The 57671-nt window shown below is 57.6% G+C and carries 47 protein-coding genes, 3 tRNA genes and 1 pseudogene (2 of these 51 cut by a window edge); 33 read left to right on the plus strand and 18 right to left on the minus strand.

The window, feature by feature from the left end; genetic code table 11:
* Window positions 1–1183: pseudogene (gene coaBC / locus ACQRD3_RS01540) on the plus strand (bifunctional phosphopantothenoylcysteine decarboxylase/phosphopantothenate--cysteine ligase CoaBC); it begins 25 nt to the left of the window's first position.
* A 153-nt stretch (window positions 1184–1336) separates the two neighbouring features.
* On the opposite strand, the gene ACQRD3_RS01545 reads toward coaBC, so the two are convergent.
* Together ACQRD3_RS01545 and ACQRD3_RS01550 are read right to left on the minus strand one after the other, a co-directional pair.
* Window positions 1337–2119, minus strand: a complete 783-nt coding sequence (locus tag ACQRD3_RS01545; protein WP_427779388.1) for a papain-like cysteine protease family protein — start codon at window positions 2117–2119, stop codon at window positions 1337–1339.
* Window positions 2120–2675: 556 nt separating this feature from the next.
* Window positions 2676–2752, minus strand: a tRNA-Val gene (locus ACQRD3_RS01550).
* A gap of 122 nt (window positions 2753–2874) precedes the next feature.
* On the opposite strand from ACQRD3_RS01550, the gene ACQRD3_RS01555 reads away from it, so the two are divergent.
* Entirely contained in the window at window positions 2875–3462 is a 588-nt protein-coding gene (locus tag ACQRD3_RS01555; RefSeq protein ID WP_427779390.1) for a rubrerythrin, read from the plus strand.
* A gap of 7 nt (window positions 3463–3469) precedes the next feature.
* Here the strand turns inward: ACQRD3_RS01555 and ACQRD3_RS01560 are convergent, their stop codons facing one another.
* From ACQRD3_RS01560 to thyA, 5 genes are all read right to left on the minus strand, one after another.
* Window positions 3470–4054 carry a helix-turn-helix domain-containing protein gene (locus ACQRD3_RS01560; protein ID WP_427779392.1) on the minus strand — a complete coding sequence of 195 codons (585 nt, stop codon included), beginning with the start codon at window positions 4052–4054 and terminating at the stop codon, window positions 3470–3472.
* Window positions 4055–4114: 60 nt separating this feature from the next.
* The gene (locus tag ACQRD3_RS01565) at window positions 4115–5296 is read right to left on the minus strand and encodes a helix-turn-helix domain-containing protein (protein ID WP_427779394.1); all 1182 of its coding nucleotides are present in this window, start codon (window positions 5294–5296) and stop codon (window positions 4115–4117) included.
* A gap of 275 nt (window positions 5297–5571) precedes the next feature.
* Complete coding sequence (locus tag ACQRD3_RS01570) at window positions 5572–6132, minus strand: NUDIX hydrolase (RefSeq protein WP_080906756.1); 561 nt, start codon at window positions 6130–6132, stop codon at window positions 5572–5574.
* A 26-nt stretch (window positions 6133–6158) separates the two neighbouring features.
* Window positions 6159–6644 (minus strand): dihydrofolate reductase, encoded by a 486-nt coding sequence (locus ACQRD3_RS01575; protein WP_080906755.1) that lies wholly within the window; start codon window positions 6642–6644, stop codon window positions 6159–6161.
* A 12-nt stretch (window positions 6645–6656) separates the two neighbouring features.
* Window positions 6657–7565 carry a thymidylate synthase gene (gene thyA, locus ACQRD3_RS01580; RefSeq protein WP_080906926.1) on the minus strand — a complete coding sequence of 303 codons (909 nt, stop codon included), beginning with the start codon at window positions 7563–7565 and terminating at the stop codon, window positions 6657–6659.
* A 192-nt stretch (window positions 7566–7757) separates the two neighbouring features.
* Here thyA and ACQRD3_RS01585 point away from each other — a divergent pair, with 192 nt between their 5' ends.
* The 9 genes from ACQRD3_RS01585 (at window position 7758) to ACQRD3_RS01625 (ending at window position 16933) form a co-directional block, all read left to right on the plus strand.
* Window positions 7758–8552, plus strand: coding sequence for a class B sortase (locus ACQRD3_RS01585; RefSeq protein ID WP_427779398.1), 795 nt, complete (start codon window positions 7758–7760; stop codon window positions 8550–8552).
* Between the two features lie 290 nt (window positions 8553–8842).
* Window positions 8843–9004 carry a hypothetical protein gene (locus tag ACQRD3_RS01590; protein ID WP_198933211.1) on the plus strand — a complete coding sequence of 54 codons (162 nt, stop codon included), beginning with the start codon at window positions 8843–8845 and terminating at the stop codon, window positions 9002–9004.
* 11 nt (window positions 9005–9015) lie between these two features.
* Window positions 9016–9570: a signal peptidase I gene (locus tag ACQRD3_RS01595; RefSeq protein ID WP_427779408.1), complete on the plus strand. Its 555-nt coding sequence runs from the start codon at window positions 9016–9018 to the stop codon at window positions 9568–9570.
* A gap of 62 nt (window positions 9571–9632) precedes the next feature.
* Window positions 9633–10199, plus strand: coding sequence for a hypothetical protein (locus tag ACQRD3_RS01600; protein ID WP_427779410.1), 567 nt, complete (start codon window positions 9633–9635; stop codon window positions 10197–10199).
* 69 nt (window positions 10200–10268) lie between these two features.
* Complete coding sequence (locus ACQRD3_RS01605; protein WP_080906751.1) at window positions 10269–10940, plus strand: SipW-dependent-type signal peptide-containing protein; 672 nt, start codon at window positions 10269–10271, stop codon at window positions 10938–10940.
* Window positions 10941–11096: 156 nt separating this feature from the next.
* Window positions 11097–11807: a SipW-dependent-type signal peptide-containing protein gene (locus ACQRD3_RS01610; RefSeq protein ID WP_427779412.1), complete on the plus strand. Its 711-nt coding sequence runs from the start codon at window positions 11097–11099 to the stop codon at window positions 11805–11807.
* 17 nt (window positions 11808–11824) lie between these two features.
* Window positions 11825–15379 carry a hypothetical protein gene (locus ACQRD3_RS01615; protein WP_427779413.1) on the plus strand — a complete coding sequence of 1185 codons (3555 nt, stop codon included), beginning with the start codon at window positions 11825–11827 and terminating at the stop codon, window positions 15377–15379.
* A 17-nt stretch (window positions 15380–15396) separates the two neighbouring features.
* Complete coding sequence (locus tag ACQRD3_RS01620; RefSeq protein ID WP_080906747.1) at window positions 15397–15969, plus strand: hypothetical protein; 573 nt, start codon at window positions 15397–15399, stop codon at window positions 15967–15969.
* 13 nt (window positions 15970–15982) lie between these two features.
* On the plus strand, window positions 15983–16933 hold the full coding sequence (locus tag ACQRD3_RS01625; RefSeq protein WP_080906746.1) for an LPXTG cell wall anchor domain-containing protein: 951 nt from the start codon (window positions 15983–15985) through the stop codon (window positions 16931–16933).
* A 1237-nt stretch (window positions 16934–18170) separates the two neighbouring features.
* Here ACQRD3_RS01625 and ACQRD3_RS01630 read toward each other — a convergent pair.
* Window positions 18171–21101 carry an NACHT domain-containing protein gene (locus tag ACQRD3_RS01630; protein WP_427779416.1) on the minus strand — a complete coding sequence of 977 codons (2931 nt, stop codon included), beginning with the start codon at window positions 21099–21101 and terminating at the stop codon, window positions 18171–18173.
* A gap of 700 nt (window positions 21102–21801) precedes the next feature.
* Between ACQRD3_RS01630 and ACQRD3_RS01635 the strand changes: the two genes are divergently transcribed.
* From ACQRD3_RS01635 to ACQRD3_RS01675, 9 genes are all read left to right on the plus strand, one after another.
* Window positions 21802–22449 carry a TetR/AcrR family transcriptional regulator gene (locus tag ACQRD3_RS01635; RefSeq protein WP_340040471.1) on the plus strand — a complete coding sequence of 216 codons (648 nt, stop codon included), beginning with the start codon at window positions 21802–21804 and terminating at the stop codon, window positions 22447–22449.
* 135 nt (window positions 22450–22584) lie between these two features.
* Window positions 22585–23316: an ABC transporter ATP-binding protein gene (locus ACQRD3_RS01640; protein ID WP_427779419.1), complete on the plus strand. Its 732-nt coding sequence runs from the start codon at window positions 22585–22587 to the stop codon at window positions 23314–23316.
* Window positions 23309–24016 carry an ABC transporter permease gene (locus ACQRD3_RS01645; RefSeq protein WP_427779421.1) on the plus strand — a complete coding sequence of 236 codons (708 nt, stop codon included), beginning with the start codon at window positions 23309–23311 and terminating at the stop codon, window positions 24014–24016. Before ACQRD3_RS01640 ends, ACQRD3_RS01645 begins: the two co-directional genes overlap by 8 nt.
* 3 nt (window positions 24017–24019) lie before the next feature.
* Window positions 24020–24319 (plus strand): hypothetical protein, encoded by a 300-nt coding sequence (locus ACQRD3_RS01650; RefSeq protein WP_427779423.1) that lies wholly within the window; start codon window positions 24020–24022, stop codon window positions 24317–24319.
* Entirely contained in the window at window positions 24316–25551 is a 1236-nt protein-coding gene (locus ACQRD3_RS01655; RefSeq protein WP_427779425.1) for an MFS transporter, read from the plus strand. Before ACQRD3_RS01650 ends, ACQRD3_RS01655 begins: the two co-directional genes overlap by 4 nt.
* Window positions 25552–26009: 458 nt before the next feature.
* Complete coding sequence (locus ACQRD3_RS01660) at window positions 26010–26441, plus strand: sigma-70 family RNA polymerase sigma factor (RefSeq protein ID WP_256176524.1); 432 nt, start codon at window positions 26010–26012, stop codon at window positions 26439–26441.
* Window positions 26442–26446: 5 nt separating this feature from the next.
* Entirely contained in the window at window positions 26447–26680 is a 234-nt protein-coding gene (locus ACQRD3_RS01665) for a helix-turn-helix domain-containing protein (RefSeq protein WP_427779427.1), read from the plus strand.
* 101 nt (window positions 26681–26781) lie between these two features.
* Complete coding sequence (locus tag ACQRD3_RS01670) at window positions 26782–26979, plus strand: hypothetical protein (protein WP_427779428.1); 198 nt, start codon at window positions 26782–26784, stop codon at window positions 26977–26979.
* Between the two features lie 77 nt (window positions 26980–27056).
* Entirely contained in the window at window positions 27057–28766 is a 1710-nt protein-coding gene (locus ACQRD3_RS01675; RefSeq protein WP_427779430.1) for a DUF4368 domain-containing protein, read from the plus strand.
* A gap of 57 nt (window positions 28767–28823) precedes the next feature.
* Here ACQRD3_RS01675 and ACQRD3_RS01680 read toward each other — a convergent pair.
* Together ACQRD3_RS01680 and ACQRD3_RS01685 are read right to left on the minus strand one after the other, a co-directional pair.
* Window positions 28824–28900: transfer RNA gene (locus ACQRD3_RS01680), tRNA-Met, on the minus strand.
* Between the two features lie 10 nt (window positions 28901–28910).
* A tRNA-Leu gene (locus ACQRD3_RS01685) sits at window positions 28911–28998 on the minus strand.
* Window positions 28999–29415: 417 nt separating this feature from the next.
* Between ACQRD3_RS01685 and prfB the strand changes: the two genes are divergently transcribed.
* The 3 genes from prfB to ACQRD3_RS01700 all read left to right on the plus strand — a co-directional run bounded on the left by prfB (window position 29416) and on the right by ACQRD3_RS01700 (window position 35288).
* Window positions 29416–30537, plus strand: a complete 1122-nt coding sequence (gene prfB / locus ACQRD3_RS01690) for a peptide chain release factor 2 (protein WP_080907200.1) — start codon at window positions 29416–29418, stop codon at window positions 30535–30537.
* 59 nt (window positions 30538–30596) lie between these two features.
* Entirely contained in the window at window positions 30597–31097 is a 501-nt protein-coding gene (locus ACQRD3_RS01695; RefSeq protein ID WP_427779432.1) for a hypothetical protein, read from the plus strand.
* Between the two features lie 135 nt (window positions 31098–31232).
* The gene (locus ACQRD3_RS01700; protein WP_427779434.1) at window positions 31233–35288 is read left to right on the plus strand and encodes an alpha/beta fold hydrolase; all 4056 of its coding nucleotides are present in this window, start codon (window positions 31233–31235) and stop codon (window positions 35286–35288) included.
* Between the two features lie 166 nt (window positions 35289–35454).
* Here ACQRD3_RS01700 and ACQRD3_RS01705 read toward each other — a convergent pair whose 3' ends face one another.
* Both ACQRD3_RS01705 and proB read right to left on the minus strand, forming a co-directional pair.
* Entirely contained in the window at window positions 35455–36702 is a 1248-nt protein-coding gene (locus tag ACQRD3_RS01705; protein ID WP_080907202.1) for a glutamate-5-semialdehyde dehydrogenase, read from the minus strand.
* 69 nt (window positions 36703–36771) lie between these two features.
* A complete protein-coding gene (gene proB / locus ACQRD3_RS01710) occupies window positions 36772–37593 on the minus strand; it encodes a glutamate 5-kinase (protein WP_143476623.1) in 822 nt (273 codons plus the stop codon).
* Between the two features lie 238 nt (window positions 37594–37831).
* Between proB and ACQRD3_RS01715 the strand changes: the two genes are divergently transcribed.
* The 5 genes from ACQRD3_RS01715 to eno all read left to right on the plus strand — a co-directional run bounded on the left by ACQRD3_RS01715 (window position 37832) and on the right by eno (window position 43475).
* Window positions 37832–38332 (plus strand): tRNA (cytidine(34)-2'-O)-methyltransferase, encoded by a 501-nt coding sequence (locus ACQRD3_RS01715; RefSeq protein ID WP_427779436.1) that lies wholly within the window; start codon window positions 37832–37834, stop codon window positions 38330–38332.
* A gap of 17 nt (window positions 38333–38349) precedes the next feature.
* Complete coding sequence (locus tag ACQRD3_RS01720) at window positions 38350–39543, plus strand: phosphoglycerate kinase (protein ID WP_080907205.1); 1194 nt, start codon at window positions 38350–38352, stop codon at window positions 39541–39543.
* Window positions 39544–39685: 142 nt separating this feature from the next.
* On the plus strand, window positions 39686–40459 hold the full coding sequence (gene tpiA / locus ACQRD3_RS01725; protein WP_427779438.1) for a triose-phosphate isomerase: 774 nt from the start codon (window positions 39686–39688) through the stop codon (window positions 40457–40459).
* Window positions 40460–40525: 66 nt separating this feature from the next.
* Complete coding sequence (gene gpmI, locus ACQRD3_RS01730) at window positions 40526–42040, plus strand: 2,3-bisphosphoglycerate-independent phosphoglycerate mutase (RefSeq protein ID WP_080907207.1); 1515 nt, start codon at window positions 40526–40528, stop codon at window positions 42038–42040.
* A gap of 130 nt (window positions 42041–42170) precedes the next feature.
* On the plus strand, window positions 42171–43475 hold the full coding sequence (gene eno / locus ACQRD3_RS01735) for a phosphopyruvate hydratase (protein ID WP_427779441.1): 1305 nt from the start codon (window positions 42171–42173) through the stop codon (window positions 43473–43475).
* A 59-nt stretch (window positions 43476–43534) separates the two neighbouring features.
* On the opposite strand, the gene ACQRD3_RS01740 is transcribed toward eno, so the two are convergent.
* The 3 genes from ACQRD3_RS01740 to ACQRD3_RS01750 all read right to left on the minus strand — a co-directional run bounded on the left by ACQRD3_RS01740 (window position 43535) and on the right by ACQRD3_RS01750 (window position 49776).
* Window positions 43535–45451, minus strand: coding sequence for an NAD(+) synthase (locus tag ACQRD3_RS01740; RefSeq protein ID WP_427779443.1), 1917 nt, complete (start codon window positions 45449–45451; stop codon window positions 43535–43537).
* A gap of 313 nt (window positions 45452–45764) precedes the next feature.
* The gene (locus tag ACQRD3_RS01745) at window positions 45765–48389 is read right to left on the minus strand and encodes a cation-translocating P-type ATPase (protein ID WP_427779444.1); all 2625 of its coding nucleotides are present in this window, start codon (window positions 48387–48389) and stop codon (window positions 45765–45767) included.
* A gap of 610 nt (window positions 48390–48999) precedes the next feature.
* The gene (locus ACQRD3_RS01750) at window positions 49000–49776 is read right to left on the minus strand and encodes an IclR family transcriptional regulator (protein ID WP_427779446.1); all 777 of its coding nucleotides are present in this window, start codon (window positions 49774–49776) and stop codon (window positions 49000–49002) included.
* 311 nt (window positions 49777–50087) lie between these two features.
* Between ACQRD3_RS01750 and ACQRD3_RS01755 the strand changes: the two genes are divergently transcribed.
* The 5 genes from ACQRD3_RS01755 (at window position 50088) to ACQRD3_RS01775 (ending at window position 54381) form a co-directional block, all read left to right on the plus strand.
* Entirely contained in the window at window positions 50088–51050 is a 963-nt protein-coding gene (locus tag ACQRD3_RS01755) for a 2-keto-3-deoxygluconate permease (protein ID WP_080907211.1), read from the plus strand.
* 61 nt (window positions 51051–51111) lie between these two features.
* Entirely contained in the window at window positions 51112–51399 is a 288-nt protein-coding gene (locus tag ACQRD3_RS01760) for a UxaA family hydrolase (protein ID WP_080907212.1), read from the plus strand.
* Window positions 51400–51414: 15 nt separating this feature from the next.
* Window positions 51415–52578, plus strand: a complete 1164-nt coding sequence (locus ACQRD3_RS01765) for a UxaA family hydrolase (RefSeq protein WP_080907213.1) — start codon at window positions 51415–51417, stop codon at window positions 52576–52578.
* Window positions 52579–52596: 18 nt separating this feature from the next.
* Window positions 52597–53469: a fumarylacetoacetate hydrolase family protein gene (locus ACQRD3_RS01770; RefSeq protein ID WP_080907214.1), complete on the plus strand. Its 873-nt coding sequence runs from the start codon at window positions 52597–52599 to the stop codon at window positions 53467–53469.
* A gap of 21 nt (window positions 53470–53490) precedes the next feature.
* Window positions 53491–54381 carry a dihydrodipicolinate synthase family protein gene (locus ACQRD3_RS01775; protein WP_427779450.1) on the plus strand — a complete coding sequence of 297 codons (891 nt, stop codon included), beginning with the start codon at window positions 53491–53493 and terminating at the stop codon, window positions 54379–54381.
* Window positions 54382–54969: 588 nt separating this feature from the next.
* Here the strand turns inward: ACQRD3_RS01775 and ACQRD3_RS01780 are convergent.
* From ACQRD3_RS01780 to dapA, 3 genes are all read right to left on the minus strand, one after another.
* The gene (locus ACQRD3_RS01780) at window positions 54970–55830 is read right to left on the minus strand and encodes an NAD(P)-dependent oxidoreductase (RefSeq protein ID WP_080907216.1); all 861 of its coding nucleotides are present in this window, start codon (window positions 55828–55830) and stop codon (window positions 54970–54972) included.
* A gap of 14 nt (window positions 55831–55844) precedes the next feature.
* The gene (locus ACQRD3_RS01785) at window positions 55845–57011 is read right to left on the minus strand and encodes an iron-containing alcohol dehydrogenase (protein WP_080907217.1); all 1167 of its coding nucleotides are present in this window, start codon (window positions 57009–57011) and stop codon (window positions 55845–55847) included.
* Window positions 57012–57115: 104 nt separating this feature from the next.
* Window positions 57116–57671: the 3' portion of a 4-hydroxy-tetrahydrodipicolinate synthase gene (dapA, locus tag ACQRD3_RS01790; protein ID WP_080907218.1), read on the minus strand. The gene runs 335 nt beyond the window's last position; the window shows 556 of its 891 coding nt (coding positions 336–891); the start codon falls outside the window, past its right edge — the gene reads right to left on this strand; its stop codon occupies window positions 57116–57118.

Here is a 57671-nt window from a genome sequence, read left to right on the forward strand (position 1 = left end):
TGGTTCTGGGGGTCACAGGCGCGGCATCGCCGCTTATAAGATGGCGAACGTAGCCAGCGCCCTGCGGAAAGCGGGCGCGGAGGTCCACGTCATTATGACCCGGAACGCTACGGAATTTATTACACCCCTGACTTTTGAGACCCTCACCAACAACCGCTACGTGGCGGACACTTTTGCCCGGGATTTCAAGTGCGAGGTCACCCACATTTCGCTGGCCAAGGCCGCCGACCTGATGCTGATCGCCCCGGCCACGGCCAATGTCATTGCCAAGCTGGCCCACGGCATCGCGGATGACATGCTGACCACCGTGGCGCTGGCCGCCCGCTGCAAAAAACTGGTGGCCCCGGCCATGAACACCGCCATGCTGGAGGATCCCATCACCCAGGATGATCTGAAAACGATGGAGAAGTACGGCTTCGGCGTTATCGTCCCCGCCAGCGGGATGCTGGCCTGTAAGGATATGGGCAGCGGAAAGCTGCCGGAGGCGCTGCTGGACCACATTGCCCGGGAACTGGCCTGGGAAAAGACCCTGGCGGGCGTCCGTGCGACCGTGACCGCGGGGCCGACCCAGGAGGCCTTGGACCCTGTGCGTTATCTGACCAACCACAGCTCCGGCCGCATGGGCTGCGCCATCACCCGGGAGGCCGTGCTGCGGGGTGCCGAGGTCACGATGATCTCCGGGCCAACGGCTCTGCCGCCGGTCCCCTTTGTGGAAACGCAGTCCGTCACCACCGCCAAAGATATGCTCCAGACCGTGTGTGCGGCTCTTCCGGAAACTGACATTCTTATCAAGGCCGCCGCTGTGGCGGATTACCGCCCTGCCTCTGTGGCCGGGGATAAGATCAAGAAAAAAGACGGCGACATGAGCATTCCACTGGAGCGTACGGACGACATTCTGGGCGGGGTAGCGGAAAACCGCCACCCCGGGCTGTTCGTCTGCGGCTTTTCCATGGAGACCCGGGACATGCTGGAAAACTCCACCGCGAAGCTGGAGCGCAAGCATCTGGACATGATCGCGGCCAACAACCTGAAAGTGCCGGGCGCCGGCTTTGGCGTGGAGACCAGCGTGGTGACGATCATTACCAACGACGGGATCTCCGGGCTACCTCTGATGGGCAAGGGTCAGGTGGCGGCCGCACTGCTGGATGCGATTGAAAATCGGCGGCGCGGAATTGCTGGCTGACGTTCTCAACGCGCGGTTCATACAGCACGAAGAAACCCGGCGTGACATTGATCGCGCCGGGTTTCTCTGAACATGTGATATTTTCATCTTTGCGATCCTGCCGGGGAATCCCGGTCAGGGACGCTGTTCATGTAAACCACAGGCAGAAACGGATCAGGGCCGGTAAATCCGTTGCTGCTGGGGTTTTGCAATCAGGAAGCAGCAGTCATTCAGCTCTTCCTCTTCAAAGAAATTGTAGAAGGTAAAATTGTAAAGGAACCGCTCCGCACTATAAACGCCGTAACCGTCCTGGTTGTGGTCGGTTGTGTCGTATGGGTCCGCAACAATGATTACATCATCCTGGGTCGTCTCGGTTCCCATGGTGTCATAGCCGATGATGACCTGCCAGTGGCCGCCCCAGTCGTTCCAGCCCACCATAATGGGTGTGCCAGACTTCAGGTTCTCCTGGATGTAGTCAAAAGTAAACACACTCCAGGGATCGTCCGCACAGTCAAAAGTGGAGTACACATCATACCCGCCGACGCCGTCAAAGATCTCGACGGCCTGCCGCAGGGAGGTGGCGCCCGGCTCCAGACCGTTGGAGCGGAGCTGGGCCAGAGTCTCCTCATGATACTCGCCGAGGGTGCCGTACCAGTTCATTATCATTAAGGCACTGGAGACACCGCAGCTCCATTCACTGGTCTGCTGCTGGGTCTTGAAGTTGTGCAGGATGGTCAAGGTATCGCTGGACTCCATGTTATAAAAATCCAGAGTGCTGAAATAGGGGCTGTCCTTATGATCCCCCTCTCGCTCGACACTGTCAGCACCATATTCAGTGTCCAGATCCGCAGCATAGGGAATCTTCATTTCGTCGGTGTAGTTGCCTTTGTCCTGCTTGGCGGTACAGCCGCACAGAATCAGACAAACAGCGGTTAGCAATACAATAATTTTCTTCACGGTGTTCAAACCCTTTCAAAATATTATTGTACCTGTAATCAACAAATTCACCTTCATTGTCTTATTTATTTCATTGGGGAAAGTATGCCGGTCCCCGCATGGTTTATTTATCTCAATTTCCGGTCGTTTTCCTGCGTTTTATATAGCATCTGATTCTCTGAAAAACAGCCTGCTTTTAATGCGCTCATGTTGTTTTATACAAGTACGGTGGGTGTTGTCCCACATGACCCACAGGCGCTTGCCTGCGCTATAAAATTTTGAGCCCGCCTTTGGGCTCCGACATGAGGTGTGCTATTTGCGCACAGCGGCTCCGGCCCACCCTCCCTTTTTGCCTGATCGTTTATTATATCAGGGAATCGGAAGAAAACAAGAAAAATTTTTAAATTAGGATATACGACTTTTGATCTGCCCCACGGGGCGGTTTCTCGGCAGTAGTTCGAAACTGCTATGTGGGAGAGCTACAGGCAGGAACTGCCTCCAGATGAGTTGTGTTTTCCATAAGGAACAAACAAAAAAAGAAAATCCCTCAGAGCCCTGCAGCTCTAAGGGATTCTTTTGGTGGACGATACAGGACTCGAACCTGTGACCTCCCGCACGTCAAGCGGATGCTCATACCAGCTGAGCTAATCGTCCAAAGGACGAATGTCATTATATCGAAGTTCCGTGGGGTTGTCAACCCTTTTTCTGATTTTATCGGGCCATTTTTTCCTCTGCCGCATAGGATGAGAAGAACTTGAACAAAAGGAGGAATCACCATGGATCAAATCCAGCGGCCCGGAGAGGAACTGGATCACGCCGCCTTTGCGCGGGTATGGCGGAGAGTGATGCCGGAGGATCGGCCTGACTGCCCCTTTACGCTGGAGCCCTCCGCTCCACCGGCTCTTTCCACCCCGGCTTCTCCGGCGGCCGCCGCTGCTGCGCCCGCTGTTCCCTGCGCCTGTCTGGGGGAAGGCAGCGCCCGGGATCTGCCTGAGCTGGAGCGGATGCTCCGGCAGACCACAGACGATTTCCGCATCTATCGGGCTCTGGCCAGGCGCTTGGGACAGGGGGGGCTTTTTTCCGCCCTGGCCGTGGAAAAGAAGCGGCAGGTCAGGCGTTTATCCACTGCGTCCTTCCTCATTTCGGGAAAGCAGTACACGGCGCCGCCCACCCCGGCGCCCGGAACCCTTACGCTTCCGCTTGCCATGCGGGAGCGCTTTCAGGCCGAACAGCGGGCGGGGAGCGCACTCCTGGCGGCTGCGGAAACGGCGGCCGATCCCTGTCTGGCGGGACTCTATCGCATTTTGGCCGAGGAGGATCGAGACCACGCCAGGCGCCTGTGGGCCCGGCTGGAGCGGCAGTGAGTCTCTCTTACAGCTTCCTGCAAAAGAGGCCGTGCCTGTTGCAGCAGGCATAGAGAATTCCGCCGCCCCGCTTGGAAAACCGGGCTGCGGCCTCCTGCTCGGGATAGAGCTTGACGATCTCCAGCCGGGAAGGCCCCACCAGAGCTAAAAAGCTGATAAAGTGACCCTTCTCCATAGGGTGGGCCAGAGAGACATAATATTCCCCGTCCACATCTTCCGCCGTCAGTTCGTGTGTCTCGTCCGGCACCTCTGCCTCCAGCGGCGGCAGCGCCACTCCGCAGCAGTGGAAGGAGCCCTCGCCCATGGCGTGGATCACATTGCCGCACACCGGGCAGACATAGAACCGGCCCCGGAGGGGGTTGCCCGCGCGGTTGCGGTTGGTGACGCACTCCCCGGACAGCAGCTCGGCCACCGACACCCCCAAAGCTGCGCCCAGGGGTTCCAGCAGAGCCAGGTCGGGCAGGCCCCGGCCCGTTTCCCATTTGCTTACCGCTTTGTCGCTGACCGAAATGCGGTCGGCCAGCTGTTTCTGAGTATATCCCTTTTTCTCCCGAAGGGAGCGGATGGCCGTCCCCGTTACATAATTGCTCATCGTTTGAATCTCCTTTCGCCGTCTGCATTCAGCATACCCTTACAGGGGCGAAAGGGCAACCTACGCTCCGTGGAGCCCCTCGTCCGAACCTGCTCGTCTGAGGTGCAGACAGCACAGAACGATCCAGAGCGCCGCCAGGGTCAGGGCGAGGACCAGAGTGCCCTGAGAGCCCCAGGGAACGGCAAAGTAACGGCCCGTGCGAATGGAGCCCTCCCGGTAGGGCAGCAGCTGCCGGGAGATGTCGGACCACATGGACTCATAGCGCAGCAGGCCGGTCATCCCCCAGCACAGTCCCGTCATGACCCAGGCGGGTGCGATCCAGCGGCGGAAACCCTTTTTCAGCAGCGGGAGCGCAGCCAGCAGAGCCAAGATCAGGAGCCAGAGGGCAAACAGCCGGGTGGGGGCGTGAAAAGCCTCCGGCACCTGGGGCCCCAGCGCCTTCCACAGCCCGGGCAGCCAGTAGAGCCCCGCCAGCAGCGGAACTGCCCCGGGGAGCAGCTGCCGGACAGAGGGTCTGCCCCATGTCAGCCGGAGAGGGGGCTCCTCAGTTTGCAAAGAACCGGGGATTTGCCCGTCAAAGCCTTTTTGCCAGACCCAGTACTGCGTGAGGGCGGTCAGAGCCAGCGCCAGGAGCACCACGGCTGTTCCTGCCAGGGCCGGATGCCGGGCGCAGCACCAGACGATGTCGGACAGAGGCCCGCTGTAACCGCCCAAATAGGTGATCGGCTGTCCGTTTCCATCCAGAGACTGGCTGAGCCCCAGGGCCATGCTTCCTGTGAGAGCGGCCGCCAGCGATTTCAGGGCGATGGACAGATTGACTCCCAGATTTACCACAGCCTCCCCCAAAAGGAACCAGCGGCTTTGATAGGAATAGTATTTTTGCAGATACACCCCATAGGCCAGACATCCCAGATAGGCCAGGTAGCAGAGAAAACCCGGCATGAAGAGATCCAGCAGGAAAAAGAGCGCGCCTCCGCCCAGGGCGAAGGCGAAGGACAGCAGGTTCTGCCCATCAGCTTTGGTCAGCGTCCGGATGGGGCGCCGGTCGTCCAGCAGATCGTCCACGGTCACTCCCAGAGCCCGGGCCAGGGGCACCAGCATCGGCACGTCCGGATAGCCCCCGCCGCTCTCCCATCGGGAGACCGTCTTGTCGCTCACGCCGATCCGTTCGGCAAGCTCCTGCTGTGTCAGGTGTTTTCCCTTTCGGTATCCTCTCAGGCGGCCGCCAAAGGTCTGTTCCATCTGCACCCGCTCCTTTCTGTCGTCTCAGCATACCATGCATCTCTAACGCTGGGAACCCCGCAGGCCGGGAATTGGCTCTCGAATCACGGGACCTCCTTTTTCTTGAAAGAAAAAGGAGGCAAAAAGAACTTTCATAAAAGGACTGTGGGGGGGCGGGGTGGAGTCAGCTTAAAAGAAAGAAAAAAGAGCTTTCATAAAAGGGATGTGGGGGAATCGGGGCGTGGGAGCGGGAGAAAGGTTTTTTTCCGGATGGTGATCCGCGGCCCTTTGGAGGATTACAGCAGGGCCCGGCCCCGGGCCAGCAGCTTGGTGTAGATCTTGTCCATCTGCCACTCGTTGGTGTACTCCAGCAGACGGTCTGCCGGAAGCCAGCCTACCCGGCTGTTTTCTCCCACCCGGACGGTGAGCGGGCCCTCCCGGTCGGCGGTGAGCAGATAGGAAACATTCAGGTGGAGGTGGGACGGGACATACGCCCCCCGCTTTCTGTGCCCCCACACCGGCAGGATCTCCAGGGAGGCGATGTTCGGAGACAGCGGGCGGATGTGCCCGGCCCCCGTCTCTTCCCGGGCTTCCCGCAGGGCGACCGCCAGAAGGTCGCCGTCTCCGTCGGCATGTCCCCCCGTCCAGGCCCACACCCGATAGAGATTATGGTGGGCCATCAGGACCCATTTGCCATCTGCGCTGAGAACGAAACCGGAGGCGGTGAGGTGGGCGATTTTGTTGTCCCGGGTGAGGATCGTGTCGGGATACCGACGGAGATAGGACAGGATCATTTCCTGATCTGCGGCCTCATCCTCCGACTGGGGGAGGTAGGCGGCGATGTCGTCCAGGTACATAGAAGCTCCTTTCCAAAAGGGGGCGGTCAGGCCCGAAGGTGCCGGAGATAGGTCACATATTGAAACGGCACGCCGTTTTCCTCCAGCGGCGGTTCGGACGCCGACGCTGTCCAGGCCGGATCGGAATCCAGGTCGGGAAACCGGGCGTCGGCGTCAAAAGTGCGAAAAATGCGGGTCACCCAGACGGTGTCGCAGACATCCAATAACATTTTGTAGATACTCTCCCCCCCGATTACAATGCTGTCATCGGGGGCGGCGGCCAAAAGGGCCTCCCGGTCGGAAAAAATCTCTGCCCCCGCCGCCTGGAAGGCGGGATCCCGGGAGAGGATCAGATTCCGGCGCCCCGGCAGGGGCCGTCCGCCGGGGAAGGTGGACAGGGTCTTGCGGCCCAGGATCACCGGATGGCCCAGGGTCAGGGTCTTGAAGCGCCGGAGGTCGGCGGAGAGGGGGCACAGGAGCTTCCCGCCCTTCCCGATGCCCCAGTGCTCGTCCACGGCTACGATTGCCTTCATGGGATTGCCTCCTCAGATTGCGATCTCGATTTTTGAGGTGAAGTCGTGATATTGGTAATCGGAGAGGGAGAAGCTGTCCTTGGTAAAGCGGTAAAAATCGGTCACTGTGGGGTCGATGGAGAACTTCGGCGCCGGGAACTCCGTCCGGCTCAGGAGCTCCCGGGCGATTTCAAGGTGCCTGGTGTAAAGATGGCAGTTTCCGATCATATGGATCAGTTCCCCGGGCTGATAGCCATAGGCGGAGGCCATGGCGTAGACGATGAGCGCCGCCTGGACCGTATTCCAGTTGTTGGCCGCGATCATATCCTGGGAGCGCTGATTCAAAATGGCGTTCAGCCTGCCTCCGATGACCACAAAGGTCATGCTGTACGCGCAGGGGTACAGGGCCATGTCCGCAAGGTCGTGGACGGCGTACAGGTTGGTCATGATCCGCCGGGACGCGGGATCGTTGACCAGCTGGTAAATGACGCGGTCGACCTGATCCATCCAGCAGACCCCGTCGCCGTCCAGCCGGATGGTTTTGCCGGTCAGGTCGTCTCCAAACGCTTTTTTCAGGCCGTCCGGGGTGACGTCGCGGTACCGGCTCAGCTGGGCCATCTGATAGCCGTAAGCCTTGCCGATGGAGCCGTCTTTGTCGGCCCACTCGTCCCAGACATGGGAGTTCAGATCATGGATGTTGTTGCTTTTTTTCTGCCAGATCCAGGAGACCTCGTCCCAGGCAGATTTCCAATAGGTCCTTCTGAGGGTCAGGATGGGAAACTCCCGGGCTAGGTCGTACCGGTTGACAACGCCAAAAACGGCAATGGTGTGGGCGGGGGTGCCGTCCGGCCAGCGGGGCCTGACCTCCAGCCCCTCGTCGGAGACGCCGTTTTCAAGGATGTTGCGAATGGTCTCCTGAAACAGTTTGTCCGCGTAGCTCATGTCACAGATTTCCTCTCTTTCAAAACCGTGGCTTTCAAAAGCCTGTTTGGCAGTTTTTATTTTTCCCATCATACCATTCTTTGTAAAGCAGAGCAAGCGCGGAAAAGGCCTCCCGGCAAAATGGGGGTGGACGGGCGGGCGGCGGCGGAGTAGAATGAGAGCGGAAAACAAACAGCGGCAGGAGGGTCGATTATGGCGGAGCGGGCAGAGAAAAAGGGCGGGCGCATCTTTCCCCGGCTGGCGGCGCTGGTGTGCCTGGCGGTCTTTCTGGTCAGCGGCGGACTGCTGCTGCGGTATCGGGCGCAGCGGGACGCCACCCAGCGGGAGGTCACCCAGCTCCGGGAACTGGTGGAGGAGCCCGCGGGCCAGGTTGTTCCGGACTCCGGGAAGCCCCTCACCCAGGCGGAGCGGTTTGCGGCGCTCACGGCGCGCAACAGGGACTTTGCGGGCTGGATCACGATCCCCGGCACCGCTGTGGATTACCCGGTGATGCGGGCGGGGGAGGGAAAGGACGGGGAGTATTACCTGCGCCGGAACTTTGACGGGGAGTACGATATCAACGGTCTCCCGTTTCTGGATCAGCGCTGTGGGACCGACCCGGCCTCCGATCTCCTGATTATATACGGACACAATATGAAGAGCGGGATCATGTTTCACGACCTGACCGGGTATGAGAAGAGGAGCTTCTGGGAGGAGCACCGGTACCTCCGGCTGGAGACTTTGACCGGAACGGGGACCTATGAGGTATTCTGCGCCATGCTCTATGACGCCTCTTCCGATGAGACGGCCTTTAAGCCCCACAGGCAGGTGGAGTTTGCCGGCGAGGCGCAGTTTGACGCCTATCTTGCGGGACTGAAAGCGGCCGCGCTCTATGACACGGGGATCACCCCGGCCTATGGGGAGAAATTGCTGATGCTGGCCACCTGTGAGCGATCTTCGATTCAGAACGGGCGCATCGTGGTGGTGGCGCGGCAGGTGGAGAAATAGGATTTTTCACAGAGAGAGAACGCGGAGCCGGGGATTCGGCTCCGCGTTCAGCTTGTCGAAAAAGCCTCGCAGAGTTTCGTGCCTGCAGGCGCGAAAGAGGTGGGATCCGTTTTCTGCCGCGGCGTGTACGTGGCGGAAAACACCTCTCAGCCCGTAAGTGTGCGCATGGTCCGCCGAAGGCGGACCATGCGTGCGCGCGACGGGCTGCGTCCTGCTCGAAAAAGCGGCGAAGCCACTTTTTCGACAGTCTCAACGCGGAGCCGAGGATTCGGCTCCGCGTTTGTTCTGCCTTGAGGAGGGCACAGATCAGGGAGAAAATTGCTTTTTTCAACACGGGAGCAGAGAAAGAAAAAAGTTTTTTAAAAAATGACCTAAATGTAACCATTGAAAATTATACTAATAACAACATCGGGCAAAGCAAGGCCCATTTTGCCGCCGGAGCGGCGGCGTGAGGAGGCGGTATATGAATCCGACTGTAAAAAAAGTATGGAACGCGGTCACCTGGGTCCTGGTCCTGTGCGTGGCGGTTCTGGCCTTCCTCCTGGCAGGCGTGCGGTTGATCGGGTACACCCCCTACACCGTGCTCAGCGGCAGCATGGAGCCGACCTATCCCGTGGGATCGCTGATCTATGTGAAAAAGACAGCGCCGGAAGCGGTGCAGGTGGGCGACCCCATTACCTTCGTCCTGGATGAGAACCTCACCGTGGCCACCCACCGAGTCATTGAGGTGGACAGCGAAAATCGGCAGTTCCGGACCAAGGGAGACGCCAATGAGGCCGCCGACGGTTCCCCGGTCCTCTTTGAAAATCTGATCGGGGTCCCCCGGTTCTCCATTCCCAAGCTGGGCTTTGCGGCCAGCTGGATCACCCAGCCCCCCGGCATGTACGTCTCCGGCGCGGCGGTGGTCATCCTGGTGGTACTCCTGTTCCTGCCTGATCTTCTGGATAAGGCGGACGCCGCAGACCGGAAGGCCGCAGAGAAAAAAGCAAGGCGGGAAGCAGAAGGAAATCCGCGTTGAAGCGTGTCCATATTATAGAGAAAAGCTATTTTGAATTGAAAGATTTTGAGGAGGAACAACACATGAAAAAGACACTGACCATCATTGCGTCCCTGGCTCTCGTAGCCGCCATCTCCATCGGGGGCACCCTGGCATTCCTTTCCGCTCAAACTGGCGAGGTCACCAACACCTTTACCTTCGGCAACATGTCCCTGACCCTGACCGAGACCTATGAGCAGAACTCCAAGATCTATCCGGGCGCCGTGATCGACAAGACCCCTGTGGTCTCTGTGGGCGCCAAGAGCGAGCCCTGCTACGTCTACGCCAAGATCAACAACGGCTTCGGAACTTATGCCGCGCTGAACATCAACAGCGATTGGTCCCTGGTTGAGGGAACCAGCAACATCTACCGCTACAAGGAAGTCGTTGACAACTCCGCTTCCACCGAGGCGCTGCCTCTGACCGCCCTCTTCACCACGGTCACCATTGATGGTGCGAGCGTTACCTCCGCCAACATTGAGACTGTCGCCCAGAGCACTATCGTGATCGACGCCTTTGCCTACCAGGCCAACGGCACCGCCGAAACCTCCACTGCTGCTCAGGCCCTGGCCGATCAGGCCGCCATTGGGCACTGGAACACCGCCGCATAAGCCGGTAAAATCCGCCAAAAACCATTGAAAAGCGCCGTATTTCATATAAAATAATAAGGAGAAATCATTATGAAGAAGAAAAGCATTCTCGTCGCCGGCCTTTCCATCATGATCATCGCTTCCATGGCCATCGCCGGCACCCTGGCCTACTTCACCAACACCAAGACCGCCAACAACACCTTTACCGTGGGCAACGTGGCCATCACCCTGAACGAGGCCCCTGTCAGCAAGACCGGCGACACCTGGACCGCTGATCAGGAAGCTGCCCGTGTGACCGAGAACACCTACTCCAACGTCTACCCCGGCGCTGTCCTGCCCAAGGATCCCACTGTCACCGTTGACGCCAACAGCAGCGACACCTACGTCCGCGTGAAGGTCACCGTCTCCCACGCCGCCGCCTGGAAGGCTGCCTGCGCCGCCCACAACATCACCGATCTGGCCACCATCTTCGGCGGTCATGTGGAAGCCGACTGGAGCCGCGCCGCCATTACCGAATCTGCGGAGGCCGATACCATTACCTATGTCTACAACTATGTGGGCGGCGAGAATGCCGGCCGTCTGGCCGCCGGCGAGACCACCGGCGCCCTGTTCACCTCCGTGACCATTCCCGGCGGCTTCACCAACACTGAGCTGGCCGCCATCGGCACCGGCAACGGCTTCACCATGAACATCGTCGCCGACGCCATCCAGGCTGAGGGCTTTAACAGCGTCACCGCCGCTTTTGCCGCTTTCGACGCCTGATCCAAACCAAATTCCGGGTGGGGAGGCGCGGCCTCCCCACCCTCCCTCGCAAAAGTTGTCAGGCTTTAGGCGTGCCGCTTTCCCGGAAGGCGGTATGCTTAAACTCTGAACGATCACATACATCCACCGATTCTCAGAAAGAAAGGCGGTTTTTCCATGAAGAAAAAGTTGGCCATTTTTGCGTCTCTGGTGCTGATCTTCTCTGTCGCGGCGGCGGGCACCTATGCGTATCTCACCGCGCAGGGCATGGCGCACAACGTCATCACTGCGGGCAATGTCAACATTACCCTTCACGACGAGGGGAAGCAGGGAGTGACGTGGGACGATTTCAACAAGCTCTATCCCACCGGGGCCAGCGTGATGCCCGGAGTGACTGTGGATAAGCGGGTGTACGTGGAGAACACGGGCAAGAATCCCTGCTACGTCCGCGTGAAGCTTACCCCCTCTGCGGTGGATGCCGGCGGGTCACCCCTGGCGACCGACGGCCAGTTCCAGCTGGACCTGGCGAGCTACGCCCAGTACTGGACGATGGACAGCGAGGGGTTTTACCGCTACAACACGATGCTCCAGCCCGGAGAAAAGACGGAAATGCTCATCTCTTCGGTCACCTTCGATACAAAGATGGGCAATACCTATATGAACTCCCGGTTTGACATCCTGGTGGATGCACAGGCGGTGCAGGGGCAGAACAATACCTTTGACACGGCGGTCGGGGAAACTGTCCTGGACGTGAAGGGATGGCCCGCAGCCCCCGCCCCCACCGAGACCCCCGCCGTGACTGAGACCCCGGCGGTCACCGAGGCCCCGGTGGAGAGCCCCGTAGCCCCTCCGGCGGAGTCTGTCGAGCCGGATCCGGTTAACACTTGAGAGAGGAGGAACCTTCCATGAAACTGAAAAAAACACTTGCAATGCTGCTGGCCCTGTGCATGGTCGTGTCCATCTTCTCCCCGGCCGTGGCTGTTGATGAGCCCGCCAGCGAGACCATCATCACCACCGGACCCTCTGAGACCACCGAAGTGACGACCCAGACGCCCCCCGAGGCCCCTGCGGCCAGTGAGCCCGCCGTCGAGAGCGAAGCCCCGTCGGTGGAGCCTGAGACCACGGTCCAGCCCCAGGAGTCCCAGCCTGCGGAGACGCAGGCCCCCGTTGAGAGCCCGTCCGAGCCGTCTGCCGCCCCTGCCGGGAGCCAGGCTCCCGCTGAGACGGAAACTCCGGCCGAGGTCCCGGCTGTGACGGAGACCCCGGCTGTCACTGAGACGCCTGTGGTTACGGGGACCCCTGCGGTTACGGAGACCCCCGCCGCCACGGAGATCCCACTGGCGCCGGAAGCGGATTTCAGCGCCATGAGCGTGGAAGAGCTCTATGCATATTTGGATGTGCTGGATGATGTGGCTTATGAGGAAGCCTTGGAACAGCTGACCGAAGAGCAGGAAGAAGCGCTTCGTGACTATATCCGTCAAATGATTTTTGGCGCACAGCCCGTCAAAGAAGAGAATGATGTTTATGCAATGACGGAGGCCGGCCCCCTGATGCCGGCGGTTACCGGTGAAAAGCGGCGGCCTCTGGCCCGTATGATGATGGCCCGGAGTTATGCCCTCCTGCCTGCTCTGCTGTCAGGGGACGCTCCCGATGTGGACGGACTGGAGTTAAATAAGAAGATTGAAAAGGCTGGCGATAACTACCTTATTACGCTGGAGGCCTACGCCACCGGAGCTATGACTCAGAGCGGCGGAGATCCCATTCCCAGCGACATTGTACTGGTACTGGATCAGTCCGGGAGTATGGCCTACGACTTTACTACACAGACAAAAACAACGTATAATTTAGTCTCTGAAAAGACCAAGAATCTCTATAATGCTACAAACAAAAACGATCAAATTAGTCTTTATGTGAAAAACAACGACAACTATGAACGGGTAGTTGTGACGATTTCTCGCAGCGGTTTGATAGTCAACAGAATCTACACCTATTCCTATACAGATTCGCTGGGATTCCACAGTGCGGCCGTAGGTGGAAATGATCTTCCTCCGTTCGCGTTTTATCGTGCGACAACAACCACTGAGAGCACTACACGGCTGGACGCGCTGACGTCCGCAGTCACCAGTTTTGTGGCAGCCGTTCAGAGCGACGCAGTGGAAAACGACGTGGACCATCGAATCGCCATTGTGGGCTTCTCCAGCGATGGCTATAACAATACAGAGCTGCTGACTGGCGTGGGCAGTATTCAAACGGGCACGACTTGGTACGGTACGCAGCCGGTTGATGGCTATCCTTCAACCTACTATTTCCCCACCGGCTATGCCAAGAATGGCGCTCAGTACGGGACTATGGATTACTACAATGGGCTGTCCAATGCGCTCCAGGATGTCAGCACAGATGCTGGCTATACCAACGTGACGGACGCCATTGCGGCACTGACGGCCTACGGTGGAACCCAGACCGGGAACGGCATGTCAATGGCAAATGATATTTTGGCGGCGTGCCCAGTTCCAGAAGGTGAGACCCGCAATCGTGTGGTAATTCTTTTTACCGATGGGGTGCCGGGGATCAGCGGTTTTGACTCTGCTGTGGCAAATGCCGCAATTACCGCATCCCAGACCATTAAGGCGAGCCCTGAGAGTTCCGGGCAGGGAGCCACGGTATACACCGTTGGAATTTTTGATGGCGCAGATACCCAAGATTTTAGTGGCAACGCAAATAAGTTTATGCACGCAGTGTCCTCCGAGTATCCCAACGCTTCCTCTATGAATAGCCTCGGAAGCCGATACACGAACTCTGAAGGAGAGACGCCGAACTACTATCTGACGGCTGGCAATACGGATGATTTGAATAGCGTATTTGGAAACATTTCTTCTACCGTGACCGGCTCCACCACTTCGGTGACGCTTGACGAAAACGCGGTGGTGCAGGATGTGCTTTCCGAATACTTCGAGTTTGACGGCGTCAGTGCAGAAGACACCTCCGGGATTCAGGTTTATACGGCTCCCTGCATTGGGGGAACCAACAGCGCACCAACCTTTGGAGCGAGTGTGGAATATGGAGATGCGACGGTAAATGTGAGCGGCAATGCGGTGCAGGTTACCGGATTTGACTTCTCCGATGCAGAAACCAATGCAGTCTATGCAACGCCCTCTGCACATGGAAATAAGTTAATCATCACGATTCCTGTGAAGTTGAACACCTATGGATTTGGCGGCAACAACGTGCCCTCCAACACCAGCGGCACCTCTGGGATCTATGCCAGTGCGGAGGCCCAGACGGCAGCAGAGCTATTTGTAGCTCCCAACGTCAATATTCCAATCCGCTATGAGATTGCCTCCGAAAATCAAACCATTTATTTAGGCAACGCTCCTGAGTTTGAAAGACTGCTTGCCTATGCCGACGGCTATGAGCCTGATGGAGTGAACAACGCTTATGTGGATATTCTCTACACACTGAAAGACAGCACAGGTGTTGTTCTGGGAAACTGTGCCATCGCTGCGGGGGAATTTTTCGAGACATGGACATGGACCGGCGGTATGATGCCGACCCCTAAGCCAGCCGATTGCACCACCTATACCCTTTCCTGCGAGGTGACACCCTCCAGTACGATTGGAACCGACAGCTTGGGGAATGAGCCGGTGGAGGCCGTGACTGTCACCCCACAGGCTCCCGCCGTCCACGTCCTGAAGCCCGGCTTCACCGTAACGGCCAACGATGTCTGGGCGGATTACGGCGTGAATGTTGGCCTCCAGGAATGGGGCACCGCTGAAAACGGAATTGCCGTGGGCGATACGTGGGCGGATGACCACAGCGACCACACCGCAATTCCCGGTGTCTCCGGCGTGAAGCCGAGCGTAACCGATTTTGCGCTGACCTTTGCACAGGTTGGGACTTCCGATGGGCTCCTGAATGGGGCGGCTTATACCACAGGGGAGAAGGACGCCGATTTCAATGTCACCGGTCTGACCTGCAAGGTGGGCGGGGTGTCCTATGCCGCTCCGGCCGGTGCACTCACTGTGATCCCCGCGGTGGAAGGCGATACCGGCCATGACTTTACCATCCACATCAACCATTTCAACATGACCATTACCAAGACTTTGACCGGGAACAACAGCATCTACACCCAGTCTTTCCTGTTCACGGTCTCCGACGGAAGCAGCAGCTTCCAGGTAGCGATCCCGGCCAAGGACTTCGGAACCGGCAACCAGGCCTCCAAGACGGTTACCCGTCTGGTCTGCGGCAAGAACTACACGGTCACGGAAAAAACAGACTGGTCCTGGCGGTATGCGTTGGCAAGCAGCAATAACATTCCGATTTCCAAGACAAACGATCCGCAGATCAGCAGGATTGAACCGGGTGCATACACGGCGGCCTCCGGCTTCACCAACCACTTGGATGACAACAAGTGGCTCAGCGGCGGCAACTCTGCTTCTAACGTCTACAATAAAAAGGGCTGAGAGAGGAGGGGACGGACATGAGAGGAAAACATGAAATGAAATCCCCAAAGCCGCACATCCTGCTTGTTGCAGTCGCCCTCATCGCGGCGCTCACGGTTGGCGGCACGATCGCCTGGCTGGCAGTCTCCACCAACGCGGTGGAAAATACGTTCCAAGCCAGTCATGTGACCAGCGAGGTGAGCGAGACATTTGATGGGAATGTAAAAACAAATGTCAGCATCAAAAACACCGGCGACATCGACGCCTATATCCGTGTTGCCCTCGTCCCCACGTGGCAGGACGACAGTGGAAATGCGGTGGCCCTGCCCGCCAGCCTGGATGATCTCGCTTTTACTGGACTGACCGGAAGCGACTGGTTCCAGGGAAGAGACGGTTACTACTACTGCAAGGAGCCCATTGCGCCGAATGACGATACCGGATACCTCTTCACAAAGGCAGCGGTAAAGACCGCCAACGGGTATCACATGGATCTCCAGATCCTGTGCGACGCCATTCAGGCCAAGGGCGGGACTGCGGCAGGAACGGCCGCCGTGGTGGCTGCCGGATGGCCGGTGGCGGTAAATTCCGACGGCATGCTGAGCGCGAATTAAGGAGGTGGCAGAGATGAAACGGAAAAAGATGAGCCGGCTTCTGATTGCCGCTTCCCTGTGCCTGGCCCTGATCTTCACTTACAGCGCCGGTGCGCTGGCGGTGCAGGTCCTGGCCGCCGATCCCGACGTCCCAACGGTCACCATTGTGGGCAGCGGCTCCACGGCGAAGTTTACCTTCAACCGTCCCAAGCAGACCGACGAGACGGCCCAGACGCGGGCGGCTGTACCTCACGACACCACGGTGGATTTGTTTGACAGCTTCAAAAACGTCATGCCCGGCGATCACCTGACCCAGCCCATACGGGTTGAGGCTGCAGCCGGCAATGACAGCAGCTACAAGGTATACCTGTATGCCCGGGTGTGCGGGGACAATGCCGAGGCAAATCTGGCGTTTCTGAATGCCATGACTCTGAAAGTCAGCCAGGGTACGGATGAGTTGGATGTCCTGAACGCAGGCGAGGATGCGCAGGGGATTTATCTCGGAACCTTTGAACGGGGAAACAGTAAAGACCTGGCAGTGGATCTGACGGTTCCGATCGAGATGGGGAATGAGTTTCAGGATGCCGAGTGCTATGTGGACTGGTATTTTTACGCTGAGCAGGTCGTGAACGGCGGCGGCGGCGACAAGCCCGACCATACACCCAAGCCCTCTGCTGCCCCGGATCCAAGCGTAACGCCGAGCCCCACCCCCACCACACCGCCCCCTGCCGAGAGCAGCGACGTTGAGATCGACGATGGAGATGTGCCTGAGGGCGGGCTTCCCGACATCGACGACGGGAACGTGCCCAATGGCGGGCTTCCCGACATCGAGATCGGAGAAGACGGTGTTCCCTTGGGCGACATGCCACAGACTGGTGACGACACCAACCTCCCGCTGCTGCTGGGGGCTATGGTGGTCAGCGGAAGCACCCTTGCGGGGATCCTCATCTTTGGCAGAAAGCGCGAAGACGAGGGAACGAACTAAAAGATAAGCAAGAGCAGCCGCCCTGACGGAGTTCGATCCGTCGGGGCGGCTGTTTTTGAGCCGTTGGAGCGAACGGGGATTTGAGATTTTTGAATGCCAAGGATCCAGTACCGAAGGGCCGGAATGCGGCAGATGGCTTCGTACAAGGGAGAACCCAAACGCACTGAAAAGCTCCACGCCGTATACCGCTCACATGGGGAGTCCCCCACCGGAGAGCAGGACGTTGGTTACCAGCAGGACGGGAATGTGGAATACGTGGATTTCACAGCAGGCGCGCTTCTGATAAGCTTGCTGCCATGGAACGCAAAAAGCTGGCAAGATGGAAGTGGAGCTCTCTTGTTCATTCCTTGCTATCCCTCATATTTCTTTCGATTTGCGCCAAGAACCCAACTGCAGTTTAACTTGCAGTTGGGTTCTTCGACAGACTGGGGTGGACGGCAGTTTTCTGCCGTCCACCGTACAAATTTGAATTTTTTGATTTTTGCCATGCCCCTGCTTAAGAGTTCCCCCCGGTGCTCTTTTGAGGCCGGTGCACAAAATGTGCACTGAGACAGGACTCTGAGCGAAAAGTCCAGAAAAAAGAAAATCCCTAGAACTGTTACAGTTCTAGGGAAATCTTCTGGTATGAGTGGTGATACAGAACTTTTTGAAAACCCCAGTAATATCAAGGACTTGTGGGCATACGAACAGAGAATTATCTTGTATTTCCCCTATCTTGTGGCGGCTGCTTTGAAGCAGCCGCCCTTTTCTTAACGCCCAAAATAAATGCGCCAATTAGGGTTGAAAAAACCTCTTTTTTCTTTTTGTGTTGCCTGTTAGAAAGGGGACACGGGTGATTTATCACCCAGCGTATCAAAATGGCTCAGAAGTGGCTTTTTTCTCAGAAACAACACTTTTCAAACCTGCGAAAATATGTCATCTACGCGACGCTCCATCTCACCAAACGGGTTTCCTGGATGTGGACGCGCCAAATACGGCTTGTCCAAATACGGGAAACCCGGATACGGATAACCCATGTCTGGAAAACCGGCCACAATTAAATAAAGATAAAAGAAATACTGATTAATTTAATACGAAAGAATCAAATCCTATCCTATCAATCCCCCCACCCCGCAGGCGCTGATCGAATCAGACAGTTGTTGATGGTATTCGCTTGAGAGATAAAATGCAGAATAATCGTAATACCAGCAAAATAAGGCGAGAAGTCACCTTTCACTACAACATTTTTGCTCAACTATTACGGTATTGAACCAAATACATCCGCTAAACTTTCTTTTATTGAACTATACACATAGTCGGATAGCGGACCACTCCTACGTGTGCGTCTTGAGGTAAGAGTAAACATAAAGCCTGTCCGCGTAGTTGTTATACAATTTACTGTTCGGCCTTGCTTCAAGTAACTCTCTTGAATATCACATACAATTTGATCATGATCGTTAAATCGCTTTCCCTGGGCCCTGCGAATTAAGGGCATAGGGATATCTGCTGTGGGTGATGCAACATAGTAATACTGAAGTGAAGGTTGTGATGTAAAATCATGTGGGTTTGCATCTTCATTATGATCCACCTCAACTACCACTTGATATGGTGCATCGTTGTACCTTCGGAAATACTTTTTCAAGCTTGGAAAATTATAATCGACCATGCTCAAATAGCTGATCTCATGATAATAAAAGAATTGAGATATACGCCGTTCCTTTTGTTCCTTTGAATACAAATCCCAAGTAAAGCACCTACCTTGTATTGGCATTAGTATATCTGGACCAGGAAGAATAAAGTCTGATAAAATCGTATTATCCTGATTTAGACAGTGCAATAAATCCCGGAGGTGAAATAGTTCTACGCCATTCAGCGTATATCCTGCCAAATTCGAGGTTTTTTTAAGTTCCTCATTAATCATTTTGTCAATGACAGCTTGCATTTCGAGCAAATTATCAAGCCCCTTAAGGGCTTCCACTTTTCTCTGATAGTAAGTAATCCGCTCACACAGCAAGTATTTGCTTTCAATTAGATTTTTCTTTTCAATTAGCTCCGCAAGCCTTTTTTTAATTAGATTGATAGCAATGTTACGTCCACTATCTTCACTCAATCCGGACAGTTGAAGATTTACATAATAACTAGTAAAATTACGTCTCTGGAAAAGTGCTTTTCGCTCAAAGGTTGCATAATACTCTTTACATTGCTGTTCGTTAATACATTGAACATCACTTTCATCCGCTGAAACAAAATCAAACCAATATCTCAAATGGTGCTTATCCTCTGATAAGCATCCAATAATAGCAATCTTTGAGCCTGGTTCCATTGTAAAACGATCAGGTGTATGGACGGGCTCAAATAGCGCCTCTATAGGGCTAAAGTACTTACTCAAAATAAACCTGTATGTTCTATGTATTTGGGTTAGAAGCCTTGTAACACTGTCTATATCTGATTCATTTACATCACTTTTAGCATTAACGCATTCAATATACAGAGGCAGATTACGCTCCATCACAAAATCCAAAAACTCATCTTGTGCCTGCGCGTCTTTGAATATCCCTCCCGCAAAGATAAAAACTTCTTTCCATTCATCTTTTTCAACTAAATTCGAATAGAGTTCAACATTACGGGACAAAGGAAAGTTATGAACTAGATAATGGGCAACACAATACTCTTTGAGTAGTTTATGTACAAAAACTACTTTGTCTTCAATTCTAAATAAACCAGAGCCCACAAATGAACCTATGATACGCATTTTGTTTTCAGGCACAATTTTGGAAAGCTGTTGGTCAAATTCGGTGTAGCTGTAGGATGGCTGAGAAAAAGTATGATACGCAAAATCTCCCAAAATATTCTGTGCATCATGGTAAGTTAAAGGAACATTGTCTGAAAATTTCCCTTGTTGAGGCATACCACCGTATAATTTCTGAAATAATTCTTCAAACAATCTACTCCTGTTAAATATGTCTCGATTGGTGCTTTTCTTTAATACTGACTTTCCAACAGACAAAAAGAATGGATTCGAAAAAAGCACATAATACTGTTGAGGAATGTCAACAGCAATTCCTTCAGTTCTCAGTTCCTTCTGAATGGTTTCCTTATTTAATGCAGTAAGAAAGTATTGCTTTTGTTCACCTAATTCTCCGTGGTAACGGTTGAAGCGTGAAGTGATAAAGAAATAGTTATCATTGTACTGTGCAGCAAAGTTATTGAATTCGGCATAAAATTTTGTTCGGTAATTTTCTTGACTGATATCATCAATACCATCCAATATAAGGAGATACCGTCCTTCTTTCAATTGCTGTTCAACTAATTGGTCTATGTTTCCGTTGCAAAATGGACCTAGTTTATATTTAATGCCACTAATGATATCGTTATAGAGCAGCCCATATTCCCGCAGGGAAATAAATACCGGTATTAATGTGAGTGTATGTTCATTTAAACACGCACTCTGGAGTAGTGTGACGGACTCATAAGTTTTGCCATAACCTGCTTCTCCTAAAACAAGGACACGCTTTTCTTTAAGCAATACATCTAGAGAATTTAATTGAATATTGCTTTCATATTTCGAATAGATTTTGCGCTCTAGATATTTATCAGCAGGATATAGCGGATATAAACATAGCAAATGTTTGCGATATTCGTCATATGAAAAGCTTGTGGGCATGCACTCTGGTTCATTGAGCAATCCGTCTACTTTTTTATCAAGTTGTTCAACAGCGGACTTAATATACTGTAATTCACTTAATAATCCATTTGCAAGTTCTTTGGCTGTGTTACAGATAATTCTCGTCTCACTATTATTAGATTTGTTTAAAGCAAGATAAATGACTTCGAAATATCTTTGCAGAAGCGTTCGAATCTCATAATGATAGCGGCTGTAGTTTGGGTGTTGCTCAACAAATAATTGGACGTAGTAATCCACCGACTGAGATTTGGATTTATAGTGAAATACTGATGTATCACAGCAATTTCGTATAATATTGCAAACTACATCATTTTTTGTAAGAAAATGATCCAAGTCATTGTAAAAAACCGTATCTCCATATTTGGAGAGTATTTCATTAAAAATTTGTCTTCTTAGTCTTCTTCTAATATTAAAAAGCAGGATTTTTCCTTTCAGCCCGGAGAATGCATCTTTGCAGAGATCTATTAACAGATCTACGATCTTTTCTATAATAGGGGCGTCCATATTTACACCTCGCTTGTCTACAAGGTAGGTAAAAAATATAAAACAGCCGTATAGGAAATTACCCACACGGCTGCCTTGGCACTACAGAGGCCTACCGTCAATTAATTATAATGTAATTGAGTGAAAAATACAATGAGATATCAAATTTCTGCGATTTCGTTGAATACTCCTTTTTCAAGAGTTTTTATATATTTCTAGACTGTTGCCATTCTAGCGAGGAATCTGCATTTCTCCGTAGTGCGTAGTGCGGCGATTCGTTTGCATCCCGACATTTTCAGATGTCGTTCCGTCGCATTACTCGGGCAGTTTCTCACCGTTTCCGATCCTATGCCCGCTCAAGTAGTTCAGCATTTCTGCGGGCCGTTCCTACAATTTTACCAATCAGCGCAGGATGTATGAGATATTTGCGGCTTACCACAGAGAAGAATATGCCTTCTTGCATAAGGGTTTAGGACTATCCCAACAAGCAATTTTGTGTTTAGGGGCAGGGGTTCCCTAAAGCAAAAATTCGCAAGTGAGGCCACACTTGCTGTGCTTGCTGTAGTTTCTCTGCCCCTTGCTTCTTTCTGTTATTACTACACATTCACCCTCGTCAAATGGCCGTTCTGCGCCTTAGATACTATAAGAATGTATCTTGACAGGGTGCAATATAATCCGTATAATAAATACATACTTAGAGAATGTTTAGGGGGCACAGTGGATGGCACGGAACAAATACCCGGAAGTCACCGAGGAGCGGATTTTAGATGTAGCTCAGCGCCTCTTTTTAGAAAAGGGCTACGAGAACACCACCATCCAGGACATCGTGAACGAGCTGGGCGGCCTTACAAAAGGTGCGGTGTACCACCACTTTAAGTCCAAAGAGGAAATCATGGATGCGGTGAGTGACCGTATGTTTTTTGAAAATAACCCCTTCGAGGCAGTGAAAGGTCGTACCGATCTGAACGGGCTCCAAAAGCTGCGTGAAGTAGTCCGGCTGAATCAGGCAGACACAGCCCGTACCAATATGACAGCACAGTCCATTCCGATGAATCACAATCCCAGAGTATTGGTTGGAATGATCGATGCCAACCGCCGGATTCTCACCCCGTATTTTCTGGAACTCATCGAGGAGGGGAACCGGGACGGTTCCATCCACACAGAGTATGCCAAGGAGATTGCTGAACTGCTGCCTCTGCTCACCAGCCTGTGGCTGCTGCCATCTGTGTTTCCAGCCACCAAAGAGGAGATGCGGCGGAAATTCTCCTTTATCGGGGAGATGATGGAGAAGATGGGCGTGCCTCTGTTTGACGATACCATTCAGCGACTGGTGGACGAGTTCTTTGAGCAAATCCCCGACCTGAAATAAAATTGCCTCGCGGCAATTTTATTTTGGGCATATACATTCATCCAGAAGGTATTATATTGTAAATACCGCAGTCGATCACTGCGGCAAATTTTTTACTAGGATACATACCGCTTGAAGGTATGAAAGGAGTATAACATGGGCCAAATTGTAATCTCTGCAAACAACCTGACAAAAACCTTTTCGGGAAAAGAAGTAATCCGGAAATGCACCTTTTCCGTGGAGCGGGGCAGCATTTATGGTTTCCTGGGGCGCAACGGAGCAGGTAAGACTACGGTGCTCAAACTGTTGCTGGGGTTGTTAAAACCATCTGCTGGAACCGCCATTGTGCTGGGACTGGACAGTGTGCGTGATAACGGGGCAATACTTCGACGCACTGGAAGTCTGATTGAAACGCCGATATTTTATGAGCATCTGTCGGCTGCGGATAATCTACGCCTCCATCTGGCTTATATGGGAATCGAGGATACCGATGTGGAACCAACGCTCTGCCGTGTGGGACTGCCCGGTACAGAGAGCCAGCCGGTGTCTACCTTCTCCCTGGGTATGCGGCAGCGTTTGGCCATTGCGCGAGCCATCATCCATCGGCCCGAAGTGTTGATCCTGGATGAACCGGTCAACGGTCTGGACCCTGTGGGCATGAAGGAGATGCGTATTTTGTTTCGCCGCTTGGTTCAGGAGGAAGGAATGTCCATTCTGATGTCCAGTCACATTCTGTCTGAGATCGAGCAGATCGCGGATCGTGTGGGTGTCATTGTGGACGGAACTATCGTGCGAGAAGCGGAGATGGCAGGTCTCTGTAAGCAGCATCCTTCCGATCTGGAGGACTATTTTATTTCGCTCATCCAAGGAGGTGCCGACCATGCGTAATTTGATTGCATTGGAATTAAAACGGAATCGTCTACGCCCATATCATATTGCAACCTTGATTTGCGGAGTGACGATGCTGGGCTTCCAGTACCTGATGGCCGCCATCCCCTATATGGACCCCACCGAGCCGGATGCGGAATTGTTCTCCCAGTATCCCTTCCTGATGGGGATAACCTGTTTGGTCTGTATGGCAATTTTTTCGATTCTGTCGGCAGTCATGGCCTCCCGGTTTGTGGTGGAGGAATACAGCGGGAAACGCGCAATTCTGCTGTTGAGCTATCCAATCAGCCGGAAAAAGGTGCTGTGCGCAAAGATGATGCTGGTGTTTGCCTATACCGCTGGGGGGATGCTCCTGTGCGGAGCGGTGGTCCAGGCTGTGTTCTTTCTAACAGAATCACTGTTTCCCATCTGTTCTGACCATCTGACAATCAAAGTGGTTCTGCAATCACTGGGCTTCCTGTTCTGCTGTTCCGTTCTGGCGGGGCTGATGGGGGTGATTGCTCTGTGGTTTGGATTCCGCAAAAAGTCGGTTCCAGTGACCATTGTGGCATCGGTCGTTCTGGCAACCATTGTGTGTCAGATAATCAGCTCAGCACTGGTATTCTTGCCAATGATGGGAGCCGTTCTTGGTGTGACGGGCATCCTTGCAACTTTGGCAATCAAAAATCTACTGAGACAAGTAAATAACATGGAGGTATGAGACATGACAGAACGAGAATTTGACCAGAAGGTTGAAAGGGCAGCTGCAAACTTTGAACGACGGGTGGAGACCGCAGCAGATCATCTGGACAAAACCGTAAATCGTGTGTGGAATCGCAGCCGCTTATTTCGCTGTGTAGCCAGAGGGACATCCCTGGCTGCTGAAGTCGGATTACTACTGATTGCTGGGCGTCTGGCGGATCGTGGAAACCGAACTGCCGCGGCGTGGTGTGCGGGGCTAAGTGTCGTTGGTCTGGCAGCCGATATGTTGATTGCAATCTGTTTCCGGAGGACAGAAAAATGAGAGACAAACTATTCACCCGCAATTTTACTTTTCTGATTCTGGGGCAGGTCAGTTCTCTGATTGGCAACTACACCCTAAAGTTTGCCCTCTCCATGTATGTGCTGGAGCAGACCGGATCGGCATCCATTTTTGCAACTTTGTTGGCCGTGGCCATGCTGCCTGCCATCCTGTTGTCCCCCTTTGGCGGTATTCTGGCGGATCGCGCCAACCGGCGTAACATCATGGTAGGACTGGACACTCTCTCCGGATGCACCGTGCTGGTTGCCGGCTTGGTGCTGCCCTTTGGACATGATATTTGGGTCATCGGTGCATTGTTAGTGATCCTGTCTGTCCTGGCCGCCTTTGAGTCTCCCACAGTACAGGCTTGCATCCCCCAAATGCTCTCTGGGGACAATCTGATGAAAGGCAATGCGGCTGTCAATCAAGTACAGGCCATTGCCGGTCTTATCACTCCGTTTCTGGGGAGTCTGGTTTACGCTGCTTTTGGACTTACTCCGGTCCTCTGGGGAACGGTGGCCTGCTTTTTCCTCACCGCTATTTTGGAGTGCTTCATTCACCTGGACTATCAAAAGGCGGAAGTCACTATGAGTGTCCGGGAGATCATTAGAGAGGACTTCTCCGTCAGCATTCACTTCCTGCGTCGGGAGCAGCCGTGTATCCTCAAATTGCTCCTGCTTGCAGCCCTGGCTAGCTTGTTTGTAGCTGGCACGGTGGTAGTCGGCTTTCCTTACCTGGTGCGGACTGTTCTTGGACTCTCGGCAGAGCATTACGGAGCAGCAGAGAGCGTTATGGGTGTAGCCGCCGTGTTGGGCAGCCTCTTTGTGGTAATTACAGCGCAGAAATTCCGTTTGCGCTGGCTGGCCTTTGTCTTCATGGGACTTGGTCTTAGCCTCATTCCAACGGGAATTGCTTTTCTCTTACCTATAGGGTCTCTCGGTATTTACATCATTCTCCTTGTCATGTTCAGCCTTGGGCAATTTGGATGCAGTCTGTTTTCCACCTATGCAATCTCCGTTATCCAGACTCGAACTCCCGAACATTTGATGGGAAAGATCATGTCCTATGTATTCACTCTTGCCATGTGTGCCCAGCCTGCAGGACAGATCATCTATGGGGCGCTGTTTGATTGGTTTTCAGATAGTCCCTATTGGGTGCTGATCCCCAGTGGATTACTGGTATGTGTGATTGGTCTAGCATCCTCAAAGTTTTTTGTAAACTTCGAAAAGAATTGATTCCTGGCGGCGCAAACCGCTGATGGAATGCGGCGGTTTTGAAAACAAGAAATCAAGACCGCTGTATTCTGTTTGAAAAAATGAGAATGCAGGGGGTGTATTAAAGTCGCCCTTTTTTAAGGATACGGCGGTATCGAGGAGGTATCGCTGTGTCCTTTTTCATTTTTCACCCCCCTAACGGCTCAAAAAAAGCCCGTTCCATTCGTCGGACAGGTTCGGCCATGAGTATGAACTATACCATGTAAATAAACTTCATATCACTCGCTATTGCGCCCGGTGGGTCTGTGACCTGCCGGGCGCTTTTTGTCGTTTCCTGCGGTCGGGCTGGCTGGCCGTTGCTTTTCTCAAATTTTCTTCAAAAAGGATGCGTTTGGCGGGCAGAACACACTCTCGCAGGATTGGTAGTAGCGGAAAGGGAGAGAACCACCTGATCCCCCCATGGGAAGGGGGTGAAACTGATGGAATCTAACCCCCGCGACTATGGCGAGCAATGCCGGTTCGATGCTTTTTGCAAGAAGGTGTTGCGAAACGAGGCCAGAGCCTACCTGCGGAACATGAAACGCCAAAGAGAGCGTGAAGCCTTCTTTAGCGACTTGTCCCAGGCGGAACTGGACAAGCTCTGCGTCGTGGATCGTTACCCCAGCGACAGCATTGTGTTCTCGTCGCACGGCTACGATCTACATATCGACAACGAGCTTGTAGCCGAGGCTTTCTCCGCTTTGCCGCAGACAGAGCAGAGCATTTTGATTTTGCACTGCACTCTGGACCTGGCAGACGGTGAGATTGGCAATCTCGTTGGGATGTCCCGGAGCGCCGTTCAGCGGCACCGGACGAAGGCGCTGCAGGAACTGCGCGAAGCATTGTCGGCGCTGATGCCGAAAGGAGGCTGAGGAAGATGACAGAGCCCATCCACAAGGGAAAGGACCTGCTGCCCGTTTGGGTGATCCATGCGGCCTCCGGCGGTGACAGCGAGGCCATGGAGCAAGTGCTGCGGTACTACGACGACTATATGAGCCGCCTGTGTACCCGTACGCTCTATGACAAGAACGGAACGCCTCATGTGTGCGTGGATGTCCACATGAAACGCTGTCTGGAAACCCGACTGATTCGGGCTGTCGTTCGGAAATAACTGCACCAGCCCAAGTGTCGGCGGACGGTTTCCCCTTTCTGCGCCCGCCGACAGCCTGGGCTGGATTCGTTTTTCTATGTGAGAGGAAAGGAAGGCGATCCATGAAAGAGAAGCCTGCACCCCCAGATATCCCAAAGCAACATCAAGTACAACTTGAACAAATGACCTATCGCTTCGGCAACAGGTTGTTTGTGGTAGAGTCTGTTTTCAAAGAGGAAAGCCCGGATACCCTGGGCAGCGTCCTTCTTCGATTGATGAAGGCAGAACATGAGAATAACAAACTCTCCAAACCCGGCTGACACGGGCAGAGGGCGGCGGTATAATTGTATTGGGAATACAAGATATGCTCTGTTCGGCTGTCCGGAAAGGAGGACTTATGAGACAGTCGAATAACAAAAAATCCCGTGATGTGACCGCTTTCCTCTATGAGCGGCTTTCCCGTGACGATAATCTGGAGGGTGAGAGTTACAGCATCGGCAATCAGAAAAAGCTGTTAACCAAAGTGGCGAAGGAGAAAGGCTACACCAATCTGGTCCATTTCCTGGACGATGGCATTTCCGGCGTCACGATGGACCGCCCTGGTTTTGTGGAGATGATCCAGCAGCTTGAGCAGGGGCGGGCCGCTGCGGTATTTGTCAAAGACCTTTCCCGCTTGGGCCGTAACTACATCGAGGTCGGCAGACTGACCGAGGAATTTTTCCCGGAGCATGACATTCGCTTGGTGGCGGTATCCGACAACATCGACACCGCCGAGGGCGAGAACGAGTTGGCACCGGTCCGCAACCTGTTTAATGAATGGTATGCCCGCGACATCAGCAAGAAACGGCGTATCAGCAACAAGATCAAGGGAAATGCGGGCGAGCCGATGGGCCAGCCTCCCTACGGTTACATCAAAGACCCCGACAATCCGAAACGATGGATCGTAGATGACGAAGCCGCCCAGGTGGTTCGGCGGATTTACAGCATGACCCTGGAGGGCTACGGAACGGAGCAGATCGCCACGCAGCTTGAACGGGATGAAATCCTTACCCCTTGTGCCTATTGGCTGAAAAAGGGCATCAAGCGCCCTGGAAAGGGTAAGCAGCAGCCCGCTACCAAGTGGAACAGTTCCACCGTGACCAAAATCCTGTCTTTGCAGGAATATTGCGGTGACATTCTCAACTTCAAGACCTACTCCAAATCCTACAAGAACAAAAAGAGGTTGGAGAATGACCGTGAGAATTGGGTCGTCTTCAAGGATGTCCACGAGCCGATCATCGAACGGTCTGTTTTTGAGCAGGTGCAGCAGAAGCGGGGCAAAATCCGCAAGCGCCGCACCAACAAAGGTGAGCACAACATGTTCTCCGGCCTTCTGGTCTGTGCTGATTGCGGCTGCAATCTTCACTTCCATTTCAATCAAGGCAACCCGGAGATCAAGTATTTCAACTGCTCCAACTATAAGGGCAACCGTGGGAGCTGTACGTCCACCCACTATGTCCGAGTAGATTTCCTAGAACAGGTGGTGCTTGGTGAAATCCGGCGTCTGACGAAGTTTGCCAGCCTCTATGAGGACGAGTTTCTGAAAGCGGTGATCGGGCACTCCCAGCAAGCGGCGGAGACCGACCGCAAGCTGAAGGAAAAGGAATTGAAAGCCCTGCTTGCCCGTGACGAGGAACTGGACGGGCTGTTTGAACGCATCTATGAGGACAATGTTTCCGGCAAGCTCTCCGATGACCGTTTTGCAAAAATGTCTAGACGGTATGAGGACGAGCAAAAGGAGCTGGCGGAGAAAATCAAAAAGCTCCGCTCCGAAATTGAGAAGCAGAGCAGCCAGGCCATGACCACGGATATGTTCATCTCTTTGGTGCGAAAGTACACCCGCGCACGCAAGCTCAAGCCCCGGATGCTCAACGAGTTGGTTGAGAAGATCGAGGTTTACCATGCGGAGAAAATTGATGGTGTGTGGGAGCAGCGACTTCGCATCCATTATAACTGCGTGGGAGAAATCACAATCCCTAAAATGCTGCCTCTCCCAATTCCTGATGTGACCGTCAATACCCGAAAGGGTGTATTCGTCAACTACGCTCCGGCAGAGATCGCCGGATGAAAACAAAAAAAGACGAGTGTTCTTACAGCTTTTCAAATGCTATAAGAACACTCGTCATGGTTGCGGGGACAGGATTTGAACCTGCGACCTCCGGGTTATGAGCCCGACGAGCTACCGAACTGCTCTACCCCGCGATATGATTGCTGGTGCCGGAGACCGGGATCGAACCGGCACGTTCTTTTGGAACACAGGATTTTAAGTCCCGGGCGTCTACCAATTCCGCCACTCCGGCATGAAAGAAACGCATTTCCAAGTGCGAAATCTATAATACCACGGAGTTGAGTCTTTGTCAATGAAAAAGATTTAAAAATCAAGAAAGCTTTTTCGCGCATTTTCTTATGGGGCTGCGCATAGAATAAGGAGAACCGCTGCTTACAGAGAGGAGGCGCCGCCGTGGATGAGAAGACCCTGCCAGTCGGGCGGGGCGGCGAGCGGGGAGACGTGGACGACCTGATCTTCCCCATCCAGTCCGCACCCATTCCGAGTAATCGTTGAACAAACATCGTCAAAAGGACCAAAGACCGCCCCTTCGGGCGGTTTTTGTGTATCTGTCTCTTTACAAGCGGGGTGGCTTTGGATATAATAATATCCGTATGTGCGGGGCTGAACAGGAAAGCCCCGCTGATTTTGACGAATGCGAGTGTGGAACATGCTGCAATTTGACGAATATAAGGTAAAGCTCAACAATCTCAAGCCCGCACTGGACGAGCTGGCGCAGGCTCTGGATCTGGAGGCCGCCCGGCGGGAGCTTGAAATGCTGGAGTCGGAGAGTGCTTCCGAGGGCTTCTGGGACAACCTGGAGAAATCGCAGAAGGCCACCCGGCGGATGAATACCCTCCGGAGCAAGCTGGACAGCCAGCGCCGCAGGGAGAGCCATTGGGACGATTTGATGACCATCTGCGAGATGGGCAACGAGGAGGAGGACGACAGCCTGCTTCCCGAGCTGGAGGAGGGCTACGCCAAGCTGGAGTCCGAGATGGAGGATGCCCGCCTGTCCACGCTGCTCACCGGCGAATACGATAACTCCAACGCCATTCTCACCATCCACGCCGGCGCCGGCGGCACCGAGGCCCAGGACTGGGCCCAGATGCTGCTGCGGATGTATACCCGCTGGGCCGAGCGCCACGGCTATGAGTGCAAGGTGGCCGATGTGACCGAGGGAGACGAGGCGGGGATCAAGTCGGCCACCATTATGATCGAGGGTGAAAACGCCTACGGCCACCTGCGCAGTGAGCACGGCGTCCACCGGCTGGTGCGGGTGTCCCCCTTCGACGCCAACGCCAGACGGCAGACTTCCTTCGCCGCGCTGGAGGTCATGCCGGAGATCGAGGACGACGTGGAGGTGGACATCCGCCCCGAGGACATCGAGATGCAGGTCTACCGCTCCTCCGGCGCCGGCGGCCAGCACATCAACAAGACCTCTTCCGCCGTGCGGCTCATCCATAAGCCCACCGGCGTGGTGGTGGCCTGCCAGACCGAGCGCAGCCAGTTCCAGAACAAGGAGACCTGTATGAAGATGCTGCGCTCCAAGCTGGTGCAGCTGAAGATGGAGGCCCACGCAGAGAAGATCTCCGACATCAAGGGCGTGCAGCTGAAGATCGAATGGGGCAGCCAGATCCGCAGCTATGTGTTTATGCCTTACCAGATGGTGAAGGACAACCGCACCGGCTTTGAGACCAGCAATGTGAGCGGCGTCATGGACGGCGACCTGGACGGCTTTATCAACGCCTACCTGAAGGCGGGGGCCACAGGCAACTGGGCCACAAAATAATAAAAAAGGGCAGTCTCCGGGTGGGGGACTGCCCCTTTAGAATGACAAGGAGGGGAACGATGCAAAGACAGGGAAGAGCAATCGTCCTGTTCCTCTTTGCGGCGGCGCTGATCCTGTTTCCGACGGTGTCATTGACGGTGAAGTCCGCCGTACAGCCCATGTCGGACCGGGAGGTTGAGAAATACCGTGCGTATGGCCTTGCGCTCCCCGGTGCAGTGGATGCGGCCCCGACTCCGGAGGAGATTCTGGGGTACTGTGTTTTTGCGGGGGAACAGAGAATAGGCAGCGAGACTTACGCTGCCTACACCTCCTCTGAATTGGCCCGGTATCTGAAGGACTGCCGGGAGCTCAGGGAAGTGATCGTGAACGCTTCCGGTACCGTCTATCTCACCTACAGCACGGATCATAACGAGATGGTGATCCTAAGCTGTGCTGAGGACGGGGCGGAAACCAGAACCATCTATGATGAGACCACGGACACGGCCTATTTTCTCTCCCCGGATAAGAATGAAAAGCACACCAATTACCGAAAGGGAGAGAGCGGCATAGCCTGGTTCTAAGTCATGCTTTTTCCGGCCTTTTCTTCCGGGCGGCCCTTGTATTTTTTATGGGGGTTTGCTACAATCATAAGTACGGAAAACGTTTTTCGTTTTCGCACCCGGCAAAATTCATAAAAGGAAAAGGTGGAATGTCCCATGAAGCAAAAAAAGCTGCTGTCCCTGGTGCTTTCTCTGGCCATGATGTTCTCCCTGGCGGCCCCCGCGCTGGCCGCTGAAGAGACTGCCCCGGTCGAGACCGTCACCCCCTATACCGTTCCTGCGGATGTGAAGGACAAATTGGTCATCCTCCACACCAACGACACCCACGGCCACGATGTGGCGGTGGAGGGCGAGACCGTCGGCACCGCCGGCGTGGCTGCTCTGAAGAAGGACTTCGAGGCCGCCGGAGCCACCGTGCTGCTCCTCTCCGCCGGCGATTTCTCCCAGGGCACCACCCTGGTGAGCCTGGACAAGGGCGCTTCCGCCGTGGACTTCATGAACGCCGCCGGCTACAATGCCGCCTCCCTGGGCAATCATGAGTTCGACTACAAAATAGACGCGCTCAAGGCCAACGTGGAGAAGGCCGGGTTCCCCGTCCTGGCTGCCAACATCGTGGTGACCTCCACCGGCAAACCTCTCTTTGGCGATCGTGTCACCTTTGACACCGCCATCGGCAAGGTGGGCGTGTTTGGTCTGGACACCCCCGAGACCATGACCAAGGCCCACCCCGACAATGTCAAGGGACTGACCTTCTATCAGGGCGAAGAGCTCATCAAGTGCGCACAGGCCCAGGTCGATGCCCTGAAGGCCGATGGCTGCGCTTACATTGTGGCCCTCTCCCATTTGGGCGTGGACCCTGAGAGCGAGCCCAACCGCTCCACCGACGTGTTTGCCAAGGTCACCGGTGTGGATCTGGTGGTGGACGGCCACTCCCACACCGAGATGGAGGGCGACACTGCCAAGACCGTGGGCGACGCCCTGGTCGTCTCCACCGGCGAGCAGCTCAACAACGTGGGCGTCGTCATCACCGACGGCACCGACACCAAGAGCGAGCTGGTCTCCGCTGCCGCCTATACTAAAGTGGACACCGACGTGGCCAAGATCGTCAATGATAGGGATGCGGAGGTTTCCGTCGAACTGAATCGGGTCTTTGCCACCACTGAGGTAAAGCTGGATGGCAACCGCGCCCCCGGCGTCCGCACCCAGGAGACCAACCTGGGCGACTTTGCCGCCGACGCCATCCTCTGGTCTGCCAGGCAGGCCCTGGGCGAGGACAAGGTGGATGTGGCCCTCACCAACGGCGGCGGCATCCGCGCCACCATTGAGGCCGGCGACATCACCATGAACACCATGAAGACCGTATTCCCCTTCGGCAACGAGGTTGCCACCATCGACCTCACCGGCGCGGAGCTGCTGGAGGCCCTGGAGGCCGCCACCTGCTCCACTCCCACCGCCATCGGCGCCTTCCCCCAGGTGGCGGGCATGAGCTTTCAGATCGATACCTCCGTGGCCTACGCCAACGGTGCGCAGTATCCCGACTCCACTTATTTTGCCCCCGCAAACCCCGGCAGCCGCGTCACCGACGTGACCGTCAACGGCGAGGCGCTGGACCTGGAGGCCACCTACACCCTGGCCACCAACGACTTCACCGCCGCCGGCGGCGACACCTACGGCGTGTTCCTGGGCAAGAGCGTGTACAAGACCGGCGTGGCCCTGGAGGACGCTTTGGTCAACTATACCCGCGAGGTCCTGGGAAACAAGATCACCGCGGCTGATTACGGCGCGCCCGCCGGCCGCATCACCGTCAAGTATGTGGGCGTGGACGGCTCCGCCTGGTACGCCCAGGCCGCCAAGTTTGTGATGGACGCCGGCATGATGAGCTCCACCGGCAATGGCTTTGATCCCGACGCCGTCGTCACCCGCGCCACCGTGTTCCAGATGCTGTACAATGATCAGGGCAAGCCCGCCATGGCGGACAAGGCCTCCTTCAGCGACGTGGAGGGCAAGTGGTACGCCGACTCCGCCGCCTGGGCGGAGAGCGTGGGTCTGGCCCAGGGCGACAACGGCTCTTACGCCGGCGACCGGGCCGTGACCCGCGCCGAGCTGGCCGTTATTCTTACCCGCTATGCCGCCGCCCAGAACATGGTGGGCGCCGTGGGCGACTACTCCGCCTTTGCAGACGCCGCAGACGTGGCATCCTGGGCCTCTGAGGGCATCAGCTTTGCCGTGGGGTCCGGCGTCATTTCCGGCAAGCCCGGCAACCTGCTCGATCCCAACGGCACCGCCGTCCGCTCCGAGCTGGCCACCGTCATGATGAACTACTATACCAAGCTGACCGCTCCCTATGAGGAGACCGTGGTGGCCATTGATGTCCCGGCCACCGATGGCGTGCCCGCCCACACCGTTCCCGGCATCCTCACCGTCCCCGCCGGGGACGGCAAGTATCCCGCCGTGGTGATGCTCCACGGCACCGGCTCCAACAAGAACGAGGCCGGGGGCGGCTATGACATGGCCGCACCCGCCATGGCGCTCTCCGGCATCGCCAGCCTGCGCATCGACTTTATGGGCAACGGCGATTCCACCGCCGACTATATCAACTATTCCTACACTTCCGCCAATGTGGACGCCAAGGCGGCCGCCGACTACCTGGCCGCGCTGGACAGCGTGGACGGCGGCAAGCTGGCCGTCATGGGCTGGAGCCAGGGCGGCACCAACGCCCTGCTGGCCGCGGCCAAGTATCCCCAGACCTTCAAGGCTGTCATCACCTGGTCCGGCGCCGTCCGGCTGGACGACAGTACCGGCCTCTTCGGCGACAAGACTTTCGCCCAGGCCAAGGCCATCGCCGACAAGGACGGCTCCTATGAGATGACCTTCGACTGGCGGGATCCCCTCCAGGTGGGCAAAAAGTGGTTTGCCGACGTGGCATCCACCGACGTGCTGAAGGAGACTGCCAAGATTGCCGGCCCCGTGCTGGCCATCAACGGTGATCAGGACACCACCGTCACCCCTGACAACGCCGCCGCCATCGCCGAGGCCGCCAAGGACGGCCGGGTCTGGATGGTGAAGGGCGCCGACCACACCTATAACGTCTTTACCGGCGACTACTCCGCTATCGGCGAGACCATCAACGTGGGCATCGGATTCCTGGAGGAGACCTTCAACGGCGCTCTGGAGCCGGGCAGCGCCCTCTCCGTGAGCAAGTACGGCAACGTCACCACTACCCTGCCCGTCAGCCTTTTTGACGGAGCCGGCTATGAAGTGGGCGACGTGCTCAGCGTCACCGTGGGCGACACCACCCTGGAAGCCCCCTACGGCACCGCCTACTCCAACGTGGACAACGGCAGCGTCATCATCCTGCCCGACAGCTCCACCGGCACCATGGCCATCGCCATCAACATGGGCAACTTCGCCAAGACCTACAGCGTTACCGACGAGACCCCCATCACCTTCTCCCTGAAGGAGAAGGCGGGCTATCTGGAGGAGTACCAGATCCGCAACATCGACACCCTGCGCACCAATGACCGGGCCGACTATTCCTCTGACGAGGTCTTTGCCAACTTCCGCGGCATCGTCATGGGGAACATCCCCGAAGGTACGCTGTACCGCTCCTCCAGCCCCGTGAACCCCGAACTGGGCCGGAACACTTACGCCGACGCTCTGGCCAAGGCCGCCGGGGTCAAGACCATCATCGACCTGGCCGACAGCGAGGAAGAGCGCGCCGGATATGAGGGCTTCGCCCAGAGCTACGCTTCCACGGTGGACGCGGTCGCGCTGAACATGGGCGTGGACTTCGCCGCCGAGGACTTCAACGCCAAGCTGAAGACCGGCCTGGAGTACATGATCGCCCATGAGGGTCCCTACCTCATCCACTGCAACGAGGGCAAGGACCGGGCCGGTTTCGTCTCCGCGCTCCTCTCCGCCCTGGGCGGCGGCAGCGCGGACCAGATCGTGGAGGACTATATGCTCTCCTATGAAAACTACTATCATGTGGAGCACCATTCCGACCGGTGGTATCGCATCGCCAACAGCAACATCATCAAGACCCTGTGCACCCTCACCGGCACCACTACCGAGGCCGAGATGAAGAAGGCCGACCTTCAGAAGGCCGCTGAGACCTACCTTACCGAGAAGGTGGGACTGAGCGCCGAGCAGGTGACCGCGCTCCTGGAGACCATCACCACCCAGCGGGCCGCAGCCCAGCCCGCCGCCTGAGCAGCTTCGGCACAGGCAGAGGCGCCCCGGCAGTTTGCTCAGATCCGGCGTATCCCGCGCTGCGGGAATCTCCGCCGGGAGCGCTTACAGCATCAGAAAAGCCGGCCCGCGAACCACAAAAGGTTCGCGGGCCGGCTTTTTGCAGCGCCCCGGTCCGGGAAAGGAGTCAGCGCACCTGGCCGGAGCCGTAGACCACGTACTTGGTGGAGGTGAGCTCCTCCAGCCCCATGGGGCCCCGGGCGTGGAGCTTCTGGGTGGAGATGCCGATCTCGGCTCCCAACCCAAACTCAAAGCCGTCGGTGAAGCGGGTGGAGGCGTTGACGTACACCGCCGCCGCGTCCACCGTATCCAGGAAGTGCTGGGCAGCCGTGTAGTTTTCGGTGACGATGGCCTCAGAGTGGCCGGTGGAGTGGACCGCGATGAAATCCACCGCCTCGTCCAGCCCGGAGACCACCTTGGCCGCCAGCTGGTAGTCCCCGTACTCGGTGTCCCAGTCCTCGGCAGTGGCGGGAACCACACCCTCGCCCAGGATCTCCCGAACCTCCGGTCCGCCGTGGATGGTGACATTCTTGGTCTTGAGATAGGCCCAGGCCATGGGTAAAAAGTCGGCGGCTACCGCCCGGTCAATGAGCACGCACTCGGCGGCGTTGCACACAGAGGGGCGGGAGCATTTGGCGTTGAAGAGGATGCGGGCGGCCATGTCCAGGTCGGCGTCCCGGTGGACATAAATATGGCACACGCCCTCGCCCGTGCGGATGACGGGCACATGGGCGTTGGCCGCCACCGAGCGGATGAGCCCCGCCCCGCCCCGGGGGATGAGCACGTCCAGGTACCCGGTCAGATCCATCATCTCCTGGGCGCTCTGCCGGCTGGTGTCCTCCACCAGCGCCACGCAGTCCCGGGACAGGCCCGTACCCTCCAGGGCGTCACGGAGGATTCCGATGACAGCTTTGTTGGAGCGAAAGGCCTCCCTGCCCCCCCGGAGGAGGGCGGCGTTGCCCGACTTCAGGCAGAGAACAGCGGCATCCACGGTAACGTTGGGCCGGGCTTCGTAAATGATGCCCACCACACCCAGCGGCACCCGGCGCTGCTCGATCTTCAGGCCGTTGGGGCGCAGAGTGGTCTTGACCACCTGACCCACCGGGTCGGGCAGTGCGGCCACCTGCCGCACCCCCTCGGCGATCCCGTCGATGCGGGCATCGTCCAGCGCCAGCCGGTCCAGGAGCGCCGGCCGCATCCCGGCGGCCCGGGCGGCCTCCAGATCCTGGGCGTTGGCGTTCAGCCATTCCTCTCTGCGCCCTGTCAGGGCGTCGGCAATGGCGGCCAGCGCGGCATTTTTTTCGGCCATGGAGGCGCCTGCCAGACGCCGGGCGGCGTGGCGGGCGGCAAGGCCCTGGGTTTCCAAAAGGGTCATAAAGACGCACTCCCTTCCTGCATTCCATCCAGAATAAACGTATGTAAAAAGGTTTTGCGGGACAGGATGTTATTGAGCCCCGCCGCGCGCCGGCGCAGGGTGTTTCGCCGAAAACCGCGTCCCCACATCTTTTCCCTCTACGATATCGTAGAGGTCGTCCGGATGCTCGGAGTTGGCGATGACCATGTCGATGCCGTGGGACATGGCCCGGCGTGCGGCGGTGAGTTTGGTGTGCATACCCCCGGTCCCCCACTGGGTGCCGCCCTCTCCGGCCAGAGCTTCGATCTCCGGAGTGATGGCCTCCACCCGATGGAGGAGTTTGGCGTCCGGGTGCTTGTGGGGATCGGCGTCATAGAGCCCGTCGATGTCGCTGAGGAGCACCAGAAGGTCGGCCCCGCACAGTCCCGCCACAATGGCGGAGAGGGTGTCGTTATCGCCCAGCACCTTTTTTTGCCCGGTCTCAATTTCAGTGGAGGAGACCGAGTCGTTCTCGTTCACCACCGGGATGCAGCCCAGCTCCAGCAGGGCCGTGAAGGTGCCGGAGAGGTGCTCGGCCCGGACGGGGTGATCCACATCCTCGTCGGTGAGAAGGATCTGGGCCACCGTCTGGCCATATTCGCCGAAAAACTTGTCGTAGAGGTGCATGATCTCGCACTGCCCCACGGCGGCTGCGGCCTGCTTCCGGCGCAGCTCGGAGGGCCGCTCCTTCATGCCCAGCTTCCCCGCGCCGATGCCGATGGCGCCGGAGGAGACCAAAATCACCTCGTGCCCCATATTTTTCAGGTCGGACAGCACCCGGGCCAGGCCGTCCATCCGCCGCAGATTGGCCCCGCCGCCGGGGCGCAAGAGGGTAGAAGTACCCACCTTGACCACGATCCGCTGTGACTCCATCGCAACCGCCTCCTCTTTCTCTCGGCTCATCATAGCACATTTTTTTCCGGAAACAAAGAGACTGTTAAAAGGCAAACTATTATTTTGGGAAAATCTTACGAAAATGAAAGAAAAAATAAGACATTTTTGCCTAAGGAAAAGAAAACTGGCTGGTTTTTCCCGTTTTAACCTAATTTCGGTTGAAATCATCCGACAAATGGGGTACAATAACCCCTGCGAGAAATGGGGGTGTGTTTTTGTGCTCAATATTGTGTTGGTAGAGCCGGAAATCCCCCAAAACACGGGGAATATCGCCCGCACCTGTGCAGCCACCGGCGCAAGGCTCCATCTGGTGGAACCGCTGGGCTTCGACATCAGCGAAAAAGCGGTGCGCCGGGCGGGGCTGGATTACTGGCATCTGGTGGATCTGCGGGTCCACCACAGTCTGGAGGACCTGTTTTCCCAGTGTCGGCCGGAGGATCTCTGGCTGGCCACCGCAAAAGCGCCCCGGAGCTATACGGATCCAACCGTGACCTTTCGGGATGGCTGCTGGCTCTTTTTCGGCAAGGAGACCACCGGACTCCCCGAGAAATTCCGGCAGACCTACGCCCAGCGCTGCATTCGTATTCCCATCCGGGCGGAGGCCCGGTGCCTGAACCTGTCCAATTCTGTTGCCATCCTGGCCTATGAGGTCCTGCGCCAGACCGGTTTTCCCGGCCTGACCGCTGAGGGAGCGATGGCACATCCATCCACCATCTGAAATAGGAGGTCAAAGGCATGAACTACAACAAGAAAACCGTGAAAGATGTGGACGTAAAGGGGAAGAAAGTCCTCCTCCGCTGCGACTTCAACGTGCCCCAGGACAAGGCCACCGGCGCCATCACCGACGAAAAGCGCATCGTGGCCGCACTGCCCACCATTGAATACCTTCTGGACCAGGGAGCGGCCGTGATCGCCTGCTCTCACCTGGGCAAGCCCAAGGATGGACCTGATCCCAAACTGAGCCTGGCCCCCGTGGCAAAGCGCCTGAGCGAACTGCTGGGCAAGCCGGTGACCATGGCTGCCGACGTGGTGGGTCCAGATGCCGCTGCCAAGGCCGCAGCCCTCAGGCCCGGCGAGATCCTGCTTCTGGAGAACACCCGCTTTGAAAAGGGCGAGACCAAGAACGATCCGGAGCTGGCCAAGAGGATGGCCGCCATGGCTGACCTCTATGTCTCAGACGCTTTCGGCGCCGTCCACCGCGCCCACGCCTCCACCGCCGGAGTGGCCGCATATCTGCCTGCCGTGTCCGGTTTTTTGATCCAGAAGGAGCTGGAGATCATCGGCGGCGCACTGGCCAGTCCCAAGCGTCCGCTGGTGGCCATTCTGGGCGGGAGCAAGGTCTCCTCCAAGATCGGCGTCATCAACAATCTTCTGGAGATCGCCGACACCATCATCATCGGCGGCGGCATGGCATACACCTTCTCCGCCGCTCAGGGCGGCAAGGTGGGCGACAGCCTGTTGGAGGCCGACTGGGAGGACTACTCCAGAGAGATGGTGGCCAAGGCGGCCGCCAAGGGCGTGAAGCTGCTGCTGCCGGTGGATACCGTGGCGGCCGATGCCTTTGCCCCCGACGCCGCCCGCCAGGTGGTGCCTGCCGGGGAGATCCCCGACGGCTGGCAGGGCCTGGACATCGGGCCCGAGACGGTGAAGCTCTACTGCGACGCGGTGAAGGACGCGGGAACCGTCATCTGGAACGGCCCCATGGGCGTGTTTGAATTCCCCGCCTTTGCCAAGGGCACAGAGGCCGTGGCCGAGGCCCTCAGCAAGACTTCCGCCATCACCATCATTGGCGGCGGTGATTCCGCGGCCGCTGTGCAGCAGCTGGGCTATGCCGGCAAGATGACCCACATCTCCACCGGCGGCGGCGCTTCCCTGGAATTTATGGAGGGGAAAGAGCTCCCCGGCGTGGCTTGCCTGCTGGACAAATAAAGTGTCCCCGGTCGGGTCCGCCCGGCATTCCATACCCCTCCGCAGATGCGGTCCCCGGGAAACAGCGGGCCGGGTCTGCGCAGCTCACCGAAATTCGGGGGTGGTACCCCCATTGATTATAGATATGTGAGGAGCCAGATTCATGAATAGAAGATATCGCAAGACGATCATCGCAGGAAACTGGAAGATGAACAAGACGCTCTCCGAGACCCGGATTTTCGCCGACGAACTCAAGAGCCTGATGGGTCGGCCGAAGTGGTGCGAAGTGGTGCTGTGCGTGCCCTATGTCAACATCCAGGCCGCCACCCGTCTGTTCAAGGACTGCCGGGTGTCCATCGGCGCGGAGAACTGCCACTACGAGTCCTCCGGCGCCTACACCGGGGAGGTCTCCGCCGAGATGCTCAAGGAGCTGGGCGTGAAATATGTGGTCATCGGCCATTCCGAGCGCCGCCAGTACTACAACGAGACCGACTTTACCGTCAACAAGAAGGTCCACGCGGCACTGGAGGCCGGCCTGCGGCCCATCGTTTGCGTGGGAGAGAGTCTGGAGCAGCGGGAACTGGGCGTGACGCTGGAGCTCATCACCTATCAGGTCAAGTGCGCGCTGTCCGGGGTCCCCGCCGAGAAGATGCGCCATGTGGTCTTTGCCTATGAGCCCATCTGGGCCATCGGCACCGGAAAGACCGCCACCGCTCAGGAGGCGGGCGAGGTCTGTGAGACCATCCGCACCGTCATCCGCAAGCTTTACGGCGCCCGGGTGGCCCGGGCCGTCACCGTCCAGTACGGCGGCTCCATGAATCCCAAGAACGCCCAGGAACTGCTGGCCCAGCCCGATGTGGACGGCGGCCTCATCGGCGGCGCCTCTTTGAAGCCCGACCAGTTTGTGGAGATCATCAACGCAGCCAACCAGGAATGACCGGGAGAACTGCGGCAGGGGGATGTTTTCCCCTTTCCGACGACTTGATTAGATTCGAGGTTCTTTATGAGTAAAACACCGACCACTCTCATCATTATGGACGGCTTCGGCCTTCGGGACGAGACTGCGGGCAATGCGGTGGCCAACGCCCGCAAGAGCGTGCTCGACAAAATTTTTGACCAGTGTCCGGGCTGCCGCCTCTCCGCCTCTGGGCTGGACGTGGGCCTGCCCGAGGGGCAGATGGGCAACTCCGAGGTGGGGCACACCAACATCGGAGCGGGCCGTGTGGTTTTTCAGGATCTGCCCCGCATCTCGAAATCCATTGCCGACGGAGATTTTTTTCAAAACGAGGCCTATCTGGATGTGATGCGTGCCTGCAAAGAGGCGGACACCGCCCTTCACGTCTTTGGGCTGCTGTCCGACGGCGGCGTCCACAGCCACAATACCCACATCTATGCGCTGCTGAAGCTGGCGAAGGAGCAGGGACTCAGCCAGGTCTGGGTCCACGCTTTCCTGGACGGCCGGGATGTCCCTCCCGCCTCGGGCAAGGGATATGTGGAGGAACTGGCCGCCCGGTGCGCCGAACTCGGCGTGGGGCAGATCGCCACGGTCTCCGGCCGGTATTATGCCATGGATCGGGACAAGCGCTGGGACCGGGTGCAGCTGGCCTATGACGCCATCGCCGACGCCAAGGGGATTCCCGCTGCCGACCCCGCGGCGGCGGTGCAGGCCTCCTACGATCAGGAGGTCACCGACGAGTTTGTGCGCCCCGTGGTAGTGGGGGATTACCCCGGCGTGGGGGAGGGGGACGGCATCGTCTTTATGAACTTCCGGCCCGATCGGGCCCGGGAGATCACCCGCTGCTTTGTGGACCCCGCCTTCCAGGAGGTACAGCGTGCCTACCGGCCGGTGCGGTTTGTCTGCACCACCGAATATGACGCCTCCATGCCCAACGTGTCCGTGGCCTTCCCCCACCGGAAGCTGACCAATGTGTTCGGGGAGTATATCAGCTCCCTGGGCCTGACCCAGCTGCGCATCGCCGAGACCGAGAAGTACGCCCATGTGACCTTCTTCTTCAACGGCGGGCAGGAGACCGTGTTCCCGGGAGAGGATCGGGTCCTCATCCCGTCCCCCAAGGTGCCCACCTATGACCTGAAGCCCGACATGAGCGCCCGGGAAGTGGCCGCCGAGGCGGTGAAGCGTATCGAGAGCGGGGAGTACGACGTCATTATCCTGAACTTTGCCAACTGTGACATGGTGGGCCACACCGGGGTCTACGAGGCCGCCCGTCTGGCGGTGGAGACGGTGGACGAGTGTGTGGGGAAGGTCGTGGAGGCCACCGCCAGGATGGGGGGCATCTCCCTCATCACCGCCGACCACGGCAACGCCGAGCGGATGCTGGAGGACGACGGAGTCACTCCCTATACCGCCCACACCACCAACCTGGTGCCCTTCTATCTCGTGGGCGTCAATGTCCAGCTCCGGGACGGACGCCTGTGCGACATCGCCCCCACCATGCTGGATCTGATGGGCCTGGAAAAGCCCCGGGAGATGGACGGGGCGAGCCTGATCGTCTCTTAAAGACCGTGTGTTCGGGCGGGTTTTCCCGCTCTGACCAATTCCCGCGGCCCGGGCATGGGCTGTCCCGCACCCGACGCCGCACGACCGCTGACGGCCTTTTGCGCCGTCCCATTTGAAAGGAGAAATTGCAATGAAGCAGATCATTGAAATCGTCGACGTCCTCGGCCGTGAGATCCTGGACTCCCGCGGCAACCCCACCGTGGAGGTGGAGGTCTATCTGGAGGACGGCACCGTAGGCCGCGCTTCCGTGCCCTCCGGCGCTTCCACCGGTGTTTATGAGGCCTGCGAGCTCCGGGACGGCGACAAGGACCGCTACTTGGGCAAGGGCGTGCTGAAGGCCGTCAACAATGTCAACACTGAGATCGCCGAGTGCCTGGTGGGCATGAACGTGCTGGACCAGGTGGCCATCGACATGGCCATGATCGACCTCGATGGCACCCCCAACAAGTCCCGCCTGGGCGCCAACGCCATTCTGGGCGCCTCCCTGGCCTGCGCCAAGGCCGCCGCCGAGAGCCTGGGCATGTCTCTGTATAACTACATCGGCGGCACCAATGCCAAGGTCCTGCCCGTGCCCATGATGAACATCCTCAACGGCGGTGCGCACGCCACCAACAACGTGGACATCCAGGAGTTCATGATCATGCCCGTGGGTGCCACCAGCTGGCACGAGGCCCTGCGCATGTGCGCCGAGGTGTTCCACACCCTGAAGGGCGTGCTCAAGGAGAACGGCACTCCCGCTACCGGTGTGGGTGACGAGGGCGGCTACGCCCCCAACCTGAAGAAGGACGAGGATGCCTTCAAGTGCATCGTGGCCGCTATTGAGAAGGCCGGCTACAAGCCCGGCGAGGACTTCATGATCGCCATGGACGCCGCCGTGTCCGACTGGTGGAACAAGGAGACCGAGTGCTACGATCTGCCCAAGGCCAAGAAGAGCATGACCCGTCAGCAGATGGTCAACATGTGGAAGAAGTTCGCCGACGCCTATCCCATCATCTCCATGGAGGACTGCATGGGCGAGGACGACTGGGAAGGCTGGGCCATGCTGACCAAGGCCCTGGGCGACCGGGTCCAGCTGGTGGGCGACGATCTGTTCGTCACCAATGCCGAGCGGGTGCAGAAGGGCTTGGATCTGCATGTGGCCAACGCCGTGCTCATCAAGGTCAATCAGATCGGCACCCTGACCGAGACGCTGGACACCATCCAGAAGGCCAACCGCGCCGGCTACACCGCCATCGTCTCCCACCGCTCCGGCGAGACGGAGGACGCCACCATCGCCGACTTGGTGGTGGGCATGAACGCCGGCCAGATCAAGACCGGCGCTCCCAGCCGCACCGACCGCGTGGCCAAGTACAACCAGCTCCTGCGCATTGAGGAGGAGCTGGACGACGTGGCCCAGTACTGGGGCAAGGACGCCTTCTTCAACCTGAAGAAGTAAAAAAGGGTACAAAAAAGACCCGGCCGCTCAGCGGCCGGGTCTTTTTGCTCTGTTTTGGATCACAGTTGGGCCAGCTCGTCCAGCCACAGGGCGGCCACGGCGTCGCTGGGCATCCGCCAGTCTCCCCGGGGAGAGAGGGTCACGGAGCCGACCTTGGGGCCGTCCGGGAGGCAGGAGCGCTTGAACTGCTGGGAAAAAAAGCGGCGGTAAAAGTTGTTCAGCCACTTGAGCAGGGTGGCGCGGTCGTAGCTCCGGCCGAAGGCGTACTCCGTCAGCCGCAGTACCTTCCGGGGGGAGAAGCCCCAGCGGACGGCGTAGTAGAGGAAAAAGTCGTGGAGCTCGTAAGGGCCGACGATGTCCTCGGTCTTCTGGGCGATCTTCCCCTCAATGGCGGGGAGCAGCTCTGGGGAGACCGGAGTGTCCAGGATATCGGTGAGAACGGCGGAGAGGGCCTCGTCCTCCTCGGCCTTGTCCCCGGCCACGAAGCGCACCAGATGGCGTACCAGCGTCTTGGGGATGGAGGCGTTCACTCCATACATGGACATGTGGTCGCCGTTGTAGGTGGCCCAGCCCAGGGCCAGCTCGGAGAGGTCGCCTGTGCCCACCACCAGGCCGCCGGTCTGGTTGGCGATGTCCATGAGCACCTGGGTCCGTTCCCGGGCCTGGCCGTTTTCAAAGGTGACATCGTGGTTTTCCATGGACTGGCCGATGTCCTTGAAGTGCTGGCGCACCGCCTCCCCGATGTCCACCCGCTTCAGGGTGGCCCCCAGCCGGGAGGCCAGTTCGACGGCGTTGTCCCGGGTGCGGTCGGTGGTGCCGAAGCAGGGCATGGTGACGGCGATGATGTCACCGGCGGGCCGGTCCAGCAGCTTCATGGCGACCCCGGTGATGAGAATGGCCAGGGTGGAGTCCAGTCCGCCGGACAGACCCACCACGGCGGTCTTGGCCCCCGTGTGTTCCAGCCGCTGCTTCAGGCCCAGGGCGGCGATGCGCAGGATCTCGTCGCAGCGCTCGGCCCGGTCCCCGGCGTCGGAGGGGACAAAGGGGGTGGTGGAGATGGGGCGGGTGAGGGCGGTGGTGGCGGGTTCCAAATTGAAATAGGAGCGCCAGACCTCCTCCTCGGGAGCGGTGAAGGTGTTCATGCGGCGGCGCTCATAGACCAGCTTGTCCACGTCGATCTCGCTGACGGTGAGGCCCGTGGAAAAGCGCCGCTGGGCCAGGAGGGTTCCGTTTTCCGCAATGAGATCGTGACCGGCAAACACCATGTCGGTGGAGGATTCCCCCTCCCCGGCGTCGGCGTAGACATAGCCGCACACCAGCCGGGCCGATTGGCCCGTTACCAGTTGGCGGCGGTACTCGGCCTTGCTCACCACCTCATCCGAGGCGGACAGGTTCAAAATGACCGTGGCCCCGGCCCGGGCCAGCAGGGAGGAGGGGGCGGCGGGCGCCCACAGATCCTCGCAGATCTCCACGCCCAGCACCAGGTTGGGCATGTCCTCGCAGGCAAAGAGCCCCCGGCCGCAGAGGGAAACCTCCTGTCCGCACAGGCTCACCATAAAATCTTTGCCCTCTCCGGAGGCGAACCAGCGCTGCTCGTAAAACTCTCCGTAGTTGGGCAGGTGAGTCTTGGGGACCAGCCCCAGAATCTCTCCTTTGTGTATTACAGCCGCACAATTATACAATTTGTGATCCCATTTGCACCGTACCGGCAGGCCCACCGCCGCCACCATGTCCAGATTCCGGGTGGCCTCCAGGATGGTGGTCAGTCCATCCTCGGCGCCCTGGAGGAGGGTGGGCTGGAAGAACAGGTCGCCGCAGGTGTAGCCGGTGAGGCACAGCTCAGGCAGGCAGAGTACCCGTACACCCTGGTGGGCGGCCTGACGCATCAGGGTAAAGATCTGTTCGGCGTTATAGCGGCAGTCGGCCACCCTGATTTTGGGCGTACCGGCGGCCACCTTGATGAATCCGTCCCGCATGGGAAAAGACCTCCTTTGTTTGGGCGCAGAGCGCCGCGCCGCAGACTGGCCGCGGCCGATCCATTTGATCCTATTGTACCCCGATTTTCCCGGAAACGCAAGAGAAGAGCTGGACGCGCCAAGACCCCAAAAGCCCCTGACCAAACGGTCAGGGGCTTTTGGGGTGTGTGTTGTCGCGGAGAGTTTGGAGAGGGATGGTTTTGGGAGGATGTTTTGTGTGTCTTGGGTATTTCCTGTGTCCATGCTTAAGATACCAAACAATTACGGCCAAATTTTAACGGAAGTATGAATAAACTGTAAATAACGCAGACGGTCAGTTTACTTTTTTCCGGTCCCGGAACAGAACCTTGTAGATCTGGATCAGCAGGGTGGGGAGGAAGGCCAGCAGCACCACCAGGCCGATCTGACCCATGGTGAAGGGGCTGACCAGGAACAGCCGGGAGAGCACCGGGACAAACAGCACTGAGGCCAGCAGAAGCACACCCACGGCAAAGGCTCCCAGGCTGGCCTTGTTGGTGGTCAGGCCCAGGCGGAAGAGAGAGCCGTTGCCCCGGCAGTTGAAGCCGTGGAACAGGCGGGCCAGGGTGAGGGTGGCAAAGGCCAGGGTCATGGCCAGCCCCGAACCGGCGGCATTCAGCCCGACCCAGTAGGCGGTCAGGGTGGAAGCGGCGATCAGGCCGCCGTAGGCCAGGATGCGGCCCATGAGGTTTTTGGTGAGAATGGGCTCCCGGGGGTCCCGGGGCGGCTGATCCAGCAGGCCGTTCCCGGCGGGCTCCACGCCGATGGCAATGGCGGGGAGAGAGTCGGTGAGCAGGTTGATAAACAGCAGGTGTACCGGGGCGAAGGGCATGGGCAGACCCAGGATGGAGGTGAGGAACACGCAGAAGATGCCCGCCATATTGCCTGAGAGAAGGAAGTTGATGGCGTTTTTGATGTTGGCGTACACGCCCCGGCCGTTGACCACCGCGCCCACGATGGTGGCGAAGTTGTCGTCGGTGAGGATCATGGAGGCGGCGTCCTTGCTCACCTCGGTGCCGGTGATGCCCATGGCCACGCCGATGTCGGCGGCCTTGAGGGCGGGGGCGTCGTTGACGCCGTCGCCCGTCATGGAGACGATCTGGCCCTTGCGCTGCCATGCCTCTACAATGCGTATTTTATGCTCGGGAGATACCCGGGCGTAGACGGAAATATGCTCCAGCCGCCGGTCCAGTTCGGCCTGCTCCATCCGGTCCAGCTCGGGACCGGAGACGGCCTCGTCCCCGTCCCGGAAAATGCCCAGCTGCCGGGCGATGGCGGAGGCGGTGGCCTTGTGGTCGCCGGTGATCATAATGGTGCGTATGCCGCCCCGGCAGGCGTCAGCCACTGCCTGGATGGCCTCTTCCCGGGGCGGGTCGATCATGGAGATGAGGCCCAGGAAGGTGAAGCCGTCCTCATCCGCCAGGGTGAGGGGACGCACGGCGTCCAGCTCCCGGCAGGCAAAGGAGAGCACCCGCAGGCCCTGATCGGACCACTGGGTGTTGACCTGAGTGATGGAGGCCCGCCAGGCGTCGGTCAGGGGGATCCTTCCGCCGCTGGTGAGGACGTGGGTGCAGCGGGCCAGCAGCACATCCAGAGCACCCTTGGTATAGAGGGTGGGGACGCCGTCGATCTCGTGGAGGGTGGACATGAGCTTTCGGTCGGAGTCAAAGGCCAGCTCCCCCAGCCGGGGATGCTGGGCGCGGTAGGAAGTTTCATCCACCCCCAGCCGGTCGCCCAACATCACCAGAGCCACCTCGGTGGGGTCGCCCACAGCCTGCACACCGGTGGTGGCGTCGCTGTCCAGCAGGGCGGACTTCAAAAGCACGTGGCAGGGCTCGTTGGACAGATCCAAATCGTCGGCGGCAAAGAATTTTCCGTCGGTGTAGAGCTGCTGCGGGGTCATGCGGTTCTGGGTGAGGGTGCCGGTTTTGTCGGAACAGATCACCGACACACAGCCCAGAGTCTCCACCGCCTTCAGATCTTTCATGATGGCATGCTGTTTGGCCATCTTCTGGGTGCCCATGGCCTGGACGATGGTGATGATGGAGCCAAGCGCCTCGGGGATAGCGGCCACGGCCAGGGCCACGGCGAACATGAGGGCATCCAGGACGGCCATCTCGTGAAACAACGACATGCCGAAGACCACGATGCAGATGGCGATGATGCAGAAGGCCAGCCTCTTGCTGAAGGCGTCCAGACTGATCTGGAGGGGCGTGCGGCGTTCCTGGGCCTGATTCATAAGGGCGGCCACCCGGCCCAGCTCGGTGTCCATACCGGTGGCGGTGACTACCACAGTGGCCCGGCCGTAGGTCACCAGAGAGCCGGAAAAGACCATGTTCTTCTGATCGCCCAGGGCGATGTCGCCGCCGGGAATCGCCTGGCTGAGCTTTTCCACGCCCTCGCTCTCGCCGGTCAGGGAGCTCTCGTTGACCTTGAGGGAGTAGTTCTCCAAAATGCGGCCGTCGGCCACTACCATGTCGCCGGCCTCCAGTTCCACGATGTCGCCGGGGACGACCTGGGCGGAGGGGACCAGCGTGCGGCGGCCGTCCCGCAGGACCTTGGCCGTGGGGGCCGACATGGCTTTCAGGCTCTCCAGGGATTTTTCCGCCTTGACGTGCTGGACGGTGCCCAGGATGGCGTTGAGGATGAGCACCGCGAAGATGACGATGGTGCTCTCGGCGTTGCCGGAGAACATGGAGATGACGGCGGCAATGATGAGGATGAACACCATCAGATCCTTGAACTGCTCCAAAAAGACCTGGAAAACCGATTTTTTCTTTCCTTCTGCCAGGGCGTTGGGGCCGTACTGACCCAGGCGCTGTTCCGCCTCGGCACCGGTGAGGCCCGCGGGGGAGGCGCTGAGCAGCTTGAGGGTCTCCTGTCCGGTGCGCTGATAAAAGGGGGTTTTGCCTTCTGACATGGGACATCGCTCCTTTTCTCTCTCGGGGTTAGTTTGACCCAAATTTCCGCAGGTAACAAAAAAGACTTTTGAGTATGGATTCCACGCAGATGAAGTCCATACTCAAAAGTCTTGCAACCGGGAAACCGGCGTCCGCCACCAGGCCGGAATTCCGGCCGTGATGTTGATGGCGGAGCTTATCACTACTCCCTTTTAAGTGTAACATAGTTTATTCCAAGAAGAAGGATTTGTCAAGAGAGAAGGGGAGGAAAAAGAAGAAAGCGTCCCGGAATCTGAAGTGCCCCCAAAAGGCAGATCATATTTTCGGGGAAAAGCCGTCCAGGAAACCAAAAGGGCCTGTTGCCTGTGAATGGCAAGCGGCAAGCCCTTTCGCCTTTCCGGGATACGTCGGCCGATTGCTGCAGTAATTGAGATGATCTGCAGGCTTCTGCTTCAAGCACTCTGTGGATGCCACCTTTTGCGGGTAGGGGAATCGGCTTTTGAGCGATCCAAAGAAGTTTTCCATAACAGCATTGTCCAGACGGCTGCCTCTTCGTCCATACCCTGCCGGATGCCTTTCTTATGGAGCATCTGCTGATACTGCCTACGATGGTATCCCGCCGCCTTGGCTCTATGTGGCCAACCGCTCTAAGTGGAAGCTCTTCTCCGTGGCCAGCCGCTCAATGTCAGTCTGGGCCCGAAGCAAACTCTCCCGGACGGTACGCTCCGTATTCGGATCGCTGCGAAACAGGGGAACCGTGACACTGATGGCGGCAAACACCTTCCCCTTTTGCCGCAGCGGTACCGCGTAGCATCCCAATTGATGGTTGGACTCCTCGCGTTCCCAGGCGACTCCGCCCCCCCGAATTTGAGACAGCTGCCCCAGCAGGACAGACAGATCGGTAATCGTGTGCTCGGTGAGGCGGGGCAGTCCGCCGGAATAGAGGGCGGCCACCTCCTGGTCTGTCAGGCCGCTGAGCAGCGCTTTCCCCAGGGCGGTCGCGTTAGCCGGCAGCCGTGTGCCAACGTGAGAAATCATTCGTATGGCTTGGGGGGAGTCCACCTTCCCGATATATAGAACATTTCCCTGATCCCGTACGGCCAACTGGCAGGTCTCCTGACATTCCTCCACCACCTGAGCCATCACCGTGAGGATCAATTCCAGCGCATCCCGGCCGGCACTGTATGTGGCCCCCAGGGTAAAAGCTCCGATCCCTACCGTATACTTCCCGTCCTCCAAATGGACGTATTTTCGGTCAGCCAGGGTATGAAGAATGGGGAACAGACTGCTCTTCGGGGCACCCAGCGCCTCAGACAGTTCTGTGAGCGTGCACCCCGCGCCTGCGGCTGCCAGATATTCCAAAATATCCAGACACCTTGCCGTGGCCCGATGAGGTTCCTGCGGCATAGCCATCTCCTCCTCGTGTGTGTTTTGTTATAAAAATAATAGCAAAGCTGAGGCTATTTTGCAAGGGGCCAGGACAAATAGGACCCGCAGCCGTTGACAATATAAACAAAAAGACAGGACAAATTTTGGCCAAAGAGCTAAAACTACAGGCGGATGCCAAAATGAACTTGACTTTCTGTCGTTGTAATGATATTTTTTAGCCATAAAGTTCTTTAATAAGAACATCGTTCTTAAATAAGAACAAAAGAGAGTGAGAAAATGGCGCACGACCCAAGGTAAGTATCCGCACAACGAGAAGGAGGAAGTATCCCATGATTATGAAGTTGCTCAAAAAGATACCGGGAGGCATGATGGTCGTTCCACTGCTTCTGGGCTCTATCATCAACACATTTTTTCCGCAAATCGTCAACATCGGTTCCTTTACGACAGCCATTTTCACCAATGCCGGCGCGGCGGCGGCGATGGGCATTCAGCTCTTCTGCCTGGGCACCACGCTCCAGGTAAAGGATATGCCCAGGGTGATCAAACGGGGCGGTATTTTGCTGCTGGCCAAGTTTGCCATCGGCGCGGCGATCGGCGTGACCATCGGCAAGGTTTGCGGCATGCCCGGTATCATGGGCCTGTCCGCACTGGCCATCATCAGCGCCGTTACCAACTCCAACGGGTCTGTCTATCTGGCCCTGATGAGCACCTATGGCGACGAGTCTGACTGCGCGGCGATGGCGCTGCTTTCCTTGAACGACGGGCCTTTGTTTACCCTCATTGCTCTGGGTGCCTCCGGACTGGCCAACTTTTCCCCCATGGCTCTGCTGGCTGCGGTCGGTCCGATCCTGGTGGGTATGGTCCTCGGCAACATCGACAAGGACCTGAGCAAGTTCCTGGCTCCCGCCGGTTCGATCATGATCCCCTTCGTAGGCTTCACCCTGGGCGCCGGCATCAACATCACCAATCTCATCAAGGGCGGCCCGCAGGGCATTGTCCTGGGCCTGATCACCTGCCTGGTCGGCGGCGCGTTCATCGTATTCTGTGACCGGGTCATCGGCCGCCGTCCCGGCTACGCGGGCTGGGCCGTGGCCACCACCGCAGGCAACGCCGTGGCAGTTCCCGCCGCTGTGGCTCTGGCCGACCCGTCCTGGGCCCCTTACGTCAGTACCGCCACCGTTCAAGTTGCCGCTTCCACGGTGCTGACCGCCCTGATCGTGCCCTTCATCACCGGCTGGTGGGCAAAGAAATACGGCTGTCCCCAGTTCCCCAAAGAAGATATGCCCCAGTAAACGAAGAGCAACGCCGTGGTATGAAAATTAGAAACGCTGCATTTGGAAAGGAGTCTTTCTCATGGTCAACGCAATGATTATTGAACCCATTGATGACGTGGTCGTCGCCATCGAGGCCATCAAAAAAGGCGAGGAGGTTTGTTATGTGCTGGACGGCAAGACGCTGAACTTTACCGCCCTCAACGATATTCCAATCTATCACAAGGCCGCCATCCACGATATCGCAAAAGGTGAGCCCGTTCGCAAATACGGAGAGCACATCGGCGTGGCTGCCTGTGACATCAAGGCCGGAGAGCATGTCCACACACATAACATCACCAATCACAGGGAAAACCTGGACGCGAAATAAAGGAGGATACATGCAATGAAGTTTTACGGCTATAAGCGTCCCGACGGCCGGGTGGGCATCCGGAACAAAGTTCTGATCCTGCCTGCCAGCGTCTGCGCCTCCGACACGACCCGCATTATTTCTCAGCAGGTCGTAGGTTCCGTTACCTTCAACAACCAGAACGGCTGCTCCCAGGTGGGGGCCGACCAGCAGCTGACCATGGACGTAATGGCCGGCTACGCCGCCAATCCCAATGTGTACGGCACTGTGGTCGTGTCCCTGGGCTGCGAGAACTGCCAGATGGATCTGGTGGTGAAAGCCATTTCCGAGCGGACCAACAAGCCCATCAAGCAGGTCATCATTCAGGAGGCCGGCGGTACGCTGAAGGCCATCGATATGGCCGTGCGGTACGCCAAGGAGATGGTGGCCGAGGCCTCCCTGCTTCAAAAGGAGGAGTTCCCCCTCTCCGAGCTGATCGTGGGCACCGAGTGCGGCGGCTCCGACACGACCAGCGGTCTGGCTGCCAATCCTCTCATCGGCCGCCTCAGCGACCTGCTGGTGAAAGAGGGCGGCACCTCCATTCTGAGCGAGACCACCGAGTTCATCGGCGGCGAGCATCTGCTGGCCCGCCGGGCCGCCACGCCCGAGATCCACGACCGCATCTTTGAGATCGTCCACCGCTATGAGAAGGCCCTTCAGATGGTGGGAGAGGAAGTCCGGGAAGGCAACCCCTCCCCCGGAAACAAGGCCGGCGGCCTGACGACTTTGGAGGAGAAGTCCCTGGGCTGTATTCACAAGGGCGGCCACACCCCTGTGAACGCCGTGTATGACTATGCAAAGCAGGTCGACCCCAAGTCCGGCCTGGTCATCATGGACACCCCGGGCAACGACCCCTCCTCCGTGGCGGCCATGGTGGCCGGCGGCGCCCAGGTCGTGGTCTTCTCCACCGGCCGCGGCACCCCCACCGGCAACCCCATTGCCCCCGTCATCAAGATCACCGGAAACAAGCTCACCTTCGCCACCATGGAGGACAACATCGATCTGGACGCCTCTCCCCTGATCTACGGCACCAAGACGATGGAACAGCTGGGAGACGAGCTTCTGAACCTGGTGGCCGAGGTGGCCAGCGGCAAGCAGACCAAAGCCGAGAGCCTGGGCTATACCGAGATGGCCATCGCCCGCGTCTGCAATTACGTGTAAACAGCGGCAGGAGCGGTCATGAGATTTGTTACGTTCCAGTACGCCGGGGTGACCTGCCCCGGCGTGCTCAGCCGGGACGGCGAGCGGGTCCTGTCACTGGACGAGGCGGGAGTCGGTCCATACGCCACCCTTTTGGATATGATCGCTGCGGCGGGTCCGGACCAGTTGGCCCGGACCTTAGCCGCGTCTGAAACCTCCGGCGGCGTGCCTCTGGCGGAGGTGCGCCTGCTGGCCCCGATCCCACGGCCGCCGCACGACATTCTGTGCGTGGGGGTCAACTACCGGGCCCATCTGGAAGAGAGTGAGAGCGCTATGGGGGAGATCCCCCACCAGAGCAGCGTCTACTTTTCCAAACGGGCAAACCCTGTCACCGGCCCGGACGAAGTGTTGGACGGACACCTGGAGTTGGACTCCAACCTGGACTACGAGGTGGAGCTGGCGGTGGTCATCGGCAAGGGCGGGAGAGACATCCCGCCGGATCGGGCAGCGGAACATATTTTCGGCTACTCCGTGTTCAACGATCTGTCTGCCCGTGCCCTGCAGAAGCGGCACAATCAGTGGTATCGGGGAAAAAGTCTGGACGGCTTCGCCGTCATGGGCCCCGCCCTGGTCACGGCGGACGAGATCCCGTTTCCGCCGCTGCTGACGCTGGAGAGCCGGGTCAACGGCGAAGTGCGGCAGCACAGCAATACCAGGCTCTATCTGTCGGATATTCCGCACCTGATCGCGGAGCTTTCGCAGGGCATGACGCTGGAACCGGGGGACATCATTGCCACCGGCACGCCTTCCGGTGTCGGCATGGGCTTTACCCCGCCCCGCTGGCTCAAGAGCGGTGATGTGGTGGAGTGTGAAATTCAGGGCGTGGGCCTTTTAAAGACCACCGTCCGATAAAAATAGATTGGAGAAAATAAGATGAAAGCACAATATTTGACCCCTGTTGTCACGATTTTCAATCAGGATGGCAGCGTGGATGTCGAGGGCAACAAGAAGGTCTATGAGTTCCTGATCGAAGGCGGGGTGGACGGCCTCGTTATCATGGGAAGCACCGGCGAGTTTTTCGCCATGACCATGGAGCAGCAGAAGCAGGTCATCGACATCGCCGCGGAGTACAAGGACCGCACCCGGGTGCTCATCGGCGTGAGCCGGATGGTCATCGGCGAGGTCGCTGAGCTGGCCGATTACGCCTATGCCAAGGGCCTGAAGGAAGTTATGGTGGTGAGCCCCTACTACTTCAAATTTACCGAGGAGGCTCTGGAGGCGTATTACGACCAGGTCGCTTCCTCGGTCAAGAGTGACATGATCCTCTATAATTTCCCGGATCGCACCGCCCATGACCTGACCCCGGAGCTGGTGCTCCGTTTGGCTGGAAAGCACAAAAATATCATCGGTATCAAGGATACCGTCGCTGAGATGGGCCACACCTCGGCCATCCTCCGCACCGTACTGCCGGAGTTCCCCGACTTCCAGGTTTACAGCGGGTTTGACGACAATCTGATCCACAACGTGATGAGCGGCGGCTGCGGCTGCATCGGCGGTCTGTCCAACCTGATGCCCCAAAAATGCGCCGCCTGGACCAAGGCCATCAATGACGGCGATCTGGCAAAAATGGCCGAGGGACAGCGGTTTATTAACGACGCGATGGCCCTCTATGATATCAGCGTACCCTTTATTCCCACGGTAAAGCGGGCCATGCGCATTGCCGGGCTGGACATCAGCGAGACCTGCACCGCCCCCATGCTGCCTTTGAACGACGCCCAGGAAAAGACGCTGCGGGCGTTGATGGAAAAACTGAGCATTCTGTAAAAAAGAACAGAAGCCCGAGGCCTGTTCGCGCAGGCTGTTTTACACAGTGGATATTCCCGCAAAATGGGGGCAAAGCAGCGAACCGGCCCCAAAAGCCTGTGACATATTGGAATGTACCGTTGCGCACGGCAAGACCGCCGGGTTTCAGGATCCGTGCATCGTTTTGGGTTTGGGCTGCGGCTCTCCACCGGACCTGAAAAACCTGGATCCATCCCTCCCGCAGCCTCTGAGAGAGGCCCGCTGTATCCGTTGCTCCCGGCTTCCACATCAGGAAGAAAACATAGCCCCTATGTGCTACCCTCTCTTTACCCTGGTGCTATCTTCCTTCAGGAGATCGTTTCCATCTTTTCTTAGGTGCGGCAGATGCCTCTGCCGCACCTTTTTTATATGTCGGCTGACGGGAACGGGGGGTAATCCCGCGCTCCCTCCCCCCGCTGTCTCTGGGCAGGCGCAGGCACAAATACAGGCCGAGGGGACTGCCTATCATCAGGCGGCCCTCCTCGGCCTGTTGAATACCCTTCCCACGGGCAACGGTGTCCCTATCTCACCGATATAAGGCGGAGGACAGTGGTCGCTCCAACCCGCACCTTATTCAAAATACCGGATCAGGGCCTGGGTGCCCAGATCTCCCATGCCCCGGTCAGCCAATGCCTGATACATCGCCAGTACCTGGCCCGTAACCGGAAGGGTAGTCTGAACCGTGCTGCTCTCTTCCTCGGCAATGGAGAGATCCTTGATGAAATGCTTCACAAAAAAGCCGGGGGCGAAGTCCCGGGCCAAGATCCTGGGAGCGGTATTGCTCATCTGCCAGCTCCCAGCCGCACCAGCGCTAATGGTGCACAGAAGAGTCTGGAGATCCAGCCCGTGCCTTTTGGCATAGGTCAGGGACTCGGCCACACCGGCCATGACACCCGCCAGAGCGATCTGATTGGCTATTTTTGCGTGTTGCCCGAACCCTGCCGGGCCTTCGTAGCGGATGTTGCTTCCCAACGCTTCAAAAAGGGGCAGGCAGGCTTCAAAGTCAGCCCGTTCTCCGCCGACCATAATAGCGAGGGTACCGTTTTTCGCCCCGGTATCTCCGCCGCTTACCGGCGCATCCAGGGCGTGCAGCCCTTGTTCCAGGGCACGGTCAGCGATCTGCTTGCTGAGCTGGGGGCGAGTGGTGGTCATATCGATCACGTAGCCTCCTGGCGCCATGGCGCCCAGAAGGCCGTTTTCGCCAAAGTATACATCCTCGACATCCCTGGGGTAGCCCACGATGGTGATGACGGCCTCGGAAACTTTTGCACAGGCGGCTGGGGTGTCGGCCCACTGGGCTCCCTCACCCAGCAGATCCGCCGCTTTCTCCTTGGTGCGGGTGTAGACGGTCACTTCAAAGCCGTGGGCCATCAGATTCCGGACCATACCATGCCCCATCACGCCGGCACCTACAAATCCGATTTTTTTCATCGTCTCTTCCCCTCTCAGAAGCCGGCCTCATCCCAGAGGGAGCGATAAAGGCCCTTGAGATCCTCGACCGTGGGCTGACGGCGTGTATTGGACGGACTGCCGCTGTCCATGGCATCCTCGGCCATCTTGTCGATGGCGGCAAAGAAGGCGGCCCGATCCAGGCCGTACTCCGCCGGGGTGGGGATTTTCAGTTTGTGCAGCAGGTCACTGAGCGCTGCCGCAAAGGCGGCCGCACCCTCCTCATCGCTCATCCCGGCCTGATAGACACCGATGGTTTTGGCCAGATCGCAGAAGCGATCCGGGGCTCCGGGCAAGGCAAAGCGGAGGCAGGCATCCAGCAGCATGGCGTTGGACAGGCCGTGAGGCACATGGAAGAGGGCGCCGATAGGGCGGCTCATGCCGTGGACAATGGTAACCGATGCATTGGAAAAGGCGATACCGGCCTCCAAGGATGCGATGGCCATCTCCTCCCGGGCGTTTTCGTCGGAACCGCAGTCGTAGGCCCGGTACAGGTTGGCGAAGATCCGCTTTACGGCGCTGAGGGCGAACATATCCGACATGGAGAAAGCCTTCGTGCTGGTATATGCTTCCACCGCATGGCACAGGGCGTCCACGCCGGTGGAGGCCGTCACCGACGGGGGCGCCGTCATGGTGAACTGGGGATCCACAATGGCCATGCGAACCATCAGGGCGGGATCCTTGATCATCATCTTGACCTGGGTATGCAGGTTTGTGATGATAGTGACGCTAGTGGCCTCGCTGCCTGTTCCCGCCGTGGTGGGAATGGCGCAGGTGGGCGGCAAGGGGTTGACCAGGGCCTTGCCCCCATAGTCACAGATGCTGCCCCCGTTAGCCGCCACCGCCGCGATGGCCTTCATGGAATCAATGGGACTGCCGCCTCCGATGGCCATAAGGAAGTCACACCCGTTCTCCTGATAGACCGCTACACCGCGGTCTATCATTTCATGGTTGGGCTCGCCGGTGATGCCGTCGTAGATTACGTACCCGACCCCCATGGAATCCAGCATGCCGGTCACCCTGCCGGCGTTGCCCAGTTTGACCATTACGGGGTCTGTCACGATGAGCGCCTTCTTCCCGAATGAGGGGAGTTCCGCGCCAGCCAGCCGCAGTGCGCCCTTACCGGCTACGATGCGGTTGGGAATGGTAAAAATGTTTGCCATGGTTATCCCGATCCTTTCTGATATGCTCTGATTTCAGACTCCTGCCTGTGCCTGGCATGCCGTCCCGGCTGATTCGGGAGCCACTCTTTTGCCGCTGCTCGCGCTCATTCCTGCTGCAGGGTCCCCAGATCCTCCAACAATCCCCGCAGAGCCTCCAGCTTTTCTGGCTTGCAGCCGGTGATGGGTGCTATGGGCCGCCCCACCTCGAAGCCCATGAGATTCAGGGCGTCCTTGGTCACCGCTGGCCAGCTCGCCATGCCGAAGGAAAGCCGGAAGGGCGCCAGCTTATACTGGTCGGCCAAAGCGCCCTTCCAGTCCCCCTGCTGGACCTTATTGTAAAGATCCACCAGCAAGGCAGGGGCTACGTTAGCGGTGGCAGCTACGCTGCCGCTGCCGCCATGGATAAGGTTGGCAAAGATCAGCATGTCCCGGCCGCACAGAACGTCAAAATCCATATCCGCAGTGCGGCGGATATAATCCATCATCAGTCCCAGATCTCCGCTACTGTCCTTGACCGCAGCCACATTGGGGATCTCGGCCAGCCGCTCCACCACTTTGGCGGAAAGATTCACATGGGTGCGGTCGGGGTTGTTGTAGAGGGTCACAGGTAAATCCGTGGATTCAGCGATGGCCCGGTAATGCTGATAGATCTCCTCGTCG

Source organism: Candidatus Pseudoscillospira sp. SGI.172, assembly GCF_050313575.1.
Taxonomy (GTDB): domain Bacteria; phylum Bacillota; class Clostridia; order Oscillospirales; family Oscillospiraceae; genus Vermiculatibacterium.

Bases quoted from the DNA above. Each gene is read 5' to 3' on its own strand.
- ACQRD3_RS01655 (WP_427779425.1), top strand. From the start codon at position 24,316: ATGAGAGACAAACTATTCACCCGCAATTTTACTTTTCTGATTCTGGGG.
- ACQRD3_RS01785 (WP_080907217.1), bottom strand. From the start codon at position 57,011: ATGGCAAACATTTTTACCATTCCCAACCGCATCGTAGCCGGTAAGGGC.
- ACQRD3_RS01585 (WP_427779398.1), top strand. From the start codon at position 7,758: ATGGCGGAGCGGGCAGAGAAAAAGGGCGGGCGCATCTTTCCCCGGCTG.
- ACQRD3_RS01560 (WP_427779392.1), bottom strand. From the start codon at position 4,054: ATGAGCAATTATGTAACGGGGACGGCCATCCGCTCCCTTCGGGAGAAA.
- ACQRD3_RS01565 (WP_427779394.1), bottom strand. From the start codon at position 5,296: ATGGAACAGACCTTTGGCGGCCGCCTGAGAGGATACCGAAAGGGAAAA.
- ACQRD3_RS01700 (WP_427779434.1), top strand. From the start codon at position 31,233: ATGAAGCAAAAAAAGCTGCTGTCCCTGGTGCTTTCTCTGGCCATGATG.
- ACQRD3_RS01745 (WP_427779444.1), bottom strand. From the start codon at position 48,389: ATGTCAGAAGGCAAAACCCCCTTTTATCAGCGCACCGGACAGGAGACC.
- gpmI (WP_080907207.1), top strand. From the start codon at position 40,526: ATGAGTAAAACACCGACCACTCTCATCATTATGGACGGCTTCGGCCTT.
- ACQRD3_RS01615 (WP_427779413.1), top strand. From the start codon at position 11,825: ATGAAACTGAAAAAAACACTTGCAATGCTGCTGGCCCTGTGCATGGTC.
- ACQRD3_RS01600 (WP_427779410.1), top strand. From the start codon at position 9,633: ATGAAAAAGACACTGACCATCATTGCGTCCCTGGCTCTCGTAGCCGCC.
- thyA (WP_080906926.1), bottom strand. From the start codon at position 7,565: ATGAGCTACGCGGACAAACTGTTTCAGGAGACCATTCGCAACATCCTT.
- ACQRD3_RS01720 (WP_080907205.1), top strand. From the start codon at position 38,350: ATGAACTACAACAAGAAAACCGTGAAAGATGTGGACGTAAAGGGGAAG.
- tpiA (WP_427779438.1), top strand. From the start codon at position 39,686: ATGAATAGAAGATATCGCAAGACGATCATCGCAGGAAACTGGAAGATG.
- ACQRD3_RS01760 (WP_080907212.1), top strand. From the start codon at position 51,112: ATGGTCAACGCAATGATTATTGAACCCATTGATGACGTGGTCGTCGCC.
- ACQRD3_RS01630 (WP_427779416.1), bottom strand. From the start codon at position 21,101: ATGGACGCCCCTATTATAGAAAAGATCGTAGATCTGTTAATAGATCTC.
- proB (WP_143476623.1), bottom strand. From the start codon at position 37,593: ATGGAGTCACAGCGGATCGTGGTCAAGGTGGGTACTTCTACCCTCTTG.
- ACQRD3_RS01625 (WP_080906746.1), top strand. From the start codon at position 15,983: ATGAAACGGAAAAAGATGAGCCGGCTTCTGATTGCCGCTTCCCTGTGC.
- prfB (WP_080907200.1), top strand. From the start codon at position 29,416: ATGCTGCAATTTGACGAATATAAGGTAAAGCTCAACAATCTCAAGCCC.
- ACQRD3_RS01770 (WP_080907214.1), top strand. From the start codon at position 52,597: ATGAGATTTGTTACGTTCCAGTACGCCGGGGTGACCTGCCCCGGCGTG.
- ACQRD3_RS01775 (WP_427779450.1), top strand. From the start codon at position 53,491: ATGAAAGCACAATATTTGACCCCTGTTGTCACGATTTTCAATCAGGAT.
- ACQRD3_RS01665 (WP_427779427.1), top strand. From the start codon at position 26,447: ATGACAGAGCCCATCCACAAGGGAAAGGACCTGCTGCCCGTTTGGGTG.
- ACQRD3_RS01575 (WP_080906755.1), bottom strand. From the start codon at position 6,644: ATGAAGGCAATCGTAGCCGTGGACGAGCACTGGGGCATCGGGAAGGGC.
- ACQRD3_RS01755 (WP_080907211.1), top strand. From the start codon at position 50,088: ATGATTATGAAGTTGCTCAAAAAGATACCGGGAGGCATGATGGTCGTT.
- ACQRD3_RS01650 (WP_427779423.1), top strand. From the start codon at position 24,020: ATGACAGAACGAGAATTTGACCAGAAGGTTGAAAGGGCAGCTGCAAAC.
- ACQRD3_RS01660 (WP_256176524.1), top strand. From the start codon at position 26,010: ATGGAATCTAACCCCCGCGACTATGGCGAGCAATGCCGGTTCGATGCT.
- ACQRD3_RS01635 (WP_340040471.1), top strand. From the start codon at position 21,802: ATGGCACGGAACAAATACCCGGAAGTCACCGAGGAGCGGATTTTAGAT.
- ACQRD3_RS01605 (WP_080906751.1), top strand. From the start codon at position 10,269: ATGAAGAAGAAAAGCATTCTCGTCGCCGGCCTTTCCATCATGATCATC.
- ACQRD3_RS01750 (WP_427779446.1), bottom strand. From the start codon at position 49,776: ATGCCGCAGGAACCTCATCGGGCCACGGCAAGGTGTCTGGATATTTTG.
- ACQRD3_RS01705 (WP_080907202.1), bottom strand. From the start codon at position 36,702: ATGACCCTTTTGGAAACCCAGGGCCTTGCCGCCCGCCACGCCGCCCGG.
- ACQRD3_RS01675 (WP_427779430.1), top strand. From the start codon at position 27,057: ATGAGACAGTCGAATAACAAAAAATCCCGTGATGTGACCGCTTTCCTC.
- ACQRD3_RS01595 (WP_427779408.1), top strand. From the start codon at position 9,016: ATGAATCCGACTGTAAAAAAAGTATGGAACGCGGTCACCTGGGTCCTG.
- ACQRD3_RS01765 (WP_080907213.1), top strand. From the start codon at position 51,415: ATGAAGTTTTACGGCTATAAGCGTCCCGACGGCCGGGTGGGCATCCGG.
- ACQRD3_RS01570 (WP_080906756.1), bottom strand. From the start codon at position 6,132: ATGTACCTGGACGACATCGCCGCCTACCTCCCCCAGTCGGAGGATGAG.
- ACQRD3_RS01555 (WP_427779390.1), top strand. From the start codon at position 2,875: ATGGATCAAATCCAGCGGCCCGGAGAGGAACTGGATCACGCCGCCTTT.
- ACQRD3_RS01780 (WP_080907216.1), bottom strand. From the start codon at position 55,830: ATGAAAAAAATCGGATTTGTAGGTGCCGGCGTGATGGGGCATGGTATG.
- ACQRD3_RS01740 (WP_427779443.1), bottom strand. From the start codon at position 45,451: ATGCGGGACGGATTCATCAAGGTGGCCGCCGGTACGCCCAAAATCAGG.
- ACQRD3_RS01645 (WP_427779421.1), top strand. From the start codon at position 23,309: ATGCGTAATTTGATTGCATTGGAATTAAAACGGAATCGTCTACGCCCA.
- ACQRD3_RS01640 (WP_427779419.1), top strand. From the start codon at position 22,585: ATGGGCCAAATTGTAATCTCTGCAAACAACCTGACAAAAACCTTTTCG.
- ACQRD3_RS01695 (WP_427779432.1), top strand. From the start codon at position 30,597: ATGCAAAGACAGGGAAGAGCAATCGTCCTGTTCCTCTTTGCGGCGGCG.
- ACQRD3_RS01610 (WP_427779412.1), top strand. From the start codon at position 11,097: ATGAAGAAAAAGTTGGCCATTTTTGCGTCTCTGGTGCTGATCTTCTCT.
- eno (WP_427779441.1), top strand. From the start codon at position 42,171: ATGAAGCAGATCATTGAAATCGTCGACGTCCTCGGCCGTGAGATCCTG.
- ACQRD3_RS01620 (WP_080906747.1), top strand. From the start codon at position 15,397: ATGAGAGGAAAACATGAAATGAAATCCCCAAAGCCGCACATCCTGCTT.
- ACQRD3_RS01670 (WP_427779428.1), top strand. From the start codon at position 26,782: ATGAAAGAGAAGCCTGCACCCCCAGATATCCCAAAGCAACATCAAGTA.